Here is a 55,941-nt window from a genome sequence, read left to right as displayed (position 1 = left end):
CCTGGGCTGCTCTCGACGGCGTACTCATGCTGGCTCAAGCCTACGTCCGGGGTCCCCCGGGGCTGGTGCTGGCGCATGTAACACGTCGTCCTCGTCACTTCCCGCCCGTTGCAGCGGGCTGAAAGAGCCGGGGACGACGTGTTACATGCCTGCTGGGCGGTTCTCCACAACCTGGAGATCGCACGCGTGGGCAGGGCGGCGGGCGGGCAGGCGTTCGGGCATGAGACCCGAGGTGATCGCGCTGATGGGGGCCCAGCACGGGCTGATCACCCGTCGGCAGGCGATCGACGTCGGCATCTCCGCTGACCGGGTCGATCGGATCGTGCGCAGCGGGGGCTGGGTCGCCCTGCGACGGGGGGTCTACGCCGACGCAGAGCTGGTGGCGGCCGCCGCCACGATGCGCGCGCGCCGGCTCTGGGTGGACCGGGCCGTCAGCCTCTCGCTGGTGCGACCGCATGTGATGAGTCACGATTCCAGCGCGCTGGAGCTCGGCCTGGCGATCCTGCACCCTCCCCAGCCCCGGACGCACGTGACCCGGCCGGGCCTGGTCGGCTCGCACCGTCGACGCGAGGTCACCGAGCACCTGGCGCCGTACCGAGACGACCAGGTGGTCACGGTGGCAGGACGTCGCGTGCTCGACCTCGCTCGCACGGCGGTGGACATCGCGCGGGAGCACCCGCTGGAGTACGGCGTGGCTGCGTGCGACTCGGCGCGCCGGATGGGATGCGAGCTCGACGCGCTCTCCGCTGCGGTGCTGCCGATGCGCAACTGGCCGCATGTCACGCGAGCACGTGAGGCGGTCGAGCTGTCGGACGCCGGCGCGGACAACGTCGCCGAGACGCTCGCGAGGCTCCTTGTGAGCGAGCTGGGGCTGGGCCGGCCGCAGACCCAGTTCGGCCTCACGGACGGCCGGCGAACCGCGTGGTGCGACCTGCGGCTCGGACGCCACCTCATCGAGTTCGACGGGCGCATCAAGTACCAGCGCCTCGACGAGGGAGGCGTCGCGCAGGTGGCGGCCGACGAGGTCGTCTGGCGCGAGAAGCGGCGTCAGGACTGGCTCTGCGGCTTCAAGCTCGGCATGTCCCGGCTCGTCTGGTCCGACCTGTGGGGCCGCGAGCGCCGGGAGACGCTGGAGCGCCTCCGCCGCGAGTACGGCGAGACCACGCGCCTCTTCGGCACCTCGATCGAGGACCTGACGCCGTTTCTGGCGCGTGGCCCGCGCACGCGCCCGCCCACCTGACCTGCCGCGCCGCCGTCGAAGTAGGTCCTCCGGAATGCATGTAACACGTTGTCGTCGGCTCTTTCAGCCCGCTGCAGCGGGCTGAAAGAGCAAAGGACGACGTGTTACAGGCAGATCGACCTACGCGTGCGCGGAGGACCAGAGGACGGCGACGGCGACGTTGGCGACGGTGAGGAGGAGGAGGCCCACCCAGAGGCCCTGGGGGATGCGCTCCTTGCGGAGGTTGGCCATGACGAGGACCAGGATCACGAGGCCGATGACGAGCTTGACGCCGACCTTGGCGTGGTTGACGTCGCCGTCGCCGGCCTCGAGGACGCCGACCAGCGCGAGGCCCGCGAGGAAGGCGGTGCCGGCGCCGTCGCGCATCGCCCCGTTGACCGCCTTGAACTGCGAGCCGGCCTGGACCACCAGGCCGCCGAAGAGCGCGGCGAAGCCGAGCAGGTGCACGATCAGCAGGATCTGGCGCAGGGTGTCCATGACCGCAGACTAGTGACCCGCCCCGTCCCGCACCCAACCCGATCTCGCGCCGGGCCGGGCGGCCCGAGGCAGAGCGCCGTCTACTTCTTCGTGGCCTTGGGCTTGCGCTTGCGCGGCGCCGGTCGTACGACGAGCACCGGGCAGGGCGCGGAGTGCTGGACGCGCTGCGCGGTGCTGCCGAGCAGCACGGTGTCGCTGAGTCCCCGGCTTCCCGCGGCGACCACCACGAGGCCGGCGTCGGCCTGCTTGGCCGCCTTGATGATCTCGGTGGCCGGGGAGCCGCTGCGGATCCGGATCTGCACCTTGGGTCCCCAGCCGTCGAAGACGCCGGCCACGACCTTGGTCGCGGAGTCGGCGGCGTCGCGGAAGGACAGCGACTCCAGGTCGGCCTTCGGGGACTGGCGCGGTGAGAGGTCGTCGGCGAACGCCACGGCGGCGTACGGACGGATCACCGCGACCACCGAGATGGTGGTGATCTTCTCCGGGTCGGCGAACGACTTCAGGTGCCGGGCAGCCGCGAGGGACTGCTTGGACCCGTCGGTGGCGACGATGACGTGCATGGTCACAGCTCCTTCTCGGCCGCGGCGGTGCCGGGCTCGATGTCGTTGGATCGGTCACGGGAGCCGAAGAAGTACTCCGCCAGGAAGAGCACCAGGCCGACGCCGAGCAGACCCGCGCACCAGATCAGCGAGTGCGGGTCGTCGTAGATCGTGAAGTAGAGGATCCCGAGGTTGCCGACCAGGCCCACGAACAGCAGCGGGGTGTTGGCCCGGTAGAACGGCTCGCCCTCGTCCTGGCCACGCAGCTTGAGGCAGGCGACGATCACCAGCGCGTAGATCGCCAGGAGGAGGACGACCGTGACGGTGGCGAGACGCCCGACCAGGTCGATGCCGCCCCCGGCCTCCGTCACGAGGGTGCCGATGACCAGCAGCGAGCCGACGACGACGCCGGAGAAGATCAGGCCGACCCAGGGGCTGCGGCGGACGGGGTGGACCTTCGCGAACACCGCGGGAACGACGTCCTCCTTCGCCATGCCGTACAGCACGCGGGGCTGGGTGACGATCGTGACCAGCGTGGTGTTGGTGATGGCGATCAGCGCGATGACCGAGAACAGTGTGGTCATGAAGTCGGTCGAGATGGGCAGGATGCCGGTCTTGACCACCTCGAGCAGCGCGGCGTCCGAGGTGGCCAGCGTCTCCGTCGGCACCGTCAGCGCGGCGGCCATCGAGACCAGGACGTAGACGACACCGGCGACGATCATGCCGCCGACCAGCGAGCGCGGGAACGCCTTGTAGGGGTCGACCGTCTCCTCGGCGACGTTGGCGGTGTTCTCGAACCCGGTCATCGCGAAGAACGAGAAGGAGATGCCGGCCAGGACCGCGAGCGCCGGGCTGCTGAACTCACCGGACGTGTCGATCTCGGTGAGCACGCCGAAGTCGGCGTTGCCCTGGAAGATGAAGACGATGCCGATGATGAGGACGATCACGAGGCCGCCGACCTCGACGAAGGTCATCAGCATGTTCATCCACACCGATTCGGTGATGCCGATGAAGTTGACGACCACGAGCAGCGCCACGAAGACCAGCGAGACGATCAGGGCCGGCGGGCCGGACCAGAGCGTGTCGAAGTAGGAGGCGAAGCCGACCGCCAGCGATCCGGACGCCGCCATGCTCGCGGCGAGGAAGGACACCGTGATCAGGAAGGTGAGCGGGCGGCTGCCGAAGGCCTTGTTGACGTAGAGCGACGCGCCCGCGGCTCGCGGGTACTTCGTCACCAGCTCCGCGTACGCCGACCCGGTGATGGCCGCGACGGACACGCCGAGGGCGAAGGCGATCCAGAAGGCGCCGCCCACGGCGGCGGCGACCAGGCCGACGAGGACGTAGATCCCCGAGCCGAGCACGTCGCCGAGCGTGTAGAAGAAGAGCAGGCGACCCGTGATGGTCCGCTTGAGCTCCTCGCCCCCCTCGGGCTCTGCCGTGGTGTCGGGACTCGCAGTGCTCACAGGGGCCTCCTGGCTCGGGCGATGCGTCAAGCCCCCATACCCCCACGACCGGCTCCCAAACCCCCGGTGACGACCAGGTGTCCGTCAGGTGGTCACAGCAGGCGGCGGTCCGAGGCCCAGCGGGTCAGCTCGTGGCGCGAGGAGAGCTGCAGCTTGCGCAGCACCGAGGACATGTGGGTCTCCACGGTCTTGATGGAGATGAACAGCTCCTTGGCGACCTCCTTGTAGGAGTAGCCACGGGCGATCAGCCGCATCACCTCGCGCTCGCGCTCGGTGAGCCGGTCGAGGTCCTCGTCGACGGCGGCCACGTCGATGGAGCCGGCGAAGGCATCGAGCACGAAGCCGGCCAGGCGCGGCGAGAACACCGCGTCGCCGTCCGCCACGCGCCGGATCGCGGACACCAGCTCGGGACCGGTGATGGTCTTGGTGACGTAGCCGCGCGCCCCGCCGCGGATGGTGCCGATCACGTCCTCCGCGGCGTCGCTGACCGACAGCGCGAGGAACGACGTCTCCAGGCGTCGCTCGGCGGGCAGCCGTCGCATCACCTCGACCCCTCCTCCCCCGGGCAGGTGGACGTCGAGCAGCACGACGTCGGGGCGGTGCTCGAGCACGGCCGCGATGGCCTCGTCGACGTCGGCGGCCTCGGCGAGCACCTCGATGTGTCCGGCGCCCACGCCGACGAGCTCGGCGCGCACGCCGCTGCGGAACATGGCGTGGTCGTCGACGATGACGACGCGCACGAGGGTCTGGTCAGGCATCGGGGTCCTCCTGGGTGGGGCAGGGCAGGTGCAGCCGGACCTCGGTGCCGGAGTCGCCGGAGCGGATCTCGGCCGTGCCGCCGTGCCGCTGCATGCGGTCGATGATGCTGTGTCGTACGCCGTAGCGGTCGTCGGGGGCCGCGTCGGGGTCGAAGCCCGGGCCCCGGTCGCGCACGAACACGTCGACGGCGCCGGGCGACACCTCGGCGTAGACGTCGACGCGGGGGGTGCCGGCGTGCTTGGCGGCGTTGGTGAGCGCCTCACGGGCGGCCGCCACGACGGGTCGCAGCGCCTCGTGCATGTCGCAGTCGCCGACGTTGACGACGTCGACCGAGATGCCGTGGGCGTCCTCGACCTCGGCCGCGATCCCCCGCAGGGCGGAGGCGAGGCTGCGCTCGTCGGTGGCCTCCCCGGAGTAGAGCCAGGCGCGGAGGTCGCGCTCCTGGGCGCGAGCGAGCTTCGCGACCGTGGCGGCGTCGGCGGGGTTCTTCTGGATGAGGGCGAGGGTCTGGAGCACCGAGTCGTGCAGGTGGGCGGCCACGTCGGCGCGCTCCTGCGTGCGGATCCGCTCGGCGCGCTCGTCGGTCAGCTCGGAGGCCAGCCGGAAGATCCAGGGACCGACGACCAGCAGCAGCCCGGCCACGCCGAGCCCGCCGGCGATCAGCGCGCCGCGCGCCTGCTGGAGCGAGCCGTTGTCGAAGCCGAAGACGAAGAAGGCCGACAGCAGCAGCACCACGCCGATGCCGACTCGGGCGTACGACGCCCAGCCGCCGTTGCCGAACACGACCCGGACCATGTCGACCCGGCCGCTGGTGTCGAGCCAGCGCTCGCGCTGGGCCTCGTCGGCCTGGCGCCACAGCAGCGCGAGGCCGACCAGGCCGATGGCGACGGGCCACACGACGCCGCCCCGGCCGACGACCGCCTCCAGGACGAGGACGGCACCGAGCCCCAGCGCGGCGAGCGCGATCACCGGACCGACGTCGCCCAGCCGGCGGATCCGCCCGGGCCTGCGGCCGCCGCGGCTGGCGCTCTCGAGGCCGGGCGCCTGGGCGACGAAGTGCGGCGCGGCCGGCAGCATCAGCCACAGGCCGGCGTAGAGGGCGATGCCCAGGCCGCCCATCACGGCGGTCACGACGAACGCGGCACGCACCCACAGCACGGGCACCCCGAGGTGGTGGGCCAGGCCGGCCGCGACGCCGCCGATGACCGGCTCGTGGGTGTCGCGGTAGGCGCGGCGGACCTCCGGTCGGAGCTCGGGCCGGGGCGGCGCGGAAGCAGTGCTCATCGTGGCTCCATCGTCACACAGCGCGGGCCCCCACCACATGAGGACCGACCCCGGTCGGACCCTGAGACCGAGGGCCTTCCGACGTGCCAGGATCAGGGTCGTCCCCGATGGTGGGGAGCACGCACGGGGACCAGGCTGGAGCCATGACCACGACACCTCCCGAAGCGCCCTCCGGCGCCGGAGACCCCGGCGCCCACGACGGCCCCCGGGTCACCCGCGACGAGGTCCGCGACCTCGGCCGCCTGCGCCGCTCCGCCTACGACCGCAAGGTCGCGGGCGTCGCCGGCGGCCTGGCGCGCCACCTCGACGTCGACCCCACCATCCTGCGCGTCGCCTTCGTGGTGCTCTCCTTCTTCGGCGGCGCCGGGCTGATCGTGTACGCCGCCTGCTGGCTGCTGGTGCCCGACGAGCGCACCCACAGCGCCACTGTCAACCTCGATGAGCGCAGCCGCACGTTCGCCCTGTGGGTCGTGGGTCTCGTCGCCGCGCTGGCCATGCTCGGCGACTCGGTCGGCGGATGGGGCTTCCCCTGGCCGCTCGCGCTGGTGGGCCTGATCGCGCTGGCCGTCGTGATGAGCCGCGGCGAGCGCCCGGCCCCCGGCGCGTTCTACGCCGCGCCGACCGCACCCCCTGCCTCCACAGCTGGGGCGCCCGCAGGCGGACCGGTCGCCGGCACGACGGTGCCGCCGGCGTACGCCGCCCCCTCGCACCCCGTCTACGCACCGCTGCCGGTGCCGCCGCGCCACCCGCGTCGCCGCGGGCCGATCCTCTTCTGGTTCACCCTCGCGCTCATCGTCGTGGCGGAGGGCATCCTCGGCACCGTCGACCTCGCGGGCGTCGACGTCACCGCCTCCAGCTATCCCGCGCTGGCGCTGGGAGTCACCGGCGCCATGCTGCTGCTCGGGGCGTTCTACGGGCGGGCCGGCGGGCTGATCGCCCTCGGCCTCCTCACGGCGGTCGTGACGGCCGCGACCACCGCCGCCGGGGAGATCGACGGCGGACAGATCGTGGAGACGCCGCGCACCGTGGCGCAGCTGGACGAGCGCTACGAGCTCGGCGCCGGCGAGATCGTCCTGGACCTGCGGCAGCTCGACGACCCGGAGGCCCTGGACGGGCTCACCCTCGAGCTGGAGTCGACCTTCGGCCGGATCGAGGTGATCGTCCCCGACGGTGTCGACGTGGACGCCGACGCGACCGTCGACGGCCTCGGTCACTCGTCCCTGTTCGGTGACGACCGCGACGGCTCCGACAGCCACTTCCACCGGGGTGGCGACGACGCCCCCCTGCTCACGATCGACGCCGAGGTCGCCTTCGGCGAGATCGTGGTCGACACCCGAAGGAGCCCCCGATGAGCGACATGCGCGACACCCTCGAGGCCGGCCGGCACCCGGTCAACATCGGCCAGCTGGTGATGGGCCTCGCCTTCGTGGGCCTGGCCGTCGTCTGGTCCCTGATCGCCAACGACGCGGTCGAGGGCAGCGACGTGCGGTGGCTGCTGCCGATCCCCTGGGTGCTGGCCGGCGCGGTGGGCCTGGTCGCCGCGGCCGTGACCACCCGGCGCCGCCACGGCGCGCAGCACACCGGCTGGGTCGAGCCCGCTGCGCGCGAGCCGCACGGGCAGCGCGAGCAGCGCGAGGTCGAGGACGCCGAGGAGCCGCAGGACCGCGAGGCGTGAGTCGTGACGGCCCGGTCGGGCCGCCTTGGCACGATGGCCCCGTGACCCTCCCCCACCTCGGCACCCTCGAGTCCCTGCCCGCCGCCGACCACCCGGAGCTCCTCGCTCCGCCGGTGGCGGCGGCGCTGGCGTCCTGGGCGCACGCCGGATCGCCGGCCGTCACGGCCATCGACGCCGAGCTGGCCGACACCGCTGCGTTCGGCGACGCCTACGGCGTACCGCCCGAGGCCAGCGCCAACTGCGTGCTGGTGGCCGGCCGTCGCGACGGCGAGGAGCGGGTCGCGGCCTGCGTCGTGCGCGCCGACACCCGCGCCGACGTCAACGGCGTCGTCCGTCGGCTGCTGGGGGTGCGCAAGTGCTCGTTCCTGCCCATGGAGCGCGCCGTGGCGGAGTCCGGCATGGAGCACGGCGGGATCACCCCGCTCGGGCTGCCGGCCGGGTGGCGCGTGCTCGTCGACGCCCGCGCCGTGGAGATCGAGACGGCGGTGATCGGCTCCGGCGTACGTCGCTCCAAGCTGCTGCTCCCCGGCGCGCGGCTGGGCCTGCTGCCCGGCGCCGAGGTGGTGACCGACCTCGCACGCTGAGGGCCCGTAAAGGGTTCGCGGTGGAGGGCTCGCGGTCCGTAGGCTGGGGTGAGTGCGCCGCCTCCCCCTCGACCATCCCGGGACCGCGGACCACCGCACTCCCGGCCGCTTCCTGTGGTGGATGGCGCGTGCCCAGAGCGCCACCCTGGCGGGCGGCATGCTCTTCGGCATCATCTGGATGAGCGCCCAGGCGGTCATGCCCGCCGTCATCGGCCGCGCCATCGACCGCGGCGTCGCCGACCGCGACGGGGAGGCCCTGCTCGGCTTCGCCGGACTCCTGGCCGTGATCGGCCTCGTGCAGGCCGCGGCCGGGATCATCCGGCACCGCTTCGCGGTCACCAACTGGCTGATCGCCGCCTACCGCACCGTGCAGCTGGTGGGCCGCCACACCGTGCACCTGGGCGGCGCGCTGCCCCGCAAGGTGTCGACCGGCGAGGTCGTGGCCATCGGCACCAGCGACATCTCCCACCTCGGTCAGGTCATGGACGTCTCGGCCCGCTTCGCCGGCGCGGTCGTGTCGTTCCTGCTGGTGGCCGTGATCCTGCTGCAGACCTCGGTCACCCTCGGGTTGATCGTGCTGCTCGGCGTGCCGACGCTGATGCTCCTCGTCGGGCCGCTGCTCTCGCCGCTGCAACGGCGCAGCACGCGGCAGCGTGAGCTGATGGGCCATCTCTCCAACACCGCCACCGACATCGTCGGCGGGCTGCGGGTGCTGCGCGGCGTGGGCGGCGAGCAGGTCTTCCACGACCGCTACCGGCGCGAGAGCCAGACCACCCGCCGTGCCGGCGTGGAGGTCGCCAAGCTGCAGTCGGTCCTCGACGCGCTCCAGGTGTTCCTGCCCGGCACGTTCGTCGTCGTCATCGTGTGGCTGGGGGCGCGGTACGCCGTCGCCGGCACGATCACCGCCGGCGAGCTGGTCGCCTTCTACGGCTACTCCGCGTTCCTGATGATCCCCCTGCGCACCGCGACCGAGTTCGCCAACAAGCTGATCCGCGCGCGGGTCTCGGCACGCCGCGTCTGCCGCGTGCTCGCGCTGACGCCCGACGTCACGGAGCCGGCCCACCCGGTGTCCCCGCCCCCGCCGGGCTCCGAGCTGCACGACCAGCGCAGCGGGCTGCGGGTGCGACCGGGCGCGCTCACGGCGATCGTCAGCGAGCAGCCCGACGACTCGGCCGCGCTCGCGGACCGGCTCGGCCTCTGCGCCGCGGAGGTCGACGACGACGTCACGCTGGGCGGGGTGCCGCTGGCCGCCATGAGCCGGACCGACGTACGACGGCGGATCCTGGTCTCCGACACCGGCGCGACCCTCTTCTCGGGGCCGTTGGGCGACCGGCTCGACCTCACCGGCACGGCGCGCGGGGACGGGAGCCTGGACCGGGCGCTGCGCACGGCCTCGGCGCAGGACATCCTCGACGCCCTCCCCGAGGGTCTCGACACCCTGGTCACCGAGCGCGGCCGCAGCTTCTCGGGCGGGCAGCGGCAGCGCCTGGTGCTGGCCAGGGTGCTGACCGTCGACCCGGAGATCCTGGTCCTGGTGGAGCCCACCTCGGCCGTCGACGCCCACACCGAGGCCCGCATCGCCAGCCGGCTGCGCGAGCAGCGCACCGGCCGCACCACCGTCGTGACCTCCACCAGCCCCCTGATGCTCGACGCCGTGGACGAGGTGGCCTTCCTCCAGGACGGCGTCGTGGTCGCCACCGGCACCCACGGCGAGCTGCTGCGCACGCACGCGGGCTACCGCGCCGTCGTCACCCGGGAGACCGAGCTGGCCGGGGCGGCGGACGCATGAGCGACACCACGCTGCCGGTCGCCGACACCGGCGCGCTGCGCCGCTACGTCCGCGACCTCGCGCGCCGCCACCCGCGGCTGCTCTGGGGCGCCCTGGCGCTGCACGTGCTCGCGGCCGCTGCCGCGCTCGCCGTGCCCCGGCTGCTCGGCGACCTGGTCGAGGCGGTCGAGCGCGGCACCACGGTCGGTCACGTCGACCGGGTGGTCGCCGTGCTGGCCGGCTTCCTGGTGGTGCAGACCGTCCTGACGCGCTTCGCGCGCTACGTCAGCCACGTCCTCGGGGAGCAGGTGCTCGCCGAGCTGCGCGAGGACTTCGTCGGCAACGCCCTGGCGCTGCCGGTCGGCGTGGTCGAGTCGGCGGGGTCGGGCGACCTGCTGACCAGGACCAGTCGCGACGTCGACCAGCTGGGCTGGTCGGTGCGCATGGCCCTGCCCGAGTGGACGATCGCCGTCGTCACCGCCGTCCTGACCTTCGCCGCCGCCGTCAGCGTCGGCTGGTGGGTGGCGCTGCCGTGCCTGCTGGGCGCTCCGCCGCTCGTGATCGGCCTGCGGTGGTACCTCGCCCGCGCCAAGGACGGCTACCTGCGCGAGAGCGCGTCGTACTCCACCATCAACGCCAGCCTCACCGAGACGGTCGAGGGCGCCCGCTCCGTCGAGGCCCTCGGCCTCGGCACGCAGCGCATCGAGACCATCGACCGCGACATCGCGGCGTCGTACCGGGCCGAGCGCTACACGCTCTACCTCCGCACCGTGTTCTTCCCGGCCATGGAGGTCAGCTACCTCGTGCCGACGGTGGCCACGCTGCTGTTCGGCGGCTACCTCTACACCCAGGGGCAGGTCTCGCTCGGCGACGTCACGGCGGCGACGCTCTACGTGCAGATGCTCATCGACCCGGTGGACCGCATCGTGTCCATCCTCGACGAGCTCCAGATGGGGGCCGCCTCGCTGGCGCGCCTGCTCGGGGTGGCCCAGGTGCCCGACGACCGGCAGGTCTCCGGGGAGCGCCCCGACGGGGAGGGCATCGAGGCGCGCGACGTGCGCTTCTCCTACGTCGAGGGGCGCGACGTGCTGCACGGCGTCGACCTCCAGGTGGGGGTCGGCGAGCGCATCGCCATGGTCGGCCCCTCGGGCGCCGGCAAGTCGACGCTCGGCCGGCTCCTCGCGGGCATCCACCCGCCGCGCACGGGCGCGGTCACCGTGGGTGGCGTCGGCCTCGTCGAGCTGCCGCTGCAGGACCTGCGCGGGCACGTGGCGCTGGTGACGCAGGAGCACCACGTCTTCGTCGGCACCCTGCGCGAGAACCTCGCCCTGGCCGCGCCCCCGGGCGCCGCCGACGACGACATCCGAGCGTCGCTGGGCGCCGTCGACGCGCTCGACTGGGTCGACGCGCTGCCCGACGGGCTCGACACGGTCGTCGGGTCGGGCGGGCGCAGCCTCACCGCCGCCCAGGCGCAGCAGGTCGCGCTCGCGCGCCTGGTGCTGGCCGACCCGCACACGCTGGTGCTGGACGAGGCGACGTCGCTGATCGACCCCCGCGCCGCGCGCCACCTCGAGCGCTCCCTCGCCGCCGTGCTGGAGGGGCGCACGGTCATCGCGATCGCGCACCGGCTCTTCTCCGCCCACGACGCCGACCGGGTCGCCGTCGTCGAGGACGGAGTCATCTCCGAGCTCGGCTCGCACGACGAGCTGGTCGCGGCCGGCGGGTCGTACGCCGCCCTGTGGGACAGCTGGAACGGCCGCCACTAGGACGGCAGGCGGTCAGTGCAGGCCGGAGATGCGCACGCCGGAGTGGGCCTTGTAGCGCTTGTTGATGGAGATCAGCACGGCGGTGAGCGGCTCGAGCTGACGGGCCAGGCGCAGCTTGCCGGCGTCGATGCCGTCGCGGCCGGTGACGCTGCGGGCCAGCTCGATCGCGACCGCCTTGCCCTCGGCCGTGTCGCCGCAGACCAGGACGTCCTCGTCGTCGAGGTAGTCGGCCTCGCCCCACAGGGTCACCGCCGACACGTGGTGGAACGCGCCGACGACCGTCGCCTCGGGCGCGATCCGCTGCGCGGACTCGGCCGCCGAGCCGGCGCCGTCGTCGATGATCCGCCCGTGCGGGCCCTGCTTGTCGAACGCCAGCGGGTTGACGCAGGAGATGACGACCTTGCCCTCGAGCGGGAGGGTGGCGACCAGCTCGTCGTGACCGTCGTACGGGACGGCGAGCAGCACCACGTCGGCACCGGCGCACGCATCGGCGTTGCTCGCGCCGGTGACCTCGCCGGCGCCCTCGACGCCGGACAGCCGCGCGGTGACCTCCTCGGCCACGGGGACGGCCTTCTCGGCGGCCCGCGAGCCCAGCACCACGGTGTGGCCGTGCCGGGCGAAGCGGTAGCCCAGGCCCTTGCCCTGCGGGCCGGTGCCACCGATCACGGCGATGCGGAAGGTCGTCACAGGCTGGCTCCTCGGAGGGTGCTGGTGGGACCAGCACTATCTCACCGCCCTCCCGGCGGGGCGGCGCGGGATCGGTCCCTGGGACCAGGGTCACCCGGCCCCGCCTTGCCATCGTGACAGCGGCCTTGTCACAGTGGCGGCGTCATCCACGCCGATCCCAGGGGTCCCCATGAAGCTGTCCATGCCGCTCGTCTACGCCGGCAACCCGCGCGAGTCCGCGGACCAGGTCGCGTCGCTGGAGAAGGCGGGCCTGGACACCATCTGGGTCGCGGAGCCCTACGGCTTCGACGCCCCGACGCTCATGGGCTACCTCGCCGCCAAGACCGAGACCGTCGAGATCGGCGCCGGCATCCTCAACGTCTACTCCCGCACCCCGGGCGCCCTGCTGCAGACCGCGGCCGGCCTGGACAACGTCTCCGGCGGCCGCGCGGTCCTCGGGCTGGGCGCCTCGGGCCCGCAGGTCATCGAGGGCTTCCACGGACTCCCGTACGACAAGCCGCTGGGCCGCACCCGCGAGGTCATCGAGATCGTCCGCATGGGGCTGCGCCGCGAGGCGCTCGTCAGCGACGGCATCTTCAAGCTCCCCCTCCCCGCCGACCAGGGCCTGGGCCTCGGCAAGCCGCTCAAGCTCCTCAACAAGCCCGAGCGCCCCGTCGTCCCGATCTGGGTGGCGGCGCTCGGCGACAAGAACGTGCGGATGACGGCCGAGGTGGCCGACGGCTGGCTGCCCTTCCTGTTCCACCCCGAGAAGGCCAAGGACGTCTGGGGCGACGCGCTCGCGGCCGGCGCGGCCAAGCGCTCCCCCGAGCTCGGCCCGCTGGAGATCAGCGCGGGCGGCATGGTCGCGATCGGCGAGGACGTGAAGGGGATGCTCGACTTCATGCGCCCGCTCTACGCGCTCTACGTCGGCGGCATGGGCGCGCGCGGCAAGAACTTCTACAACGAGCTCGCGTGCCAGTACGGCTACGAGAAGGAGGCCAAGCAGATCCAGGACCTCTACCTCGGCGGCAACAAGCGTGACGCCGAGGCCCTGGTGCCCCTCGAGTGGCTCGAGGCCGGCAACCTCGTCGGCCCGGCGTCGTACGTCAAGGAGCGGATCGCCGCCTTCGCCGAGGCCGGCGTCACCAACCTCTCGGTCTCCCCCGCCTCCGACGACCCCGCCGCCACCATCCGCCAGGTCAAGGAGTGGATCAGCTGACCCCTCCGGTGGTCGAGGTGCCAGCACAGCGAGCCTCGAAACCACCCCGCCTTCGGTGGTCGAGCAGCGAGGAGCGCCAGCGACGAGCGCCCGTCGAGATCCCCGCACCTCTGGCTGTCTCCTCGGGGCTGATCTGGGGTGCCGCGCGCGTAGCCGGTCGCGTCTCCGCCTCAAGGAGCTTCGCCCGCTTCGCGGCGCCCTTCGGGCGTCCTTGACCCGGAGCCTCCCTCGACCGGCTTGACGGCGCACGGGGCGACACGGGCTTCGCCCGCGCCGCCCGCGCAAGGCGCGGCACCCCTCCGGTGGGGCTGGTGTGACTGGTGGTGCGACTACCGACACTCAGCGTCGGCAGTTGGTCACCACCGCGGCCCGGCCAAGCGTGGCTAGCTCGGCGTGAGGCGCGAACTGCCGACGCTGGTGACCGATAGGCAGGGCCCGCGCTGTTTGCGGGCGGCGCGGCGAAGCCGCCGCCGCCCGTGCGCCGCCCCAGCAGCCCGGGAGAGGCTCGGAGTCAAGGACGCCGAAGGCGCCGCGAAGCGGGCGAAGCTCCTTGACGCCGAGACCCGGGCTGCTAGCGCGCGGGCCGACACCAGCCCCGCACACATCAGGTGGTTTCGAGGCTCGCTGGCGCTCGCACCTCAACCACCGTGGGTCGCCGCTCGGCGTTCGGCTTACTGGGTCTCGACGGGCGCTCGACCACCGGACCGGTCAGCGGCGGAGGGACCGGGTGATGACGGCGTTGGCGGCGCGCTGGAAGCCGGTGACGACGGCCTCGAGGGTGAGCTGGCGCAGGCGGGCGACGGTGTGCTCGAGGCGGGCGGCGTCCTCGGGCGAGTGGGGCTGGCGTCGGTAGGGCTCGAGGATCTCGTCGCGGAGGATGTCGGTGAGCTCGTCGGCGAGCGCCTCCATGTGGTGGCGGATCGCCCGGTCGGCGCGGGCGATTCCGGCCTCGGGCATGTCCAGGTCGAGCAGGCCCAGGCCGACGTCGAGGTTCGGCATGACGACCCAGTCATCCTCGGCGCGCTCGATCAGGCCCAGGCTGACCAGCAGTCGCAGGTGCTCGCTGGTGAGCGGGCGACCTGCCTTGTCCTCCAGCTCCTGCTGGGAGAGCCGCTCGGGCGGGCGGCCGGTCCACGAGGTGAGCATGGCGCGCTGGAGCTGCAGGTCCTCGACCCCGGCGTCCAGGGGGACGCCGGCGAGGACGCGCTCGATCGCCTGCAGGGTGAAGCCGTGCTCCTGCAGGGCGCGGACCAGCTCGAGCCGCGCGCGGTGGACGGCGTCGTAGTAGGCGATGCGACCACGGCGGACCGGCGGCGGGATCAGCCCCAGGCTGGCGTAGTAGCGGGTGGTGCGCACCGTCATGCCGACCGCGGCCGCCAGCTCGTCGACGGTCAGCAGCCCCTCGGTCGGGTCGGCCGCGGGGGCGCTCATGGCCGTCACAGTAGTGCTGGCCCAGCGACACCGAGAGATTCCGGGGACCCGCTTGAATGCTGACAGTATTGCTGTCACAGTGTCGCTGAGAGCCACGTTCCATCCCTGCCCGCCCCACCGCACGCCCCGGAGGCCCCGATGCCCGACTCCCCCACGATCTGCGAGCAGGAGCACGAGGACTTCCGTGCGACCGTGCGCTCCTTCCTGGAGAAGGAGGTCGTCCCCCACCACGAGCAGTGGGAGAAGGACGGGCAGGTCAGCCGCGAGGTGTGGCGCAAGGCGGGCGAGCAGGGGCTGCTCTGCTTCGACGTCGACGAGGAGTACGGCGGCGCCGGGGTCAAGGACTTCCGCTACAACATGATCGTCGCCGAGGAGATGTGCCGCGTCGGCGCGAGCGGACCCGGCTTCCCGGTCCACACCGACATCATCGTCCCCTACATCAGCCAGCTCGGCACCGAGGAGCAGAAGCAGCGCTGGCTCCCGGGCCTGGTCAGCGGCGAGCTGATCTCCGCCATCGCGATGACCGAGCCGGGGGCCGGCTCGGACCTGCAGGGGATCCGCACCTCCGCCGTCGACAAGGGCGATCACTACGTCCTGAACGGCTCCAAGACCTTCATCAGCAACGGCATCCTCTCCGACCTCGTGATCGTCGTGTGCCGCACCAACCCCGAGGCCGGCCACCAGGGGATCAGCCTGCTCGTGGTCGAACGCGGCATGGCGGGCTTCGAGCGCGGCCGCAACCTCGACAAGGTCGGCATGAAGGCGCAGGACACCGCCGAGCTCTTCTTCGACAACGTCGAGGTGCCCAAGGAGAACCTCCTCGGGGAGGAGGGCTCCGGCTTCATCTCGTTGATGGTCAACCTGCCCCAGGAGCGGATCTCGATCGCCACGATGGCGGTGGCGGCCGTCGAGCACGTGCTGCGGCTGTGCCTCGACTACGCCAAGGAGCGCGAGGCGTTCGGCAAGCCGATCGGCAAGTTCCAGAACACCCGCTTCATGCTGGCCGAGATGGCCACGGAGGCCCACATCGCCCGGGTCTTCGTCAACGACTGCGTGATGCGCCTGAACGCCGGCGACGTCGACACCACCCTCGCCTCGATGGCGAAGTGGTGGACCACCGAGCTGCAGACCAAGGTCGTCGACCGCGGCGTCCAGCTGCACGGCGGCTACGGCTACATGATGGAGTACCCGATCGCCCGCGCCTTCGTGGACAGCCGGATCCAGACGATCTACGGCGGGACCACGGAGATCCAGAAGGAGATCATCGGGCGCAGCCTCGGCATCTGACCGATCCCGGCGACACCCTTGTCCGGACGTGTGGCCCACGCCACACTGTGCGCAGCCGACCCGAGGAGACCCATGAGCAACGACGTACTGGCCGAGCGCGCGCGGATCGAGGCGGCCGTCGCCGGGCAGACCCTGCCCGACGCCCTCCTCCGGACGGTCACCGCCAACGCTGACGAGCCGGCGTACTCCGACAAGCACCACCGCACCGGCGACGAGGCGTGGCGCACGCTCACCTGGACCGAGGTCCGCGAGGCCACGCTCGACGTGGCGGCGGGGCTGATGGAGCTCGGCGTCGCCCCCGGAGACACCGTCGCGGTCATGGCGACCAACCGGATCGAGCACGTGCTCGCCGACTTCGGCGCGGTGCACGCGGCGGCCACGCCGATGTCGATCTACAACACGCTCTCCGCGGAGCAGGTGGCCTACGTCGCCGGTCACGCGGAGCCGAGCGTCGTGATCCTCGAGAGCGCCGACCACCTGGCGCGCTGGGGCCGCGCGCTGGACGAGACGGGCAGCGTGCGCAAGGTCGTCGTCATCGACCCCTCGGCCCTGCCCGAGGGGGACCGCTTCGAGACCTGGGACGACCTGATGGCCGCGGGCCGGGCGCACCGGGCGGCCAACGCCGAGGCGGTGGAGGCACGCCACCGCGAGCTGACCCCCGAGTCGGCGGCGACGATCCTCTACACCTCGGGCACGACCGGCAACCCCAAGGGCGTCGTGCTCAGCCACTTCAACGTGCTCTACGAGGCCCTGAGCACGCTCGAGGCCGCCGGCCTGGAGGGTGGGCAGCGCCAGGTCAGCTACCTCCCGTTCGCCCACATCGCCGAGCGGGTGCTCGGCATCTACGGCCCCCAGATCGTCGGCGGCCACATCCACTGCATCGGCGACCCCAGCGAGCTGCTGGCGGCGCTGGGCGAGGTGCACCCGACGGCCTTCTTCGGCGTGCCCCGCGTGTGGGAGAAGATCAAGACCGGCATCTCCGCCAAGCTCGCGGCGGACCCCGACCCGGCCAACGTCAAGATGGTCCAGGACTCCATGGCCGCGGGCCTGGCCTGGGTCGAGGCCCAGGAGTACGGCGGCACGATGACGCCCGAGATCGAGGAGGCCTACCAGGCCGCCGACGCGACGATCCTCGGCTTCCTCAAGCTGCTGCTCGGGCTCGACCAGGTCACCTGGGCCGCCTCCGCCGCCGCGCCGATGCCCCTCGAGGTCGCGCGGTTCATGGCCGGGCTCGGCCTCAAGGTCTTCGACGTCTACGGCATGACCGAGACCTGCGGCGCGGTCACGGCCAACGGCCCCAGCGGCTTCAAGCTCGGCACCGTCGGCCGGGCCACGCCGGGCATGGAGATCGTCCTCGGCGAGGACGGCGAGGTGCTGGTGCGCGGTCCCGTCAACACCGCGGGCTACCACCGCCAGGAGGAGGCCACGCGCGCGCTCATCGACGAGGACGGCTGGGTCCACACCGGCGACATCGGCACCCTCGACGACGACGGCTTCTTCTCGATCGTCGACCGCAAGAAGGAGCTGATCATCACCTCCGCGGGCAAGAACATCGCCCCGTCCAACATCGAGAACTACCTCAAGGAGTCGCCGATCATCGGCCACGCCATGGCGGTGGGCGACGGCCGGCCGTACGTCGTGGCCGTCCTGACCCTCGACTCCGAGGTGGCGCCGGCCGTCGCCCAGCAGCTGGGCGTGGAGTTCCAGGACCTCGCCGACCTGGCGCAGAGGCCGGAGATCCTCGCGATGGCCCAGGCGGCCGTGGACGCCGCCAACGAGCGGCTCTCGCGCCCGGAGCAGGTGAAGGCCTTCGAGCTGCTGCCGGTGGAGTGGACCGCGGAGTCCGAGGAGCTCACGCCGACGCTGAAGCTCAAGCGCCGCGTCGTGAACAAGAAGTACTCCGACGTGCTGGACCGCCTCTACTCCTGACGGACGAGTTGGGCCGGACGAGTTGGGCCGGACGAGTTGGGCCGGACGCTCCGGTCCAGACCAGTGGGCGCCGCGGTCACAGCCGCGTGACGGGGGGCGTCACGTGGACAACCGCAGGTCAGGCGCGGGGTCGCGATGAGTTCGCGGCGACCCCGGAGTCTGATCGGGGAAATCCCTGATGCGGACCGTCCGCGCCCACTGAGAGGCTCCCCCTCATGCACCGTCAGATCGCCGGCAGGCTCACCGGCAGGATCACCAAGTGGATCGTGCTGGTCGGCGCGGTCGTCATCGTGGGCCTGATGGCTCCCCTCAACGCCCAGCTCGTCGACGTCCAGAACAACGAGGCCTCGTCGTGGCTCCCCGAGTCGGCGGAGTCGACCAAGGTGCTCGAGGCGCTCACCGGCACCGTCGACCCCAACGACATCGACACCCTCGTCGTCTACCACCGCGAGGGCGGGCTCACGCCCGAGGACCTCGCGGCGATGGACGCGCAGGCAGCGGAGATCGCGAAGGTCGAGGGGGTGACGGAGGAGGGTGTGCTGACGCCCGCCACCGCCGAGCAGGCCGGCATCCCGGTCAAGCTGGTCTCCGACGACGGCGAGGTCGCCAACCTCGCCTTCACGTTCAACTTCGGCGCCGACGGGTGGCTCTCGATCCCGGACGCCGCCAAGGAGGTCCGCGACATCGCGCAGATCGACGGGGTGACGGTCCACCTCGCCGGCTACGGCGGCCAGGCGGCCGATGCCTCCGAGGCGTTCGAGGGCATCGACACCAACCTGATCTTCGCGACGCTCCTCGTGGTGATCGTGATCCTGCTCTTCACCTACCGCAGCCCGATCCTGTGGCTGCTCCCGATCATCTCGGCGGTGTTCGCCTACATGATCTCCGGCGGCGTGGTCTACCTGCTCGCCAAGTACGCCGACCTCACGGTCAACGGCCAGAGCCAGTCGATCCTCGGCATCCTGGTGATCGGCGCCGGCACCGACTACGCCCTGCTGCTGGTCGCCCGCTACCGCGAGGAGCTGCGTCGCCACGAGGACCGGCACGAGGCGATGGCGTACGCGCTGCACCGCGCGACCCCGGCGATCCTCGCCAGCGCGGCGACCGTCGTGATCGGCTTGCTGTGCCTGGTGTTCTCCGACCTCAACTCCACCGCCGGCCTCGGCCCGGTGCTGGCCGTCGGCGTCACCGTGACGTTCCTGGTGATGGTGACGCTGCTGCCCGCCCTGCTCGTCATCTGCGGGCGCTGGATCTTCTGGCCCAAGCGCCCCGCGTTCGGCTCGGACGAGCCCACCGGCACCGGATTCTGGGCCAAGGTCGGCTCTGCCATCGCCCCTCGCCCGCGGCGGGTCTGGGTCGTCACGACCGGCCTGCTGCTGCTCGCCTGCCTCGGCCTGTTCAAGCTCGACCCGTCGGGCCTGGCGCAGGACGAGCAGTACACGAAGGAGTTCGACTCGATCAAGGGTCAGTCCCTGCTGACCGACCACGGTCTCGCCGACACCTCCAACACCGTGCAGGTCGTCACCAACACCGCCCAGGCGGGCGACGTGGCGGGGGCACTCTCGGACATCGACGGCCTCGGCGACCCCAGCCAGCCCGCCGAGATCGGCGAGGGCCGCTCCTTCTTCACCGCCACGCTCGGCAGCGACATGTCGTCGACCGCCTCGTTCGACGCGGTCGAGGCCGCGCGCGACGCCGTCCACGAGGTCGACGGCGCCGATGCGCTGGTCGGCGGCGGGTCGGCGTTCTACCTCGACACCAAGATCGCCTCCGAGCGTGACAACCGCGTGATCATCCCGATCGTGCTCGTCGTGGTGCTGCTGATCCTGATGATCCTGCTGCGCGCACTCCTCGCGCCGCTGATCCTCATCGGCACCGTGATCCTGTCCTTCGGGGCGGCGCTGGGGATCTCCGCCCTGCTGTTCACCGAGGTCTTCACGCGCATTGGGCTCTTCGAGGTCAACGACGGGTTCGCCCACGCGGACCCCGGGTTCCCGCTGTTCGCGTTCGTGTTCCTCGTGGCGCTGGGCATCGACTACAACATCTTCCTGATGACCCGGGTCCGGGAGGAGACGGCCCAGCACGGCACCCGCAAGGGCTCGCTGATCGCGCTGTCGTCGACGGGCGGGGTGATCACGTCGGCCGGGCTGGTGCTGGCGGCGACGTTCCTCGTGCTCGGCTCGCTCCCGCTGGTCTTCCTGGCCCAGCTGGGCGTGGCGGTCGCGCTCGGCGTGCTGCTCGACACCATGATCGTCCGCTCGGTGCTCGTCACCGCGATCAACCTCGACCTGGGCGGCAAGATCTGGTGGCCGAGCAAGCTCGACCGCGACGGCCACGAGGTCGCCGCCGAGCACCCGCGGGACGAGCCGGAGAAGGTGTCCGTCTGAGCGGCCGGCGCGGGGTTCCAGCGGGTGGGCCGGGGGCGTCCCCCGACCCGCTCGCGCCTATCGTGGACGAGGTGACCGAGCTCCCCACGCCCCAGCAGGTCCGCCGTGCGCTGGCGCGGGCCGAGCGCGCGGCCGCCCTGGACGTCGCCGAGGCCACCGTGCTGCTCGCGGCCCGGGGCGAGGAGCTCGACCGGCTCACGGCCGCCGCCGCGCGGGTGCGCGACGCCGGCCTCACCGCCGCCGGGCGGCCGGGCGTCGTGACGTACTCCCCCAAGGTCTTCATCCCGGTCACCAAGCTGTGCCGAGACCGCTGCCACTACTGCACGTTCGTGGAGTCCCCCGGACAGCTGCGACGGGCCGGTCACGAGATGTTCCTGTCCCCCGACGAGATCCTCGACATCGCTCGCGAGGGCGCGTCGATGGGGTGCCTGGAGGCGCTCTTCACGCTCGGGGACCGCCCCGAGGACCGCTGGCCCGAGGCGCGCGAGTGGCTGGACTCGAAGGGCTACGACTCGACCCTCGCCTACGTCCGGGCGATGGCGGTGCGGGTGCTCGAGGAGACCGGTCTGCTCCCCCACCTCAACCCCGGCGTGATGTCGTGGGAGGAGATGAACCGGCTCAAGCCGGTCTCGCCCTCGATGGGGATGATGCTCGAGACGACGTCACGGCGGCTCTTCGAGACCAAGGGCGAGGCCCACCACGGCTCCCCCGACAAGGACCCCGCCGTGCGGCTGCGGGTGCTCGAGGACGCCGGCCGACTCTCGATCCCCTTCACCACCGGGCTCCTCGTCGGCATCGGCGAGACGCTGAAGGAGCGGGCGGAGACGATCTTCGCGCTGCGCAAGGTGGCGACCCAGTTCGGTGGCGTGCAGGAGGTCATCGTCCAGAACTTCCGGTCCAAGCCCGACACCGCCATGCGCCACGCCGACGACCTCCCGCTCGACGACTACCGCGCCGTCATCGCCGTCACCCGCCTCGTCCTCGGGCCCAAGGCCCGGGTGCAGGCGCCGCCCAACCTGGTCGACCTCGAGGAGTGCCGGGCCCTGCTCGACGCCGGCGTCGACGACTGGGGCGGCGTCTCGCCGCTGACCCCCGACCACGTCAACCCCGAGCGCCCCTGGCCCAGCCTCGAGCGGCTGACGGACCTGACCGCCCAGTGCGGCTTCGAGCTGCGGCCGCGGCTGACGATCCACCCCGAGTACGTCCGCGCCGCCCTCGACGGCGGCAGCCCCTGGCTGGACCCGCGGGTGTCGGCGCACGTCGCCGCGCTGGCGACCGACGACGGTCTCGCACGTCCCGGCGTACGACCGGTCGGGCTGCCGTGGCAGGAGCCCGACGGCGGCTTCGCCTCGGTCGGCCGCACCGACCTGCACACCGCCGTCGACACCGAGGGCCGCACCGAGGACCGCCGCTCCGACTTCGCCGACGTCTACGGCGACTGGGGCGCGGTCAAGGACGCCGCCGCGGGCACCGGCCGCGTCGACGGGGCCCCCGCGGTCCTGCACGCGGAGGGCGCCGAGGCGCTCCGGGCCGCGGAGGCCGACCCCGGCAACCTCTCCGACGAGCACGCCTACACGCTGATGACGGCGGAGGGCGCCCTGCTCGACCAGGTCACGCGCCTGGCCGACGACCTGCGGCGGGCGACCGTCGGCGACGACGTCACCTACGTCGTCAACCGCAACATCAACTTCACCAACGTCTGCTACGTCGGCTGCCGCTTCTGCGCCTTCGCCCAGCGGCGCACCGACGCCGACGCCTACAGCCTGTCCCTCGACGAGGTCGCCGACCGGGCGGCCGAGGCGTGGGACCTCGGCGCCACCGAGGTGTGCATGCAGGGCGGGATCGACCCCGAGCTGCCCGCCTCGGCGTACTTCGACCTCGTGACGGCGGTCAAGACCCGCGTCCCCGACATGCACGTGCACGCGTTCTCCCCGATGGAGATCGTCAACGGCACCGCTCGCACCGGCCTGTCGATCGAGGACTTCCTGATCAAGGCCCGCGAGGCCGGCCTCGGCTCGCTGCCGGGCACGGCCGCGGAGATCCTCGACGACGAGGTGCGCTGGGTGCTGACCAAGGGCAAGCTGCCCACGCGCACCTGGATCGAGGTCATCTCCACCGCTCACCGCGTGGGGATCCCGACGACGTCCACGATGATGTACGGCCACGTCGACAACCCGCGCCACTGGGTCAACCACCTGCGCGTGCTCAGCCGCATCCAGGACGCCTCGCTCGAGCACGGCGCCGCGCGCTTCACCGAGTTCGTGCCGCTGCCGTTCGTGCACACCTCCTCGCCCATCTACCTCGCCGGCGTGGCGCGGCCCGGGCCCACGATGCGCGACAACCTCGCGGTCCACGCGATGGCCCGGATCCTGCTGCACGGCCGGATCGACAACATCCAGACGTCGTGGGTCAAGCTCGGCACCGAGGGCACCCAGGCGATGCTCCAGGCCGGCTGCAACGACGTGGGCGGCACGCTGATGGAGGAGACCATCTCGCGGATGGCCGGCTCCGAGCACGGCTCCGCCAAGACGGTGGCCGAGCTCGTAGCCATCGGCGCCGGCATCGGCCGGCCGGTGCGCGAGCGCACCACGACGTACGCCGCTCGCTGACCGCGTCCCTCGCTCCCCGACTCCTGGCCACCCGCCCGTCGTCGCAAACGGTGTGTCGAACAACAAACCCCCGCCCGCCAGTTCGGCGCGAGCGCGCACCGGAGTACCGTCAAGAGCGGTCCAGACCAGCAACCACGGGGCTTAGGACACGTTCTGGAAACATTTCCTTCATTCTCTGGACGTGACTGCAGTCACTGCTTAAGTTGTGCGAGACAACAAACAGGCGCCCTTTTCTTCGGTGGAGGCGGCGCCCATCACCGCGAGGAGGCGGTTCGCGTGAAGCGAAAGCACAGTTTGGTAGTCGTCGGGCTCATGGGCGTCGCCCTGTCCCTGTCGGCATGCGGCAGCGACGACGAAGGCGGCAGCGACAACGGCGGTGGCGGTGGCGAGGCCGAGGGCAAGGTCGGCGTGATCCTGCCCGACACCGAGTCCTCGGTCCGCTGGGAGAGCGCGGACCGTCCGGCCCTGGAGGCGGCCTTCAAGGAGGCCGGCGTCGACGCCGTCATCCAGAACGCCGAGGGCGACGCGAACAAGATGACGCAGATCGCCGACACCATGATCGGCGACGGCGTGACCGTGCTGGCCATCGTGAACCTCGACTCCGAGTCCGGCGCCGCGATCCAGGAGAAGGCGAAGGCCGCGGGCGTCGCGACCATCGACTACGACCGCCTGACCCTCGGCGGCAGCGCCGAGTACTACGTCTCGTTCGACAACACCAAGGTCGGCGAGCTGCAGGGCCAGGGTCTGGCCGACTGCCTGGGTGAGAAGGACGCGAACATCGTCTACCTCAACGGCTCGCCCACGGACAACAACGCCACGCTCTTCGCCGAGGGCGCGCACAGCGTCCTCGACTCGATGACCAGCTACAAGGTCGTCGGCGAGCAGGCTGTCCCCGACTGGGACAACGAGCAGGCTGCCACGATCTTCCAGCAGCTCTACACCGCCGCTGACGGCAAGGTCGACGGCGTGCTCGCCGCCAACGACGGTCTCGGTGGCGCTGCCATCGGCATCCTCGAGGGCGCCGGCCAGGCCGGCAAGGTCCCGGTCACCGGCCAGGACGCCACCGTCGAGGGTCTGCAGAACGTCCTCGCCGGCACGCAGTGCATGACGGTCTACAAGTCCGCCACGCAGGAGGCCAACGCCCTCGCCGAGACCGCGATCGCGCTCGCCAAGGGCGAGGACGCCGAGACCACCGGCACCACGGTCGACTCGTCCGACCAGAGCGAGGTCCCCTCGATCCTGCTCGACCCGCAGTCCATCACCAAGGAGAACGTGGGCGACGTGATCGAGGACGGTGGCCAGAAGGCCGAGGACGTGTGCACGGGCGACTTCGCCAAGCTGTGCACCGACGCGGGCATCTCCTGACCGTCTGAACCACCGCAGACCGCCCTCGTGGGGCGGACCTGCTGAGCGGCGCCCGGGCCGGACCATCGGTCCGGGCGCTGCTCGTTCTCACCCATCGACTACTGAGGAGTCCGACCTCATGGCACAACCGCTGCTCGAGCTGCGCGGGGTCAACAAGAGCTTCGGCGTGGCGCACGTCCTGCACGACGTCGACTTCGCCGTCTACCCCGGCCAGGTGACCGCCCTCGTGGGCGACAACGGCGCGGGCAAGTCCACGCTGGTCAAGATCATCGCCGGCATCTACGGCCGGGACACCGGTGACTACCTCTTCGACGGCCAGGCCGTCAACGTCCACGGGCCGCGCGACGTCGCCGCCCTCGGCGTCGAGGTCGTCTACCAGGACCTCGCCCTCTGCGACAACCTCGACATCGTCGAGAACATGTTCCTCGGCCGCGAGGAGACCCGCGGCATCGCCCTCGACGAGGTCTCCATGGAGTCCCGCGCGCGCGAGACCCTCGCCTCGCTCTCCGTGCGCACCGTGAAGTCGGTCCGCCAGAGCGTCGCCAGCCTGTCGGGCGGCCAGCGCCAGACGGTGGCCATCGCCAAGGCCGTCCTGTGGAACTCCAAGGTCGTGCTGCTCGACGAGCCCACCGCGGCGCTCGGCGTCGCGCAGACCCGCCAGGTCCTGGACCTGGTCCGCCGGCTCGCCGACCGCGGGCTCGGCGTCGTGCTGATCTCCCACAACATGGGCGACGTCATGGAGGTCGCCGACCGCGTCACCGCGCTCTACCTCGGCCGCGTGGCCGCCGACGTCCACGTCGAGGAAGTCACCCACGGCCGGATCGTCGAGCTCATCACCGCCGGACGCTCCGGGGACCTCGGCATCGCCGAGAACCCCGCGACCGCGACCGTCTGACCAGGACCGGAGAAATCTCATCATGACCGTCGAATCCGACACCCCCGCGAAGAGCAACGAGGGCGCCTTCGCGAGCGACAACCGTCAGGCGGTGACGATCGGCGACTCAGCGCGCGACTACGTCAACCGCCTCCGTGGCGGCGACATGGGCTCGCTGCCCGCCATCCTCGGACTCGTCGTGCTGTTCGTCGTCTTCTCGTCGCTGCACGACCGCTTCCTCACGACGTACAACCTGGCCAACCTGGTCGTGCAGGCCGGCTCCATCATCGTCCTGGCGATGGGCCTGGTCTTCGTCCTGCTCCTGGGCGAGATCGACCTGTCCGCCGGCGTCGCGGGCGGCGCCTCCGCGACGATCACGGCGCTGGTGCTGATCGACCACGACTGGCACTGGCTCCTGGCCACCATCGCCGGTGTCGTGGTGGGTGCCCTCATCGGCGTCGCGATCGGCTCCCTGGTCTCGCTCCTGGGCATCCCGTCCTTCGTCGTGACCCTCGCCTTCTTCCTCGCCCTGCAGGCGGTCCCGCTGAAGCTCATCGGCTCCGGCGGCTCGCTGCGCTTCAACAACGAGGTGCTGCGCGGGCTCTCGATCAAGAACGTCCCGGTGACCGCGGGCTGGATCGCGGCAGGGGTCATCGTCGTCGGCTTCGCCGCGCTCACCCTGTGGCGCTACCGGTCCCGCTCAGCCAAGGGACTGGTGCACCAGCCGCTCCCGCTGGTGATCATCCAGATCGTCGTCCTCGCCGTGATCGTGCTTGGCCTCACCGCCCTGCTCAGCGCCAACCGTGCGCCGAACCCCAACCTCTTCAACATCAGCGGCGTCCCGTGGGTGCTGCCCGTGGTCATCGCGCTGCTGCTCTTCTGGACGTTCGTGCTCACCAAGACCCGCTTCGGTCGGCACCTCTACGCCGTCGGCGGCAACGCCGAGGCCGCGCGCCGCGCCGGCATCAACGTCACCCGGATCAGGATCTCCGCGTTCGTGATCGGCTCCTCGATGGCGGCCATCAGCGGCATCCTGTCGGCGTCCTACACGGGCAAGGTCTCGCCGGGCTCCGGTGGCGGCAACGAGCTCCTGTACGCCGTGGCGGCTGCCGTCATCGGCGGCACCAGCCTCTTCGGCGGCCGTGGTCGTGCCATCGACGCCGTCATCGGCGGGCTCGTCATCGCGACCATCCCCAACGGGCTGGGCCTGCTCAACCAGGCGGCGTACATCAACCTCCTCGTGACCGGCGGCGTGCTGCTGCTGGCCGCGAGCGTGGACGCCATCTCGCGCCGTCGTCGCTCCGCGGCGGGCGTCTAGGCCGACCTCATGAGCCGTCAGCGCTCCGGTCTCGGGACGAACCAGGAGGGGGTCCGGCGCCACAACCTGGGCACCCTCCTGCGTCACGTCCACCGCGCGGGCACGATGTCGCGGGCCGACCTGACCCTGCAGATGGGGCTGAACCGCAGCACCATCGCAGGGCTGGTCGGCGAGCTGGAGTCGCTCGGCGTCACGGAGCGGGCTCTGCCCGCCCAGCCCCGCACCGGCGCAGGTCGGCCCTCGGCCGGCGTGGGCCTCTCGCGCAGCGGACCGTTCGTCATCGCGGTCGACCTGGGCGTCGACCGCGTCGTCGTCGCCCGGGTCGGCCTCGGCGGCGCGGTCCAGCACCGCGCGACCGCACCGATCGTCGGCGGCGAGGCCTGGCAGGTCGGCGGCACGGTCGCCACCCTCATCCGCCAGGTCGTGGCCGACACCCCGGACGACGCCCCCCTCGTCGGGATCGGCGTCAGCGTGCCCGGCATGGTGCGCCGCAACGACGGCCTGATCCGGCTGGCGCCCAACCTGGAGTGGCACGACGTGTCGTTCGGGTCGATCATCCTGGCCGCGCTCGGCGTCGACGTCCCCGTCCTGGTGGCCAACGACGCCGACCTCGGCGCGCTCGCCGAGCACTACCGCGGCGCGGGTCTGGGCATCGACGACCTCATCTACGTCTCCGGCAACGTCGGCGTCGGTGCCGGTGTCATCACCGGCGGCTTCCGGCTGGAGGGCGCCGGCGGCTACTCCGGCGAGGTCGGCCACCTCAGCTTCAACCCCTCCGGGCACCCCTGCCACTGCGGCAACCGTGGCTGCTGGGAGACCGAGGTCGGCGCCCACGCGATCGCCGCCGCGATCGGCTGCCCGCAGGAGCAGGTGGCGCAGCTGGGCGAGGTGCTCGAGGGCTTCCGCGAGCCGACCCCCGAGCTGCGCGTCATCGGCACCCACCTCGGCCACGGCCTGGCCAGCATCGTCAACGCCTTCAACCCGCGCGTGGTGGTACTCGGCGGCTACTTCCGCGAGCTCTTCCGCCTCGTCCGCACCGACGTCAACGCCGCGCTGGCGGAACGGGCCCTGCCCGCTCCCCTGGAGTCGGTCACGCTCACCCTCCCCGGCCTCGGCGCCGACTCGGTGCTGCTCGGCGCGGCCGAGATCGCCCTCGAGCCGCTCTTCGTCGACCCGGTCGCCGGCCTGCACACCGCGATCACCGGCGTCGGCGCGAAGCTAGCGGGCTGAGGCGCGGCGCGCTCCTCGGGGCGGGAGTTTCGCCGGTCGACCGGCGATTCTGATGCTTCTGGGGCAGAGTTTCGTCGGTCAAGGTCCAGTTTCGCCGGGCGACCGGCGAAACTCCCCGCGTCAGCCGACCGGAACGTCGCCCGAGAACACGCCCTCGAGCGCGAGCTCGGCGGCGCCGAGGGCGGCCGCCTCCATGCCGAGGGTGCTGAGGCGCAGCTCGGGGCGGCGCTGGGCGGCCGAGGGCAGGCGCTCGTCGAGGGAACGGCGGGCCGGGGCGAGCACGTGCTCCCCCAGAGGGACGAAGTAGCCGCCGAGGACGACGACCTCGGGGTCGAGCACGTTGGCCAGGACCGCGAGGCCCAGGCCGACGTCCTCCCCCAGCCGGGCCAGCGCCTCGCGCACGGCGGGGTCGGCGGGGGCACGCGCGGCCACGGCCTGGGCCGAGCGCAGCGGGGTGGCGAGCTCCGGCATGCCGACGGCGGTGAGCATGGCGTGCAGGCCGACCGAGGCCTCCCAGCAGCCGCGCCGGCCGCAGCCGCACCGGGCGGTGGAGTCGCCGATCGGCATGTGGCCGACCTCCCCCGCGAAGCCGGTCGAGCCGCGCTGCAGCCGACCGTCGCTGACGATGCCGGCGCCGATGCCGACGGTGCCGGTGAGGTATAGCGCGTGGGCGACCCCGGTGGCCGCGCCGTGGTGCGACTCGGCGTAGGCGGCGCAGTTGGCGTCGTTGCCGACGGAGACCCGGCAGCGCCCGTCGAGGGCCGCCTCCACGTCCGCGGCCAGGCCGGTCGCGTCGAGGTTGGGCGTCCAGGCCACGGAGCGGTCGTCGCCGCGGACCAGGCCCGGGACGGCGACCATCGCGCCGACGAGCCGCCCCCCGGGCTCGCGTCGTACGACGTCACGCGCGAGCTCCAGCAGCGCCGGGAGTCGCGCGGCGTCGGTGGCGGGCCGGGTCTCGCTCAGGCGGACCCGGCCGCCCAGGTCGAGCAGCACCGCCGACACGTAGTCGACGTTGAGCTCCAGGCCCAGCCCCAGCAGCCCGCCACCCGTGAGGGTGACGGGCCGGCCGGGACGGCCGCGGCCGCCCGGCACGGAGTCCGCCTCGTCGACCGCGGCGGCCTCGGCCAGACCCCCGACGATGACCCCGACCGTGGCCTTGGCCAGCCCGGTGCGCTTGGCGAGCTCCGCGCGGGTGGCGGGACCGTGCATGCGCAGGCTCCGGAGCACCAGCGAGGTGTTGCGTCGCCGCAGCCCCTCGGTGCTGGCCGGCTGGTCGGAGCCGATCGCGGGGCCCATCGTCAGCCGCGGACGCCGTACAGGTGCTCGAGGGCCAGCTGGTCCAGGCGCTCGAAGCCGGCGTCGCGAACGGCGAGGGCCTCGACGTCGGGCAGGTCCCAGTCCTTCAGCTGCTCCCAGGTCTCGCCGTCACCCAGGGTGGGCTGGGCGAGCTCGGGCAGGGCCGCGGCGGCCAGGGCCTCCTGCACCTCCGGGTCCGCACGGAAGGCCTGGGCCTTCTCGCGCAGGATGAGGTAGTTGGTCATGCAGGCCTCGGCCGAGGCCCAGACGCCGGCCTCGCCCTCGGTGCGCGCCGGCTTGTAGTCGAAGTGGACGGTGCCGTCGTAGCCACCAGCCAGCAGGGTGTCGACGACCCAGAAGGCGCCGCGCACGTTGCCGGCGCCGAAGCGCAGGTCCTGGTCGTAGCGGGGACCGTGCTGGCCGTTGAGGTCGATGTGGAAGAGCTTGCCCTGCCACAGCGCCTGGGCGTAGCCGTGGGCGGCGTTGACGCCGGCCATCTCCTCGTGCCCGATCTCCGGGTTGACGCCCACCAGCTCGGGGCGCTCCAGGGTCTCGATGAAGGCCAGCGCATGCCCGATCGTCGGCAGCAGGATGTCGCCGCGCGGCTCGTTGGGCTTGGGCTCGATGGCGAACTTGAGGTCGTAGCCCTGGTCGACGACGTACTCGCCGAGCAGGTCGAAGGCCTCCTTGTAGCGGTCCAGCGCGGCGGAGACGTCCTTGGACGCGCCGTACTCGGAGCCCTCGCGGCCGCCCCAGGCGACGTAGATCTCGGCGCCGAGCTCGGCGGCGAGGTCGATGTTGCGCATGACCTTGCGGATCGCGAATCGGCGCACGTCGCGCAGGTTGGAGGTGAAGCCGCCGTCCTTGAACACCGGGTGGGTGAACAGGTTCGTGGTCGAGGTCGTGACGACCAGGCCGGTGTCGGCCAGGCCCTTCTTGAAGCGCTCGATGATCGCGTCGCGCGAGGCGTCGTCGCTGCCGAACGGGATCAGGTCGTCGTCGTGGAAGTTGACGCCGTAGGCGCCGAGCTCGGCGAGCTTCTCCAGCGCGTGCACCGGGTCCATGGGCTCGCGGGTCGCCTCGCCGAACGGGTCGCGGCCCTGCCAGCCGACGGTCCACAGGCCGAAGGAGAACTTGTCCTCGGGGCGAGGGGTGGGGATCTGGGTCATGGTGGTGCCTCTCGTGTGCGGGGTGGGTTCAGGACCAGGAGTCGGTGCGGTCGCGGAGCGCGGCGTAGGTCTCGCGCACGCGCGGGGTGGGGTCGGCCTCGAGCTCGACGGTGTCGGCCAGGGCCCAGTCGGGCGGCGCGCTCTCGCCGGACAGCGCCCAGGCGGCCTGCCGGGCGGCGCCGCGGGCGACGTACTCCCCCGGCGGCGGGAGCGTGACCGGGCGGCCGAGGATGGCCGGGGCCAGGGCTCGTACGGCGGCGCTGCGGGTCGCGCCGCCCACCATCAGGACCCGCCGGGGCCGGTCGCCGGTCGTGGCTGCCAGGTGGTCGACGGCGTCGGCCAGCGAGCAGAGCAGGGCCTCGAAGGCCGCCCGCGCGAGGTCCTCGCGGGTGGTGGTCTCGGTGAGGCCGGTCCAGGTGCCGACGGCGGAGGGCCGGTTCGGGGTGCGCTCGCCGCCGTAGTAGGGCAGCACGGTCACGCCTCGCGCGCCGGGCTCGGAGCCCATGGCGAGGTCGGCGAGCGCGTCGAGGTCGACGCCGAGCCACCGCGCCTGGAGCGCGAGGATCCGGGCGGCGTTCATGGTGGTGACCATCGGCAGGTAGCGGCCCTGCGCGTCGGCGAAGCCCGTGACGGTGCCCGTGCCGTCGGCGACGGGGGTCGCGCTCACCGCGGACGCGACGCCGGAGGTGCCGATGGAGATGAGGACGTCGCCGGGGCCGAGGCCCATGCCGAGTGCGGCGGCCATGTTGTCGCCGGTGCCGGGGCCGACGACCTGGCCGGCGGCGGTTTCGGCGGCCGCCGAGCCGTCGGGGGCGACGCGCGGCAGGGCCGGCTCGTGGCCGAGGGCCGCAGCGGCAAGGTCGGGGCGCCAGTCACCGCTCGTGGCGTCGAAGTAGCCGGTGCCGGAGGCGTCGCCGCGGTCGGTGAAGGCGGCGGTGCCGGGAGCGCTGGCGTGCCGCGAGACGTAGTCGTGGGGCAGCAGCACCTCACGCACCCGGGCCGCGGCGTCGGGCTCGTGGTCGCGCAGCCAGCGCAGCTTCGTGGCGGTGAACGACGCGACCAGGACGCTGCCGACGGCGCTCGCGCAGGCCTCGGAGCCGCCCATCTCCTCGACGAGCGTGCGCGCGGCCTCCGCCGAGCGGGTGTCGTTCCACAACAGGGCGTCGCGCACCGGCTCGCCGTCGTCCCCCAGGGCGACCATCCCGTGCTGCTGGCCGCCGACCGCGAGGGCGTCGGCGCGCTCGGCGAGCCCGACCGTCGCGTCGTCGTAGGCCGCGAGCCACGCTCGTGGGTCGACCTCCGTGCCGTCGGGGTGTGGCGCGCTGCGCTCCGCCACCACCGTGCCGTCAGCGGCGTCCACGAGGACCGCCTTCGTCGACTGCGTCGAGGAGTCGACACCCAGCACCAGAGCCATTCCCCCATTAAGTACGAGACTCGAACTTAAGTCAACCCCCGACTGACTACGCCGCGTCCCGGCGGGGTACTGACATGCTGGAACATCGGACGACCGCGTCCGAGCACCACCTACGCAAGGAGCACCACATGGGCTTCATCCTCTGGATCATCGCGGTGATCCTGGTCATCGCCGGCATCTTCCAGCTCTTCAAGGGCGAGACCCTCTGGGGCGTCGTGCTGATCATCGTCGGCCTCGCCGTCGGCCCGGGTGGCTACAGCATCTTCAAGTAGCCGGGCGGCCCCGCGTACGGTCGAGCCATGCGCATCGACCTTCGCGGCAAGGCTGCCCTCGTCACCGGTTCCACGCAGGGCATCGGCCTCGCGATCGCCCACGGGCTCGCGCAGGCCGGTGCCCGCGTCGGCATCAACGGCCGGTCCACCGAATCGGTGGCACGCGCGATCGCCTCCCTGCGCGAGACGCTCCCGGACGCCGACCTGGTCGAGGTCGTCGCCGACGTGACCACCGAGGAAGGCGCCGCCACCGCGGTGGCCGCGCTCCCGGACGTCGACGTCCTGGTCAACAACCTCGGCATCTTCGAGTCGCGGCCCGCGCTGGAGATCACCGACGAGGAGTGGCGTCGCTACTTCGACGTCAACGTCCTGGCGGCGGTGCGCCTCACCCGCGAGCTCCTGCCTGCGATGACCGAGCGAGGCTGGGGCCGCGTCCTCTACATCGCCAGCGACTCGGCGGTCGTCACGCCCGTCGAGATGGTGCACTACGGGATGTCGAAGACCGCGCTGCTCGCGGTCTCGCGCGGCTTCGCCAAGGCCGCCGCCGGCACCGGCGTGACGGTCAACTCGGTGATCGCCGGCCCCACCCACACCCGCGGGGTGGAGGACTTCGTGCACAGCCTGGTCGGCGACGACCTCGAGTGGGACGAGGCCCAGCGTCGCTTCATGCGCGAGCACCGCCCGCAGTCCCTCCTCCAGCGGCTCATCGAGCCCGAGGAGATCGCGAACATGGTGACGTACCTCAGCTCGCCGCTGGCCTCGGCGACCACCGGTGCCGCCGTGCGCGTCGACGGTGGGTACGTCGACGCGATCCTGCCCTGAGGCCGCCGACGACGACTCAGTCCTCGACGACGACCTCGACCTCGAACCCCTCCGAGCTCTCGACGTAGAGCGCGACGTGCCGGTCGCCGCCCGCGTGCGGGTAGCGGTCGGCGAACAGCTCACGCCAGCCGTGGGCCGACGACTCGGCGCGCAGCCGGTCCAGGCGCTCGCGGCTCTCCACGTGCAGCGCGAGGTGGTTGACCCCCGGCCGGAGCCGGTCGTGCGGCTCGGGCACCTGGTCGGCGGACCGCTCGAGGAACAGGTAGGTCCCGTCGGGGTGCACCCAGGAGGAGCCGGGGATGTCGATCTCCCAGGCCAGCTCGCCGAGCAGCCAGCCCCACTCGTCGGCGGCCAGCAGAGGGTCGGAGACCCAGAGGTCGAGGTGATGGATCGCGCGCGCCATGCTGCACCTTAAGGCGCGTCAGCCGGCCGGCGTCAGGGGGACGATGACGTCGGCGGCGAAGCGCTCCATGCCGTCGATCTTCTGGGCCAGGGTCGCGTCGAGGCCGTGGTAGTAGGCCCACGGCATGGTCCAGACCTCGGTCACCCCGCCCTCCTCGGCGGCCACGAAGTGCTCCGGCAGGAAGGCGTCGGACAGGGCGGTGATGACCTGGAAGTCGCCGGTGGCGCCCTGCTCGTCGCGGACCTCCTGGAGCCGGCGCGCGTGGGCGACGGCCTGCTCGACGGTGTAGATGTCGCCCACCCAGCCGTCGTGCCGGGCGGCGCGGGCGAAGGCGACCTCGGAGAGGCCGCCGACGTAGATGGGGATCGGAGCCGCGGGCGAGGGGTTCATCATCATCCGGGGCGCGGAGTAGAACTCACCCTCGAACTCCGTCCAGCCCGGCTGCCACAGCGCCTTCATCAGGGCCAGGCCCTCGTCGGTACGACGCCCGCGCGTCCGGAAGTCCTGGCCGAGCAGCTCGAACTCCTCCCGGCACCAGCCGATGCCCACTCCCAGCGCCACCCGGTCGCCCGACAGCACCGCCGCGGTTCCGACCGTCTTGGCGACCTGGAAGGGGTTGCGCAGGGCGTTGACGTAGACGCTGGTGAAGAAGCGGACCCGCGTGGTCACCGCCGCCAGCGTCCCGATCAGCACCCAGGGGTCGGGCCACTCCGAGTCGGTGTCCCACCGCCGCTTCCCGTCCGGGGTGTAGGGGTAGGGCGTCTCCAGCACCTCGAGGTCCACGACGTGGTCGGGCACGGAGATGGCGTGGTAGCCGAGCTCGTCGGCGGCCCGGGCCAGCGGCACCAGCTGGTCGCACGGCTGGAACGCAGTGACGATCGAGAAGCGCATGGCCGGAGCCTAGCGCCGAACTAGAACCTGTTCTCGTTCACTCGCCCGGTCGGGACTCGTGGTGGGGCCGGCCGTGGGTACGCCGGTCCTCCTTCATCTCCGACTCGAAGAGGTGGCGCCGGCCCTGCACGAGCTCCTCGCGCGCCGTGCGCTCCAGGTCGCGGAACACCGACCAGTAGTGGTCGTCGTAGTCCTCGACGATCTGGAAGGACCAGCGTCCCTCGAGCACGTTGCGGCCGACCAGCTCCTGCTCGACCCGGTCGGCCAGGTCGACGTGCCCGGCCTCGCGGAGCTCGTCGACGGCATCGCCCAGGGTCAGGTCGGCGGTGCCGCAGAGCCGGTGGAAGGCGTAGAGGTGCCCGCGGGCGTGCTCGACGGCCTCCAACGCCTCGGACAGCTTGCCCAGGGCGCTGACCGTCTCGTCGGAAACCCCCTCGGGGCGCACGTGCGCGGGGTCGGGCCCGGTCAGGACAGGACCTCCGAGGCGCGCACGGCCCCGTGGCGCGACTCGATCGCGTCCGCCAGCTTGGCGATGTCGTCGTCGGAGAGGTCGACCCCCACCTCGCCGGCGCCCTTGCGGAGCTCCTCCGCGACGGTGCCCTCGGTCGCACCGTCCTGCCACGAGGTGACGCGGTCGACGACGGCCTGCACTGCTTCCAGCTTCTCGTTCTCCATGGGCCCCGGTACCCCGGCCCGCGCAGGAGCAGTCAGAGTGATCGCTCGCTCAGTGGTGGCGCAGCGCGTCGATCAGGTCGTCCTTGGTCATCGACGAGCGGCCGCCGATGTCGAGCTCCGCGGCCCGCTTGCGCAGGTCGTCGACCGTCCAGTCGTCGTAGGACCCGGACTCCCCGCCCTTCTGGCCCACCGTGGAGCGGGACGAGCTGGCGGCGGCGTTGGCGATGCGCGCCGACTTCTCCTTGCTGTTGCCCTCGTCGCGGAGCTTCTCGTAAAGCTCGCCGTCCTTGACGCTGGGACCTGGCTTCTCGTCGGCCGGCATGGCGACTCCCTTCGGTCGGTCGGTGGCGACCGCCCCGGTCAGGGGGCGGGGTTGATCGAGGTCTCGTGCCGCACCTTGTCGGCGGCGGCCGAGGCGACGTCGGTGACCTTCTCCTTGGCGACGTCCGCGGCCGCGGCGGCCTGGGTCGCGACGGCCTCGGAGGCCTTGTGCGACGCGGACTGCACCTTGGGGTTCTCGGCGATCTTCTGCGCGCCGGAGCGGATCTGCTCGTAGCGACCGCGACCGGCCTTGGCGCCGAGGACGTAGCCGACGCCGGCTGCGACGAGGAGGGGGATCTTCTTCATGGTGTTGCTCCTTGGATCGGGGGTGAGGTGAGGAGGTGGTACGACGTCAGCGGCGGCGGCGCCACACGACGAGGGCGACCAGGACGGCCGCAAGGGCGGCCCCGGCCAGGACATCGGGGCGGGGCGAGCCGTCGGCCGTGGTGGCACGAGCCTTCAGCTCGTCGACCTTGCCCCGCGCGCGGGACTTCACGTCCAGGCGGTCGTGCAGGGCGTCCACCGTCTCGGCGAGCGCCTCACGCTGCCGCGCGATGTCGGCCTCGAGCTGCTCGGGGGTGCTTCCGTTGCTCGACATCAGTGCTGTCCCTTCACGACGGCGACGTCTTCCTTGACGCCGGCGATCGCCCGCTCGGGCGCCGCCGGCGTGGCGGTCTGGATCTCCTTCTTGCCCCGCAGGGCGACGACGCCCGCCGCGGCGAGCAGCACCGCGGCGACGATGAGCGCGGCCGCCCAGGCGGGCAGGACGAGGTCGAGGGCGAGCACGGCCGTGGCGACCAGGGTCGCGGCACCGAAGAGCGCCAGCAGCCCGGCCGCACCGAACATCCCGGCGCCGATGCCGGCGCGCTTGCCCTTCTCGGCGAGCTCGGTCTGCGCGAGGCGCAGCTCGCTGCGGACCAGCTCGGGGATCTGCTCGGACAGGCGGTGCACCAGCGCGCCGAGTGGCTCCTCGGACGCCGGAGGGGTGGGTGCGTGGCTCATAGGGGTCCGGTGCCCGGACCTCGACCCGGCAAACGCGTCAGACCCTCCGCGCGGTCACTCCCACTCGATGGTGCCGGGGGGCTTGGAGGTGATGTCGACGGTCACCCGGTTGATCTCGGCCACCTCGTTGGTGATGCGCGTCGAGATGCGCTCCATGACGTCGTAGGGCAGCCGGGCCCAGTCGGCGGTCATGGCGTCCTCGGACGTGACGGGCCGCAGCACGACCGGGTGGCCGTAGGTGCGGCCGTCGCCCTGGACGCCGACGGAGCGCACGTCGGCGAGCAGCACGACCGGCATCTGCCAGATGTCGCGGTCCAGGCCGGCGCGGGTGAGCTCCTCGCGCGCGATGGCGTCGGCCTCGCGGAGCAGGTCGAGACGCTCGCGGGTCACCTCGCCGATGATGCGGATGCCGAGGCCGGGGCCCGGGAAGGGCTGGCGGTGCACGATCTCGGCGGGCAGCCCCAGCTGCTCGCCCATGAGCCGGACCTCGTCCTTGAACAGCGTCCTCAGCGGCTCGACGAGCTCGAACTCCAGGTCGTCGGGGAGTCCGCCGACGTTGTGGTGGGACTTGATGTTGGACGCGCCCGCTCCCCCGCCGGACTCCACGACGTCGGGGTAGAGGGTGCCCTGCACCAGGAAGGCGACCTTGTCGCCGTCGTCGCCGGACACCGCGTCGGAGAGGATCTCGGCCTCGGCGGCCTCGAAGACCCGGATGAACTCACGTCCGATGACCTTGCGCTTGTCCTCGGGGTCGGTGACGCCGGCCAGTGCGTCGAGGAACTGCTTCTCGGCGTCGACGACCTTGAGGTCCACTCCGGTGGCGGCCACGAAGTCGCGCTCGACCTGCTCCGTCTCGCCCTTGCGCATCAGCCCGTGGTCGACGTAGACGCAGGTGAGCCGGTCACCGATGGCGCGCTGCACGATCGCGGCGGCCACCGCGGAGTCGACGCCGCCGGAGAGGCCGCAGATGGCCTGGCCCCGGTCGCCGATCTGGGCGCGGATCGTCTCGATCTGCTCCTCGACGATGTTGACCATCGTCCACGTCGGCCGGCAGCCGGCGATGTCGAGCAGGAAGTGCTCCAGCACGGCCTGGCCGTGCTCGCTGTGCATGACCTCGGGGTGCCACTGCACGCCGGCGAGCTGGCGCTCGACGTGCTCGAACGCCGCCACGGTCGCGCGCGCCGAGCGGGCGTTGACGGTGAACCCCTCCGGCGCCGCGACGACCTCGTCGCCGTGAGACATCCAGGACGTCAGGGTCGGCGGCACGGCGGCCAGCAGGGTGCCGGCCTCGAGCACCTCGACCTCGGTGCGGCCGTACTCGCGCTGGCCGGTGTGCGACACCGTGCCCCCGAGCGCCTGCGCCATCGCCATGAAGCCGTAGCAGATCCCGAAGACCGGCACCCGGCCGTCGACGAGCTCGGGGTCGAGCTGCGGCGCGCCCGGCGTGTAGACCGACGCGGGGCCGCCGGACAGGATGATCGCCTTGGGCTTGCGCGCCAGCATCTCGGAGACCGGCATGTGGTGCGGCACGATCTCGGAGTAGACCCGCGCCTCGCGCACGCGCCGTGCGATCAGCTGCGCGTACTGCGCCCCGAAGTCGACCACCAGGACCAGATCGTGCTCCGCGGGCTGCGTCATGACCGCAGCCTATCGAGCAGGGAGCCCGCCCTCGCGCGGTGGCTGGGACCCCGAGACCAGGCGTCGCGCGGCGAGCACGCCGGCGGAGCAGAGGCCGACCACGATGCCGATCTCCGCGAGGACCACGGCGGCGGCGCTGCTGTAGCCGGTGGCGCTGGCGAGGAGCATCGCCGGGGCGATGCTGAGCAGTCCGCCGGCCACCAGCAGGACTCCCGTCAGGAGCACGATCCGTCCCGCTTGGGCACGGAAGCGGTAGCGCCACCACACCGCCGACAGCGCCGCGGTGAGGCAGACGGCCGCGGCCAGGCAGTGCAGCCCCAGCGCGACCAGGCCCTGCTGCGCGTAGGTCGCCGAGGTCTGGTCCATCAGGTCGACGCCGATCGGGTACACGGTCGCCAGCGAGAGGGCCGCACCGACGGCCGCGCCGACGAGGACGGTGCCCAGGAGGCCGGCGTCGGTCAGGGGCGGGTCCGGCAGGAGCAGCTCGCGCGGCTCGACGCCGTCGGCGTCGGCGACCTCGGACGCGAAGTCGGCGGGGTCCACCGCGACGAGCTCCTCGACCGTGGCGCCCTCGGCCACCGACGAGGCGAGGTCGCGCTCGAGGGCGGCCCGCAGGCGGTCGCGGTCGGCCCGCGGGACCGCCGCGCGCTGCCAGTAGTAGTCCACGACGTCCACCCAGGCCGTGAGCCTGGGGTCCAGCACCCGGTCGTTCGTCATCATGTCCCGCTCACCACTCCCTGGTCCCGTCGCGACGCCACGACGGCGCCGACGACCTCGGTCGTCTGCTCCCACTGGTCCATCCACGTCGCCAGGGCGGCCCGCCCCTCGGCGTTGATCGCCAGGACGTTGCGCGCGGGCCCGCCGCTGCCCGGCTCCAGCCGCTGGTCGAGCTGGCCGCTCTTGCGGAGCCGGGTGACCAGCGGGTAGATGCTGCCGTAGCTGGCGTGGGAGAACCCGTGGTCGCGCAGGCGCTGCACGATCCCGTAGGCGTGCATCGGGGACTCGTCCAGCACGGCGAGGACGCACATCTCCAGCACTCCGTGCATCAGGCGGGACTCGCGAGCCGCAGGTGCCGGATTCGACGTCATGCGACGCACGCTACCTTGCATCACCAGTTAGCGGAAGAGGCGCCGTCGCCAGGGCACACCAGAGCCCGGCCGGGGAGGGAGGTGGCCGGGCCCTGGACGTCCACGTCACTGAGAGCAGCAGTGCCTGGACCAGCGGAACCGCCCGGCGCCAGGGAGCACCGCGGCGCGGTTCCACTGCTCCAACGAGGGCCCGGGAGCGCGGTTACGGGGCCGGCGCCGGGTCTGCGCGGGGCTCGCGCGTCAGGTCACCTGCACGATCGGGAGTCGCAGGGCACCCGGCGCACTCGGGGGGACGGCGGGCGAGACCGGCGGCACCGGCGCCAGCCGCTCGTACTCGCTGCCGAGCTCGGGGCGTGGGTCGGCCTCGCCCTTGTTGGGCCACAGCGCCATGGCGCGCTCGGCCTGCGCGGTGATGGTGAGCGAGGGGTTGACCCCGAGGTTGGCCGAGATCGCGGAACCGTCGGCGACGTGCAGGCCGGGATAGTTGAAGACGCGCTGGTAGGGGTCGACCACGCCGTTGTCGGGGCTGGTGCCGATCGCGCAGCCGCCGATGAAGTGGGCCGTGAGCGGCATGTTGAAGGGCTCGCCGATGTTGCCGCCGGGCGTGCCGCCGAGGACGCCGGCGATGCGGCGCACGGCCTCGTTGGCGACCGGGATCCAGGTCGGGTTGGGGGCACCGTGGCCCTGGCGCGACGTCATGCGCCAGTGACCGGTGAGCCGGTTGCGCTTGCCGTAGGTCGTGATCGAGTTGTCGAGGCTCTGCATGACCAGCGCGATGACGGTGCGCTCGGACCAGTGCTTGAAGTCGTAGAACTGACGGACCTTGGCCTTCTGCACCCACAGCTCCTTGAGCCAGGTGCGCCAGCGCGGGCCGGGCGCGTCGCCGTCGGTGAGGACGGTCTGCATCAGGGCCATGGTGTTGAAGCCCTTGCCGTAGCGGACCGGCTCCACGTGCGTGTGCTCGTCGGGGTGGAAGCTCGAGGTGATGGCGACGCCGTGGGTGTAGTCGGTGGTGTGCCCCTTGGGCGCGATGGCCCCGAGCACCGACTCGGAGTTCGTGCGGGAGAGGTAGCCGAGCCGGTCGGAGAGCTCGGGCAGGTGGCCCTCGTCCTTCATCCGGTGCAGCAGCTTCTGGGTGCCCAGCGAGGCCGCGGCGAGCACGACGTGCTCGGCGGTGAGGGTGCGGGTCGTGCGGGCGGTGGCACGGCGGGCCTTGGTGTACTTGACCGAGACGTCGTAGCCCCCGCCGTCGCGCGGCCGCAGCCGGGTGACGGTGGTCAGCGGCAGGACCTTGGCGCCCCGCTTCTCGGCGAGGTAGAGGTAGTTCTTGACCAGGGTGTTCTTGGCGTTGTGGCGACACCCGGACATGCACTCGCCGCAGTTGAGGCAGGCGTTCCGCGTGGGGCCCTCTCCCCCGAAGAACGGGTCGGGCACGGCCGAGCCGGGCTCCTGGCCGGGCCCGCCGAAGAACACGCCCACCGGGGTCGGGTGGAAGGTGTCGGCGACGCCCATGTCGCCGGCGACCTGCTTCATCACCTCGTCGGCCGGGGTGTGGACCGGGTTGTCGACGACGCCCAGCATCCGCTTGGCCTGGTCGTAGTACGGCGCCAGCTCGTCCTTCCAGTCGGTGATGCCGGCCCACTGCGGGTCGGCGTAGAACTGGTGGAGCGGCTCGTAGAGGGTGTTGGCGTAGACCAGCGACCCGCCGCCGACGCCGGCGCCGGCCACGATCAGGGTGTCGCGCAGCGCGTCGATGCGCTGGATGCCGTACATGCCCAGCGCGGGCGCCCACAGGTAGCTCTTGACGTCGAGCGTGCCCGAGGAGAAGTCCTCGTCCGCGAAGCGGGGGCCGGCCTCGATGACGCCGACCTTGTAGCCCTTCTCGGTCAATCGCAGCGCGGCCACCGAGCCGCCGAAGCCGGAGCCGATGACCAGGACGTCGTAGTCGTAGCCCTGGTCGGTCATGCCCGACCGAGCTTCTTCATCAGGCGCAGGTTGGCCGTCATGACCTTGCCGTAGGTCTCGTCGGACATGCCCAGCATCGGGGCGAAGCGGATCAGCCGCTGGGTCGCCACCGACTGCGACTCGGTGTAGCGCAGGACCCCCTCGCTGCCCTGGCGCCGACCCTGGCCGGACTGCCGCATCCCGCCCATCGGCGAGTCGACGCTGGCGAACGTCGCCCCGAACGCCTCGTTGATGTTGACCGTCCCGCACTTCACGTGGCGGGCGATCGCGCGGGCCCGGGCGCCGTCCTGGCTGTAGATCGAGCCGTTGAGGCCGTAGTCGCCCTCGTTGGCACGCGAGACCGCGTCGGCCTCGTCGTGGAAGCGGTAGAGCGAGACGACCGGGCCGAAGGTCTCGTTGCCGAAGCAGGTCATGTCGGGCGTGACGCCCTCGAGGATCGTGGGCTCGTAGAAGTACGGCCCCAGGTCCGGGCGGGCGCGGCCACCGGCCAGCACCCGGGCACCCTTGGCCACCGCGTCGTCCACGTGGGCGGTCACGGTGCGCAGCTGGGCCTCGGAGATGAGCGAGCCCATGTCGTTGCCCCAGTCGAGCGTGGCGCCCAGGGTCATCGCCTCGGTGCGGGCGACGAAGCGTTCCACGAACCGGTCGTAGACCTGGTCGGCGACGAAGAGCCGCTCCATCGAGACGCACAGCTGACCGGCGTTGGAGAAGCTGGCGCGCACCGCGCCCTCGGCCGCCTTCTCGAGGTCGGCGTCGCGAAGCACGAGGAGCGGGTTCTTGCCGCCCAGCTCGAGGGAGGCGCCGATCAGACGGTCCGCGCAGCCCCGCGCCACGAGCTTGCCGGTGGCGGTGGAGCCGGTGAAGCAGATGTAGTCGGCGCGGCCGATGATCTGCGGGCCGACCTCCGAGCCGGCCCCTGCGACGACCTGCCACAGGTCCTTGGGGAAGCCGGCCTCCTCGAGCAGCTGCGCGGCGAGCAGCGCGGACAGCATGGTCTGGGCGTCGGGCTTGGCCACCACGGCGTTGCCGGCCAGGAGCGCGGGCAGGCCGTCGCACAGCGCCATCGTGAACGGGTAGTTCCAGGGCGAGATGATCCCGACGACGCCCTTGGGCACCTGGTTGACCTCGACCCGGGTCAGGCCGGGGACGATGCCCAGCTTGCGCTTGGTGTCGAGGTGCTGGTGGGCGGTGCGCCCGTAGTAGCGCGCGGTCAGCGCGATGTGGAGGGGCTCGTCGAACGCGTGCTTGCGGGCCTTGCCCGACTCCCACACGATCAGGTCGATGATCTCCTCCTGACGGTCCAGGACGAGGTCGTGCAGGCGCAGCAGCATCGCGGCGCGGTGGTCGAGGGAGGTCTGGGCCCAGGCGGCCTGGGCCCGTCGCGCCCGGGCGAACGCCTCGGCGACGTCGGTCTCCGACGACTGCGGCACGTGGGCCAGGGGCGCGCCGTTGAGCGGGGAGAACACCTGGACGGTCTCCCCCGACGTGGCCACGAGGCGGGCCGTGAGCGACTCGACGTACCCCCGCTCGAGGGCGTAGGCGGCGGTCGGGTCGTGCTCGGGGTCCGCGGGTCCCTCGGCGAGCGGGTTGGCCCCGCCGGCAGGAGTGGGGTCAGAGGCGCTCATGTACCGAGAGTATGTGAGCGGCGTCTCTCCTGCCTACTGTCTGGTAATGATTGTGGGCCTTTACACAACGGCACTGGATGTCAACGACCGTCTGGTACGGGTGTGGCCCGAGCCCTCCTGGGTAGGTTCTCGGCCATGCTGACCTCCCTGCGACTGACCGTCGGCGCGATGATGACGTTCCTGCTCCTCATGGCGCTGGCCCTCTCCTTCGTCCTCGCCCCGGGCTCGGACCCCCAGCCCGGCGAGGGTCTCCTCGACGCCCCGCAGCCGTGGGTCCTGGCCGCCATCGCGGCGGCCGGCGTCGCCCTGCACGTCCTGATCACGCTGGTCGGCTACCGCACGCCCGCCATCGCCCCCGGCACCCCCGCCGACGTCGCCGGCGGCACGTCCGCGGCCGCGATGAGCAGCGGCACCGTGCTGCGCGCCGCCCTGTCGGAGTCGGTCGCCCTCGCCTCCATCGCCCTCGCCTTCATCGTGTCCGAGGGCTCCTACCTCACCTACGTCGTCGGCGCCGCGGTGTCGCTGGCGCTCTTCGTCGTGCACGCCTACCCCGGCGAGCGCACCATCGCCAGGACGGAGGCGAGCCTCGAGCGCGAGGGTGGCAGGTCGCACCTGCGCGACCGGCTGCTGCTCCCCGCCCCCCGCCCGGGTGCGATCCAGGAGCTGTGAGGCGGCTCAGGACTCGAGGTAGACCGACTTCAGCTCGGTGTACTGGGCCAGGCCCTCGGGTCCGAACTCGCGTCCGAGGCCCGAGGCCTTGAAGCCGCCGAAGGGCGCGGCGAAGTCCATCGTGTAGGTGTTGACGCCGTAGGTGCCGGCGCGCACCCGGCGGGCGACGTCCAGCCCGGCGGCCTGGTCGGAGGTCCACACGGTACCGGCCAGCCCGTAGTCGGACTCGTTGGCGATGCGCACGGCGTCGTCCACGTCGTCGTAGGGGATCACCGACAGCACCGGACCGAAGATCTCCTCCTGGGCGATGCGCATCGAGTTGTCGACGTCGGCGAAGACCGTGGGCCGGACGTACCAGCCGTGGTCGAGGCCGTCGGGCATGCCGCTGCCGCCGGCGACGAGGCGGGCGCCCTCCTCCTGACCGAGGGCGATGTACTTCTGCACCCGCTCCTGCTGGCGCTGGGCGACCATCGGGCCGATCTCGGTGGCGGGGTCGGCGGGGTCGCCGACCTGCATGCCGTCCACGGCCTCGGCAAGGGCGTCGACGACGGTGGCGTAGTTGGCACGGCTGGCGAGGATCCGGGTCTGCGCCACACAGGCCTGTCCGGAGTTCATGAGCGCGGTGAACTTCAGGCCCTCGATCGTCTTGGCCAGGTCGGCGTCGTCGAGGACGATCGCGGCCGACTTGCCGCCGAGCTCGAGGCTCACCCGCTTGAGCTGCTCGCCGCAGATGGCGCCGATGCGACGCCCGGCGGCGGTCGAGCCGGTGAAGGCGACCTTGTCGATGCCCGGGTGGGCGACGAGGTGCTCGCCGACCTCGCGACCGGCGGTGACGATGTTGACCACGCCGGCCGGCACGCCGGCCTCCTGGAGCAGCTCGGCCATCAGGTAGGTGTCCAGCGGCGTCTCGGGCGCGGGCTTCACCACGACCGTGCAGCCGGCGAGCAGCGCCGGGACGACCTTCGACATGATCGTGAACTGGGGGACGTTCCACGGCGGGATCGCCGCGACCACGCCGACCGGCTCGTGGCGGACCATCACCGGCATGCCCAGGGCCCCGGGGCGGGTCTCCTCCCACGGGAACTCGCGCGCGATCGCCAGGAACGCCTCGATCTGCATCCACGGCGCGGGCGACTGCGCGAGGTTGGAGAACGACGTGGGCGAGCCCATCTCGATCGTGATCAGCTCGGCCATCTCGGCCAGCCTGGCGGCGTACAGGCCGGAGAACGCCTCGAGCACCGCGATCCGCTCGGCCGGCGTCATCCGCGGCCACGGGCCCTCGTCGAAGGCGCGACGGGCGGCCGACACCGCGGCGTCGATGTCGCCGATGCTGCCCTCGGGCACCGTCGCGACGACCTGCTCGGTGTGGGGCGAGACGACCTCGAGCCGACCGTCGCCTGTGGGGGCGGCCCAGCCGCCGTCGATGTAGAACGCGTCGCGGTCCAGCGTGGTCATGGGGATCTCCTCGGGTCAGGGGGCGAGCGTGAAGAAGTCGGCGAAGCCGCTGGGGTCGTGCCGTCCGATCGCACCGTGCTCGAAGAGGCCCCAGCCCTCGGCGCCGTCGCAGGTGGCGCGGCCGACGTGGTCGATCACGCCGAACATCACCCGGCCCTCGACCTCGGGCGAGGTGTGGTCGTAGGTGCGGCGCTCGGTGAAGCCGGGGCCCTTCCAGACGCCGTGGCTCCAGTCGGAGTCGCCGCCGTAGCCGCCGCCCACGTGGAGCGGCACCGCCAGCCTGGACTCGACCTCGAGCTCGAGCGGCTTGCCGTCGGGGGTGGTGCAGCGGATGCTGGCGCCGGTCGGGATGCGGGTCCCGGACGCGTAGCGGACGGTGACGTGGGGCCAGCCCAGCTGCTCGACGCGGCCGTCCTTCCAGACGCGGGAGCAGTCGTTGAAGACACGGTGCCCGTCGGGCTCCTCCTGCATGATCAGCACGATCGCGAAGTCGTCGAAGCGCATCGGGACGTAGGTCCACCACATGCCCTCGAACGGCGGGTCGGCCGGCTTGCCCGCGGGCTCGGCCTCCCCCACCGGCCGGATCCCCCACGACCGGTCGCGGGTGCCGACCCAGCGGTTCGCGTCCACGGCGATCTCCTCGCCGTCGATCGAGATCGACCCCTCCCAGGTCCCGACCTGCGCGAACCGCTGGGCGTCCAGGGTGACCCGGCTGCCGGCACGCATGACGTGCGGCTGCTCCTGGAGGGCGTCGAAGGAGCCCTCCCAGGTCAGGTCCATCGCGATGCCCTCGGTCTCCTCGAGGACCAGCCGCAGCTTGCGCAGCGGCTCGACCACCTCGATCCGGTAGGCACCGACGCGTTGGTTGAGGCGGTCGTCGTCGATCGCGTCGCCCAGGTGGACGGCCGTCTGCTCGTCGCCGCGGCGTACCAGGACGAAGGCGTCCTTGGTCCCGAGGTTGGGGTAGTAGCCCGCGCCGGTGATGAGGAAGATGTCGCCGGTCCGGTCGTGGGCGTTGAAGTAGCAGCGGTCGTAGAAGTTGCGGTCGCTGGTGCCGGCCCACGTGGCCGGGAGCGGGACCTGGTGGATCGGGTACTCGTCGAGGTGGCTGACCATGTCAGGCACCCGCCTCGGCCAGGATGCGCTCGACGAGCGGCTTGCAGTGGAAGAGCGACTCGATGTCGTCGGGTCGCTCGATCTCGCCGAAGTGGATCTGACGGGCGCCGGTGCGCATGAAGACGATGCACCACTGCAGCCCGTTGTAGACGTGGTACCAGGTGAGGTCGCCGACGATCTCCCCCGTGAGCCGCTCGTAGGTCGCCACGACGTCCTCCTCGCGCAGGAAGTGCGGCATGCCGGGCAGCTCGAGCATCCCGGTGATCGTCTCGAAGACCTGGTGGGCGAAGACCATCCACGACAGGTCGAGCTGGCGCGGGCCGATGGCCGCCATCTCCCAGTCGAGCACCGCGACCGGGGAGAAGTCCTGGTAGATCGTGTTGCCGATGCGTGCGTCGCCCCAGCAGAGTACGGCGTCCTCGTCGGCGGCCGGTGGCAGGTGGGCGCGCAGCCAGCTCAGCGCGCGCTCGACCATCGGGCTCGGCCCGATGTCGGCCTTGGCGAACTCGTACCACGCGACCGTGCGGGCGAGGTTGCGCTCCAGCAGGGTCGCCCCCTCGTGGCCGTGGCGGGCCGGGTCCAGGAACGCGAAGGTCTGCTGGGCGTCGGGGATGCCGTGCAGCCCGGCCACCACCGCGACGGTGTTGTCCTGCAGCGTCCGCTGGTCGTCGTGACTGGCGTCGTGGAGCCAGTTGTCGCCGAAGTTGTAGGGCAGCACGTCCTGCGGGATCAGGCCGTCGACGCGGTCCATGAGGAAGAAGGGGGTGCCGAGCACGTCACCGGTCGGCTCCATCCAGCGCACGGCCGGCACGGGGACGTCGGTCCGCTCGCCGACGATGCGCATGGCGTCGTACTGGTCCTGGAGCTCGTAGGTCGCGAAGACCGGGAAGTCCGCCGCGGCCGGCTCGACCCGGGCGACGTAGCGGCCGACCTGCACGGCCCCGTCCTCGGTCCAGGTGGCGTCGAGCAGGATCGTCTCCGACGACATGCCGTTGGCGTCGATGCCGGAGTGGAGCACCACGCTCGGGTCGGCGCCGGGGGGCAGGAGGGTGGCCAGCCAGTCGGCCAGGAGCTGCGGCACCGTGGTGGCGTCCCTGCTCGTGCGCTGCATCTTCAGGTCCGCGGGCGGAGGCGCCTGGGTCACTAGATCTCCTGCTCTCCTGTGACGTGGGTCTCAGTTTGACAGGTGTCAGCATGGGTGGAACGTGTTCTAGTTGTCAACGGAGGCGCGGTCAGCAGGTTTTTCAGCATCTGCTGAAAAGCCGGCGCTTCCGGGCGTAACTTCGGCCCAGAAGCGCCGGAAAAACAGCAGATGCTGAAAAACCTGCTCAGACGATGTCGACCGCGGCGACACGCGCCTCGTCGGCCTCCTGGTCGGTGAGCATGAGCTGGCTCTGGCGCTCGGCCTCGACGCGGCGCAGGTAGTGGTCGACCTCGTCGGCGGTGCGGGCGTCGTCCCAGCCGAGCTGGCCGGCCATGAGGCGAGCGACGTGCGGGGCGGCGGCGACGCCGCGGTCGAAGGTCTCGATCGAGATCCGGGTACGGCGGGTGAGGACGTCGTCGAGGTGGCGGGCGGCCTCGTGGGTGACGGCGTGGACGACCTCGGCGGCGAGGTAGTCCTCGGCGCCGACCAGCGGCTCCCCGAGCTCGGGCTGCGCGGCGACCAGGGCGAGCAGGTCGTCGACCTGGCCGCCGTGGCGGCCGAGGAGGTGGTCGATGCGGGCGACGTGGAGCCCGGAGCGGCGCGCCAGGAGCACGCGCTGGTTGGAGCGCGTCTCGAAGCCGTCGGCGCCGAGCAGGGGCACCCGGTCGGTGATCGAGTCGCGGATCGTCAGGTTGGCGGTCGTGCGCAGCGAGTGGGCGGCGGCGTCGATGGCGTCCTTGGCCATCACCCGGTACGTCGTGAGCTTGCCGCCGGCGATCATCACCAGGCCCGGCACCGGGGTGACCACCGTGTGCTCGCGGGAGATCTTCGACGTCGGCTCGGACTCGCCCGACAGCAGCGGGCGCAGTCCGGCCCAGACGCCGACGACGTCGTCGTGGTCGAGCGGCTCGCGCAGGATCGCGTTGACGTGGTCGAGGATGTAGTCGATGTCGGCCCGGCTGGCCGCGGGGTGCGCCTTGTCGAGGTCCCAGGCGGTGTCGGTGGTGCCGATGATCCAGTGCCGGCCCCAGGGGATCACGAACAGCACCGACTTCTCGGTGCGCACGATGAAGCCGGCCTCCGAGCGGATCCGGTCGCGCGGCACGACGATGTGGACGCCCTTGCTGGCCTGGACGTGCAGCGCCCCGCGCCCGCCGACCATCTCCTGGATCTCGTCGGTCCAGACCCCGGCGGCGTTGACGACGACGCGCGCGCGGATCTCGAGGTCCTCCCCCGTCTCCAGGTCACGGGCACGTACGCCGACGACCCGCTCGGCCTCGCGCAGGAAGCCGGTCACCTGCACGCGGGTGGCGACGTGCGCGCCGTGGCCGGCCGCCGTGCGGGCGAGCGCCAGCACGAGCCGCGCGTCGTCGACCTGGCAGTCGTAGTACTGGATCGCCCCGGCCAGGGCGTCGGACTTGAAGTCGGGCGCGATCCGGGCGACCTGGCGGCGGAAGAGGTGGCGGTGCCGAGGCACGCCCATCTCGGACCTGCCGAGCATCGCCATGCCGTCGTAGAGCGCCAGCCCGGCGCCGACGTAGGGCCGCTCCCAGCCGCGGTGCGTCAGCGGGTAGAGGAACGACACCGGCCGCACGAGGTGTGGAGCGAGCCGGGTGAGCAGCAGACCGCGCTCCTGCAGCGCCTCGCGCACCAGTCCGAAGTCCAGCATCTCCAGGTAGCGCAGGCCTCCGTGGATGAGCTTGCTGCTGCGGCTGCTGGTCCCGCTGGCGAGGTCGCGCTGCTCCACCAGCCCGGTGCTGAGCCCACGCGTGACCGCGTCCAGCGCGGTGCCCGCCCCCACGACCCCGCCCCCGACGACCAGGACGTCGAGCTCGAGCTCACCGGCGCGGCCGGTCATCGCGGACAGCGAGCGCTCGCGGGCCTCCGGGCCCAGCGCGGACGGCGGCACGGGGAGCTGGCTCATGCGTCCAGTGTCGCAAGCGACCCCAGCGGCTCAGACCCCGCGGGCCGCCGCGACCGCCTCGGTCAGGCCCTTCGCGGCCAGCCGGTCCGCGCGCTCGTTGCCCTCGTGGCCCGCGTGACCCTTGATCCAGTGCCACTCGACGTCGTGCTCGGCGGCGGCCGCGACCAGGCGCTGCCAGAGGTCGACGTTCTTGACCGGCTGCTTGGCCGAGGTCCGCCACCCGTTGCCGCTCCAGCCGACGACCCACTTGGTGATGCCGTTGCGCACATAGGTGCTGTCGGTGTGGATCTGCACCGCCGAGCGCCGCTTGAGCGCCTCCAGCGCCTGGATCGGCGCCATCAGCTCCATGCGGTTGTTGGTGGTCTCGCCGGCCTCGCCGCCGCACAGCTCGAGCTCGTGGCTGCCCTGCTGGAGCAGCGCGCCCCAGCCGCCGGGGCCGGGGTTGGGGATGCAGGCGCCGTCGGTGTGGATGACGACCGGGTGGGTGCTCACTACTCGACGACGACCTCGACGCGCTGGAATTCCTTGAGGTCGGTGTAGCCCGTCGTGGCCATGGCCCGCTTGAGCGCGCCGATGAGGTTCATGGTGCCGTCGGCGACGCGGGAGGGGCCGAACAGGATCTCCTCCAGGGTCCCCACCCGCTCGAACTCCACGCGCTGCCCGCGCGGCAGGTCGGCGTGGTGCGCCTCGGCGCCCCAGTGGAAGCCGTGGCCGGGGGCGTCGCTGGCGCGCGCGAACGGCGAGCCGACCATCACCGCGTCCGCGCCGCAGGCGATCGCCTTGGCGATGTCGCCGGACTTGCCGATGGACCCGTCGGCGATGACGTGGACGTAGCGGCCCCCGGACTCGTCGAGGTAGTCGCGACGGGCGGCGGCCACGTCGGCGACGGCCGAGGCCATCGGCACGGCCACGCCCAGGACGGTGCGGGTCGTGTGCGCGGCGCCTCCGCCGAAGCCGACCAGGACCCCCGCGGCGCCGGTGCGCATCAGGTGCAGGGCGGCCTGGTGGGTGGCGCAGCCGCCCACGATCACGGGGACGTCGAGCTCGTAGATGAACTCCTTGAGGTTCAGCGGCTCGGCCTGCGAGGAGACGTGCTCGGCGCTGACGGTCGTGCCGCGGATGACGAACATGTCGACGCCGGCGTCGACGACGACCTTGGCGAACTCCTTGGTGCGCTGCGGCGACAGCGACCCGGCGACCGTGACCCCGGCGTCGCGCACCTCGCGCAGCCGGTGGGTGATCAGCTCGGCCTTGACCGGCTCGGTGTAGATCTCCTGCATGCGTGCCGTGGCGTCGATGCCCTGCAGGCCCGACACCTCTTCGAGCAGCGTGGTCGGGTCCTCGTAGCGGGTCCACAGCCCCTCGAGGTTGAGCACCCCCAGGCCGCCGAACTTGCCGAGGGCGATGGCCGTGTCGGGCGACATCACCGAGTCCATCGGAGCGGCCAGCACGGGCAGGTCGAAGCGGTAGGCGTCGATCTGCCAGTCGATGCTGACCTCCTCGGGGTCGCGCGTGCGGCGCGAGGGGACGATCGCGATGTCGTCGAAGGAGTAGGCACGGCGGCCGCGCTTGGCCTGGCCGATCTGGATCTCGGTCATGGAGGTCGTCTCTTCCGACTCAGTGGCCTGAGTAGTTGGGTGCTTCGACGGTCATCTGCACGTCGTGCGGGTGGCTCTCCTTGAGCGAGGCCGAGGTGATGCGCACGAACCGGCCCTTGTCCTGCAGCTCCGCGACGGTGCGGGCACCGGCGTAGAACATCGACTGGTTGAGCCCGCCGATGAGCTGGTGCGCGACGGCGGCCAGGGGACCGCGGAAGGCGACCTGCCCCTCGATGCCCTCGGGCACGAGCTTGTCGTCGGTGAGGATCTCGGCCTGGAAGTAGCGGTCCTTGGAGTAGGACTTCTTGCTGCGGCTCGACATCGCGCCGAGCGAGCCCATGCCGCGGTAGGACTTGTACTGCTTGCCGTTGACGAAGACCAGCTCGCCGGGGCTCTCCTCGCACCCGGCCAGCAGCGACCCGAGCATCACCGAGTCGGCGCCGGCGACCAGCGCCTTGGCGATCTCGCCGGAGTGCTTCATGCCGCCGTCGGCGATGACGGGCACGCCGGCCGGCTTGGCCGCCAGCGACGCCTCGTAGACCGCGGTGACCTGGGGCACGCCGACGCCGGTGACGACGCGGGTGGTGCAGATCGAGCCGGGCCCGACCCCGACCTTGACCGCGTCCGCGCCGGCGTCGACGAACGCCTGGGCGCCCTCGCGCGTGGCGACGTTGCCGCCGATCACCTGCACGTGGCGGGTGGCGGGGTCCTTCTTCAGGCGCTCGACCATCTCCAGGAGCATCCGCACGTGGCCGTGGGCGGTGTCGGCGACGAGCACGTCGGCGCCGGCCTCGATGAGCGTGGTGGCGCGCTGCCAGGAGTCGCCGAAGTAGCCGATCGCGGCGCCCACCATGAGGCGACCGTCGCCGTCCTTGGACGCCTTGGGGAACTGCTCGGACTTCACGAAGTCCTTGACGGTGATGAGCCCGGCCAGCCGACCCTGCTCGTCGACCAGCGGAAGCCGCTCGCGCTTGTGCTGGCGCAGCAGCATCGTGGCCTCCTCGCGGGAGATCCCGACGTCGCCGGTGACCAGCGGCATCGGGGTCATCACCTCGTCGACCTTGGTGGTGGCCCACTCGGCGACGGGCGTGAAGCGCAGGTCGCGGTTGGTGCAGATGCCCAGCAGCCGGTTGTCGGCGTCGACGACGGGGAGACCGGAGACGCGGTACTCGCCGCAGATCGCGTCGAGCTCCTCCAGCGTCGCGTCGGGCCCGATCGTGACAGGGTTGGAGATGATCCCGGTCTGGGTCCGCTTGACGAGGTCGACCTGGTAGGCCTGGTCCTCGATCGAGAGGTTGCGGTGCAGCACGCCGAGGCCGCCCTGGCGCGCCATGGCGATGGCCATGCGCGACTCGGTGACGGTGTCCATGGCGGCGCTGATGAGCGGGACCTTGAGGGTCAGCTCCCGCGTCAGCCGGGTGGTCGTGTCGATCTCGTCGGGTGCCAGGTCGGAGTGACCCGGCAGCAGGAGCACGTCGTCGTACGTCAGGCCCAGAGCGGCGAACTTGTCGGGGAGTTCCACCATCGCAGTCTAGTGGCGCTCCGGTGGCGCGGCGGCTGCCGGGTCGGCGCCGGGACACGTCGCGCGGAGACGACGTCGCGGTGCTCGCCAGGTCACGGTCAGGTCACGGTCTGGTCACGACAGGTCACGACCGGTCCCGCATGGTCACGGCTGGGCGACCGGCAGCGGGCGCAGGTCGCGCACGGCGATCCGCACGGTCAGCGCGTCGCCGGCCATCCGGATCCGGCCGCGCATCCCGGCGGCCATCACCATCGGCATCACGGCCTGGTTGTCCGAGCGGGTGGTCAGCAGGATGGCCTCGGCGCCCAGGCCGTTGGCCAGTCGGGCGGCGTCGCTCAGCAGCCGGGTGCCGATGCCGCGACGCTGCCAGGCCGGGTCGACCTCGAGGTCGACCGGCAGCACGTCGGGCAGGTCCGGGCCGGCCACCCGCAGGGTGGCCAGCCCCACCCGGACGCCCTCGATGCTCGCGACGGCCGAGCGGCCCTCGACGTGGTAGGCCGGCGAGCTGCCCGCCCCCATGCGCCGGTTGTCCGAGAGCACGAAGGCGGGGTGGTGGGGGTGGTGCTGCTCGCGGCCCAGGACGTCGTTGACGAGGTCGGCCATCGCCGAGCCGCGGGCGTGCTCGGTCGCGGTGAACGGCGCGTCGCGGCGGATCTGCACCTGCACGGCTCCGACCGTCATCTCCATGACGTCCTGGCTGTCGCCGACCGGCAGGACGTCCGCGTCGAACAGCGCGGCGACCACCTCGGGGAACGACGCCGGCGTCTCGAGCACGGCGCGGGCGGCCTGCACGTAGCGCGTGGGCTGGTCGGTCAGGGCGGCCTCCGTGCACGGGGCGGCGATGACCGACTCGGCCCCCGCCCGACCGACGAGGTCGACGAGGTCGGCCGCGGTCCACGCGTCCGGCGTGCTCAGCACGAGCTCGTCGGTCACGGCCTCGATGCCGGGGAAGACCTGCACCCCCAGGATGTTGACCCCCGCCGCACCGCACTCGGCCGCCAACGCGGCCAGCGCCCCAGGACGTTCGGGCAGGGTGGCGCGCACTCTCCACAACATGGCACGAGCCTCGCCTGCGCAGGTTGCCGAACCGAGTCGATGTTGTTTCGGGCGCGCTACGACTGCTCCGTGGCGGGGAGGTACGGCGCCAGGTCGAGGGTGAAGTCGACGCGCATCGCGAAGCTCCGCCCACCCGTGCCGAGATCGCGGGTGAGGACGAACTCCTGCGTCATCGTCAGGGTCCTCGGCTCCGCCGAGGTCGGGAAGACGAGGGCACCGACCCCCTCGGTCCCGAACGTCTCGCTGTCCTCCGGGGACACCACCCGCAGCGGGGTGAGCGGCGCGACGCCGTCGACGTCCTCGCGGTGGTCGACGAGCGTGACCGACCAGGTCGCCTCGTCGTCGCCCTCGCGCAGGATGCTGTCGACGACCACGGTCCTCACGTCCACCAGCGTCCAGACCTCGCCGCCCTCGGCCCACCCCTGGTCCGGGAGCCACGGCGACGCCACGGCGTCCGCCTGGCACACGAGGTCGTCGGTCTCGAAGTCGCGCGGCAGCGTCGCGTCGGCGACGCACCCGGGACGGGTGTACGTCCGCGGCTCGCTGCCCCAGGCGTAGAGCGGCGAGGCCGCGCCCGCGTCGACGGAGCCGTCGGCGAGCGAGACCACCTGCGTGAGGCCGTCGAAGGTGACCTCGAGCGCGGCGTCCTCGACGTCGTCCTCGTCGACGACCACCGCGACCGCGCCCCCGTGCCCGTCCCAGCCCCGGTCGAACTCGTCCTCGGCATCGGTGTCGAGCTCGATCGTCCGGTCACCCAGTCGCAGGGAGACCAGGACGGCCTCCTCGTCGGGCAGCTCTGCGCCGGGGACGCGCTCGAGGACGGCCGCCAGACGGCTCGCCTGGGCCTCCCACTCGAGCACCAGGAAGTCCTTGCCTCGCGGGGCGTGCACGTCCCCGTCGTCGACCTTGCCCTGGTCGGCCAGCGGCAGACCGTGCGGGAGGGAGTCGAGGGGCTCGGCCACCGAGACCGCGAGCGAGCCGTGCGGCAGCCGCACCTCGACCTCGCGGTCCAGCCGCGGGTGACCCTCGAGGTCGGAGAACACCGAGAGCCCCAACGGCACCTGCTCGCCCTCCTGGGCGGTCTCGCCGTACGGCGCGAACCACCAGGCCGCCATCCCCACCAGGGCCACGACGAGGGCGCCGACCAGGGCGATCACCAGCATCCTGCGGCGCGTGCTCACCCCGCAGCACTACCCCGGGTGCCGGGGGCCGAAACGCAGCGCCGAAATGACGCCGACCCGTCACCCAGAGGGGTGACGGGTCAGCGGTGGAGCGGTGGAGCGGTGGATCAGTGGCCGTGGCCGTGCCCGTGGCCGCCGGCCTCGGGCTCGTCGTCCTCGGGCTTGTCGACGATCAGCGTCTCGGTCGTGAGCAGCATGCCCGCGATGGAGCTGGCGTTGACGAGCGCCGAGCGGGTGACCTTGACCGGGTCCAGGACGCCCTCGGCGACCAGGTCGCCGTAGGTGTCGGTGGCGGCGTTGTAGCCGTTGCCGACGCCGAGCTCGCGGACCTTGGTGGTCACGACGTAGCCGTTGACGCCGCCGTTCTCGGCGATCCAGCGCAGCGGCTCGTCGGCCGACTTGCGGACGATGCGCACACCGGCAGCCTCGTCGCCCGTCAGGCCGAGGTCGCCCTCGAGGACCTTCACCGCGTGGATGAGGGCGGAGCCGCCACCGGCGACGATGCCCTCCTCGATCGCGGCGCGCGTGGCGGAGACGGCGTCCTCGATGCGGTGCTTCTTCTCCTTGAGCTCGACCTCGGTGTGCGCGCCGACCTTGATCACGCACACGCCGCCGGCGAGCTTGGCGAGACGCTCCTGGAGCTTCTCGCGGTCCCAGTCGGAGTCGGTGTTGTCGATCTCGGCCTTGATCTGGCTGACGCGACCCTCGACCTCGCCGGCGTCGCCGCCGCCGTCGACGATCGTGGTGTCGTCCTTGGTGATGACGACGCGGCGCGCGGTGCCGAGCGACTCCAGGCCGATCTGGTCGAGCTTGAGGCCGACCTCGGGCGCGATGACCTGACCACCGGTCAGGGTCGCGATGTCCTGCATCATCGCCTTGCGGCGGTCGCCGAAGGCCGGGGCCTTGACCGCGACGGCGTTGAACGTGCCGCGGATCTTGTTGACGACCAGCGTCGACAGCGCCTCGCCGTCGACGTCCTCGGCCAGGATGAACAGCGGCTTGCCGGCCTGGATGACCTTCTCCAGCAGCGGGAGCAGCTCGGAGATCGCCGAGATCTTGCCCTGGTGCAGCAGGATGTAGGGGTCGTCGAGGACGGCCTCCATGCGCTCGGTGTCGGTCACGAAGTACGCCGAGATGTAGCCCTTGTCGAACTGCATCCCCTCGGTGAAGTCGAGCTCGGTGCCCATGGTGTTGGACTCCTCGACGGTGATGACACCGTCCTTGCCGACCTTGTCGAAGGCCTGCGAGAGCAGGTCGCCGATGTGGGCGTCGCGGCTCGAGATCGTGGCCACGGAGGCCATGTCCTCGACCGAGTCGACCTCGCGGGCGGCCTCGCGCAGGGCCTCGCCGACCGCAGCGGTCGCCTTGTCCATGCCGCGCTTGAGGCTCATCGGGTTGGCGCCGGCCGCGACGGCGCGCAGGCCCTCGTGGACCATCGCCTGCGCGAGGACCGTGGCGGTGGTGGTGCCGTCACCGGCGACGTCGTTCGTCTTGGTGGCGACCTCCTTGGTGAGCTGGGCGCCGAGGTTCTCGAACGGGTCGTCCAGCTCGATCTCACGGGCGACGGTCACGCCGTCGTTGGTGATCGTGGGCGCGCCCCACTTCTTGTCGAGGACGACGTAGCGGCCCTTGGGGCCGAGCGTCACCTTGACGGCGTTGGCGAGGGCGTCGACGCCGCGCTCGAGGGAGCGGCGGGCGTTCTCGTCGAACTCCAGGATCTTGGGCATGGTTCTCCTAAGCAAAGAGACCGGGTCGTGGGGGGGGGGGGGGGGGCGGGCGGGGGGCGAGGCGCACCACCCCCCCCCGCCACCAAAAGACACAGAAC

Annotated in this window: 52 protein-coding genes (1 of these 52 only partly in view); 18 read left to right on the top strand and 34 right to left on the bottom strand. The window is 72.1% G+C overall.

All coding sequences use genetic code 11. From position 1 onward, the window contains the following. On the bottom strand, nt 1–28 hold the start of the coding sequence (gene pcrA, locus IRQ30_RS15675) for a DNA helicase PcrA (RefSeq protein ID WP_420827609.1). The gene continues 2,405 nt to the left of window position 1, outside the view; 28 of the gene's 2,433 nt are visible here — the first part of the coding sequence; the start codon lies at nt 26–28; the stop codon falls past the left edge of the window. A 192-nt stretch (nt 29–220) separates the two neighbouring features. Here pcrA and IRQ30_RS15670 point away from each other — a divergent pair, with 192 nt between their 5' ends. After that, nucleotides 221–1,240 (top strand): type IV toxin-antitoxin system AbiEi family antitoxin domain-containing protein, encoded by a 1,020-nt coding sequence (locus tag IRQ30_RS15670; protein ID WP_193613944.1) that lies wholly within the window; start codon nt 221–223, stop codon nt 1,238–1,240. A gap of 120 nt (nt 1,241–1,360) precedes the next feature. Here the strand turns inward: IRQ30_RS15670 and IRQ30_RS15665 are convergent, their stop codons facing one another. From IRQ30_RS15665 to IRQ30_RS15645, 5 genes are all read right to left on the bottom strand, one after another. Next, on the bottom strand, nt 1,361–1,717 hold the full coding sequence (locus IRQ30_RS15665; RefSeq protein ID WP_193613943.1) for a hypothetical protein: 357 nt from the start codon (nt 1,715–1,717) through the stop codon (nt 1,361–1,363). An 80-nt stretch (nt 1,718–1,797) separates the two neighbouring features. Next, the gene (locus tag IRQ30_RS15660; protein ID WP_193613942.1) at nt 1,798–2,277 is read right to left on the bottom strand and encodes a universal stress protein; all 480 of its coding nucleotides are present in this window, start codon (nt 2,275–2,277) and stop codon (nt 1,798–1,800) included. A 2-nt stretch (nt 2,278–2,279) separates the two neighbouring features. Continuing rightward, nucleotides 2,280–3,719 carry an amino acid permease gene (locus IRQ30_RS15655; RefSeq protein ID WP_193613941.1) on the bottom strand — a complete coding sequence of 480 codons (1,440 nt, stop codon included), beginning with the start codon at nt 3,717–3,719 and terminating at the stop codon, nt 2,280–2,282. A 92-nt stretch (nt 3,720–3,811) separates the two neighbouring features. Then, nucleotides 3,812–4,477: a LuxR C-terminal-related transcriptional regulator gene (locus IRQ30_RS15650; RefSeq protein ID WP_193613940.1), complete on the bottom strand. Its 666-nt coding sequence runs from the start codon at nt 4,475–4,477 to the stop codon at nt 3,812–3,814. Further along, on the bottom strand, nt 4,470–5,762 hold the full coding sequence (locus IRQ30_RS15645; RefSeq protein ID WP_193613939.1) for an ATP-binding protein: 1,293 nt from the start codon (nt 5,760–5,762) through the stop codon (nt 4,470–4,472). The genes IRQ30_RS15650 and IRQ30_RS15645 overlap by 8 nt, the downstream gene beginning before the upstream one ends. A gap of 143 nt (nt 5,763–5,905) precedes the next feature. On the opposite strand from IRQ30_RS15645, the gene IRQ30_RS15640 reads away from it, so the two are divergent. Genes IRQ30_RS15640 through IRQ30_RS15620 form a run of 5 tightly spaced genes read left to right on the top strand, consistent with a single transcriptional unit; the run spans nt 5,906 to nt 11,555 of the window. Continuing rightward, nucleotides 5,906–7,114 carry a PspC domain-containing protein gene (locus tag IRQ30_RS15640; protein ID WP_193613938.1) on the top strand — a complete coding sequence of 403 codons (1,209 nt, stop codon included), beginning with the start codon at nt 5,906–5,908 and terminating at the stop codon, nt 7,112–7,114. Next, nucleotides 7,111–7,437, top strand: coding sequence for a hypothetical protein (locus tag IRQ30_RS15635; RefSeq protein WP_193613937.1), 327 nt, complete (start codon nt 7,111–7,113; stop codon nt 7,435–7,437). The genes IRQ30_RS15640 and IRQ30_RS15635 overlap by 4 nt, the downstream gene beginning before the upstream one ends. 41 nt (nt 7,438–7,478) lie before the next feature. After that, complete coding sequence (locus IRQ30_RS15630; RefSeq protein WP_193613936.1) at nt 7,479–8,021, top strand: YbaK/EbsC family protein; 543 nt, start codon at nt 7,479–7,481, stop codon at nt 8,019–8,021. A 52-nt stretch (nt 8,022–8,073) separates the two neighbouring features. Beyond that, a complete protein-coding gene (locus tag IRQ30_RS15625; RefSeq protein WP_193613935.1) occupies nt 8,074–9,810 on the top strand; it encodes an ABC transporter transmembrane domain-containing protein in 1,737 nt (578 codons plus the stop codon). Further along, entirely contained in the window at nt 9,807–11,555 is a 1,749-nt protein-coding gene (locus IRQ30_RS15620; RefSeq protein ID WP_193609539.1) for an ABC transporter ATP-binding protein, read from the top strand. Before IRQ30_RS15625 ends, IRQ30_RS15620 begins: the two co-directional genes overlap by 4 nt. A gap of 12 nt (nt 11,556–11,567) precedes the next feature. Here the strand turns inward: IRQ30_RS15620 and npdG are convergent, their stop codons facing one another. Next, the gene (gene npdG / locus IRQ30_RS15615; RefSeq protein ID WP_193613934.1) at nt 11,568–12,242 is read right to left on the bottom strand and encodes an NADPH-dependent F420 reductase; all 675 of its coding nucleotides are present in this window, start codon (nt 12,240–12,242) and stop codon (nt 11,568–11,570) included. 169 nt (nt 12,243–12,411) lie between these two features. Between npdG and IRQ30_RS15610 the strand changes: the two genes are divergently transcribed. Next, entirely contained in the window at nt 12,412–13,440 is a 1,029-nt protein-coding gene (locus tag IRQ30_RS15610) for an LLM class F420-dependent oxidoreductase (protein WP_193609537.1), read from the top strand. Between the two features lie 708 nt (nt 13,441–14,148). On the opposite strand, the gene IRQ30_RS15605 is transcribed toward IRQ30_RS15610, so the two are convergent. Further along, entirely contained in the window at nt 14,149–14,871 is a 723-nt protein-coding gene (locus IRQ30_RS15605) for a MerR family transcriptional regulator (protein WP_193609536.1), read from the bottom strand. A 138-nt stretch (nt 14,872–15,009) separates the two neighbouring features. Here IRQ30_RS15605 and IRQ30_RS15600 point away from each other — a divergent pair, with 138 nt between their 5' ends. From IRQ30_RS15600 to IRQ30_RS15565, 8 genes are all read left to right on the top strand, one after another. Then, nucleotides 15,010–16,158, top strand: a complete 1,149-nt coding sequence (locus IRQ30_RS15600) for an acyl-CoA dehydrogenase family protein (protein ID WP_193609535.1) — start codon at nt 15,010–15,012, stop codon at nt 16,156–16,158. 72 nt (nt 16,159–16,230) lie between these two features. Next, nucleotides 16,231–18,087 (top strand): AMP-dependent synthetase/ligase, encoded by a 1,857-nt coding sequence (locus tag IRQ30_RS15595; RefSeq protein ID WP_193613933.1) that lies wholly within the window; start codon nt 16,231–16,233, stop codon nt 18,085–18,087. 215 nt (nt 18,088–18,302) lie between these two features. Continuing rightward, on the top strand, nt 18,303–20,474 hold the full coding sequence (locus IRQ30_RS15590) for an MMPL family transporter (protein ID WP_193613932.1): 2,172 nt from the start codon (nt 18,303–18,305) through the stop codon (nt 20,472–20,474). A 71-nt stretch (nt 20,475–20,545) separates the two neighbouring features. After that, nucleotides 20,546–23,083, top strand: a complete 2,538-nt coding sequence (locus IRQ30_RS15585) for a bifunctional FO biosynthesis protein CofGH (RefSeq protein ID WP_193613931.1) — start codon at nt 20,546–20,548, stop codon at nt 23,081–23,083. Nucleotides 23,084–23,359: 276 nt separating this feature from the next. Then, on the top strand, nt 23,360–24,448 hold the full coding sequence (locus IRQ30_RS15580) for a substrate-binding domain-containing protein (protein ID WP_193613930.1): 1,089 nt from the start codon (nt 23,360–23,362) through the stop codon (nt 24,446–24,448). A gap of 118 nt (nt 24,449–24,566) precedes the next feature. Continuing rightward, nucleotides 24,567–25,343 (top strand): ATP-binding cassette domain-containing protein, encoded by a 777-nt coding sequence (locus IRQ30_RS15575; protein WP_193609530.1) that lies wholly within the window; start codon nt 24,567–24,569, stop codon nt 25,341–25,343. 22 nt (nt 25,344–25,365) lie between these two features. Then, nucleotides 25,366–26,640, top strand: a complete 1,275-nt coding sequence (locus IRQ30_RS15570) for a sugar ABC transporter permease (protein ID WP_193613929.1) — start codon at nt 25,366–25,368, stop codon at nt 26,638–26,640. A 9-nt stretch (nt 26,641–26,649) separates the two neighbouring features. Further along, the gene (locus tag IRQ30_RS15565) at nt 26,650–27,870 is read left to right on the top strand and encodes an ROK family protein (RefSeq protein ID WP_193613928.1); all 1,221 of its coding nucleotides are present in this window, start codon (nt 26,650–26,652) and stop codon (nt 27,868–27,870) included. Nucleotides 27,871–27,990: 120 nt separating this feature from the next. Here the strand turns inward: IRQ30_RS15565 and IRQ30_RS15560 are convergent, their stop codons facing one another. Genes IRQ30_RS15560 through xylB form a run of 3 tightly spaced genes read right to left on the bottom strand, consistent with a single transcriptional unit; the run spans nt 27,991 to nt 31,749 of the window. Continuing rightward, a complete protein-coding gene (locus tag IRQ30_RS15560; RefSeq protein WP_193613927.1) occupies nt 27,991–29,166 on the bottom strand; it encodes an ROK family protein in 1,176 nt (391 codons plus the stop codon). 2 nt (nt 29,167–29,168) lie between these two features. Then, nucleotides 29,169–30,335: a xylose isomerase gene (xylA, locus tag IRQ30_RS15555; protein ID WP_193613926.1), complete on the bottom strand. Its 1,167-nt coding sequence runs from the start codon at nt 30,333–30,335 to the stop codon at nt 29,169–29,171. Nucleotides 30,336–30,363: 28 nt separating this feature from the next. Continuing rightward, a complete protein-coding gene (gene xylB, locus IRQ30_RS15550) occupies nt 30,364–31,749 on the bottom strand; it encodes a xylulokinase (protein WP_193613925.1) in 1,386 nt (461 codons plus the stop codon). Between the two features lie 128 nt (nt 31,750–31,877). Between xylB and IRQ30_RS15545 the strand changes: the two genes are divergently transcribed. Together IRQ30_RS15545 and IRQ30_RS15540 are read left to right on the top strand one after the other, a co-directional pair. Beyond that, nucleotides 31,878–32,021, top strand: a complete 144-nt coding sequence (locus tag IRQ30_RS15545; RefSeq protein WP_167735937.1) for a GPGG-motif small membrane protein — start codon at nt 31,878–31,880, stop codon at nt 32,019–32,021. Nucleotides 32,022–32,048: 27 nt separating this feature from the next. Next, nucleotides 32,049–32,843: an SDR family NAD(P)-dependent oxidoreductase gene (locus tag IRQ30_RS15540; RefSeq protein ID WP_193613924.1), complete on the top strand. Its 795-nt coding sequence runs from the start codon at nt 32,049–32,051 to the stop codon at nt 32,841–32,843. A gap of 16 nt (nt 32,844–32,859) precedes the next feature. Here IRQ30_RS15540 and IRQ30_RS15535 read toward each other — a convergent pair whose 3' ends face one another. From IRQ30_RS15535 to IRQ30_RS15475, 13 genes are all read right to left on the bottom strand, one after another. Continuing rightward, entirely contained in the window at nt 32,860–33,246 is a 387-nt protein-coding gene (locus tag IRQ30_RS15535) for a VOC family protein (RefSeq protein WP_193609522.1), read from the bottom strand. Between the two features lie 18 nt (nt 33,247–33,264). Further along, nucleotides 33,265–34,137, bottom strand: a complete 873-nt coding sequence (locus IRQ30_RS15530) for a TIGR03619 family F420-dependent LLM class oxidoreductase (RefSeq protein WP_193613923.1) — start codon at nt 34,135–34,137, stop codon at nt 33,265–33,267. 37 nt (nt 34,138–34,174) lie between these two features. After that, nucleotides 34,175–34,582 (bottom strand): hypothetical protein, encoded by a 408-nt coding sequence (locus IRQ30_RS15525; protein WP_338089740.1) that lies wholly within the window; start codon nt 34,580–34,582, stop codon nt 34,175–34,177. 20 nt (nt 34,583–34,602) lie between these two features. Next, complete coding sequence (locus tag IRQ30_RS15520) at nt 34,603–34,812, bottom strand: hypothetical protein (RefSeq protein ID WP_193613922.1); 210 nt, start codon at nt 34,810–34,812, stop codon at nt 34,603–34,605. Between the two features lie 49 nt (nt 34,813–34,861). Then, entirely contained in the window at nt 34,862–35,134 is a 273-nt protein-coding gene (locus IRQ30_RS15515; protein WP_193613921.1) for a DUF7218 family protein, read from the bottom strand. Between the two features lie 38 nt (nt 35,135–35,172). Continuing rightward, on the bottom strand, nt 35,173–35,439 hold the full coding sequence (locus IRQ30_RS15510; protein WP_193613920.1) for a hypothetical protein: 267 nt from the start codon (nt 35,437–35,439) through the stop codon (nt 35,173–35,175). Nucleotides 35,440–35,485: 46 nt separating this feature from the next. After that, on the bottom strand, nt 35,486–35,731 hold the full coding sequence (locus IRQ30_RS15505) for a DUF3618 domain-containing protein (protein ID WP_193613919.1): 246 nt from the start codon (nt 35,729–35,731) through the stop codon (nt 35,486–35,488). Further along, the gene (locus IRQ30_RS15500) at nt 35,731–36,135 is read right to left on the bottom strand and encodes a phage holin family protein (protein ID WP_193613918.1); all 405 of its coding nucleotides are present in this window, start codon (nt 36,133–36,135) and stop codon (nt 35,731–35,733) included. The genes IRQ30_RS15505 and IRQ30_RS15500 overlap by 1 nt, the downstream gene beginning before the upstream one ends. A gap of 54 nt (nt 36,136–36,189) precedes the next feature. Then, nucleotides 36,190–37,773: a glutamine-hydrolyzing GMP synthase gene (gene guaA / locus IRQ30_RS15495; protein ID WP_193613917.1), complete on the bottom strand. Its 1,584-nt coding sequence runs from the start codon at nt 37,771–37,773 to the stop codon at nt 36,190–36,192. A 9-nt stretch (nt 37,774–37,782) separates the two neighbouring features. Next, a complete protein-coding gene (locus IRQ30_RS15490) occupies nt 37,783–38,490 on the bottom strand; it encodes a hypothetical protein (protein WP_193613916.1) in 708 nt (235 codons plus the stop codon). Beyond that, nucleotides 38,490–38,861 (bottom strand): PadR family transcriptional regulator, encoded by a 372-nt coding sequence (locus IRQ30_RS15485; RefSeq protein ID WP_193613915.1) that lies wholly within the window; start codon nt 38,859–38,861, stop codon nt 38,490–38,492. Before IRQ30_RS15485 ends, IRQ30_RS15490 begins: the two co-directional genes overlap by 1 nt. A gap of 240 nt (nt 38,862–39,101) precedes the next feature. Continuing rightward, a complete protein-coding gene (locus IRQ30_RS15480) occupies nt 39,102–40,826 on the bottom strand; it encodes a GMC family oxidoreductase N-terminal domain-containing protein (RefSeq protein WP_193613914.1) in 1,725 nt (574 codons plus the stop codon). Continuing rightward, nucleotides 40,823–42,451, bottom strand: coding sequence for a succinic semialdehyde dehydrogenase (locus IRQ30_RS15475; protein ID WP_193613913.1), 1,629 nt, complete (start codon nt 42,449–42,451; stop codon nt 40,823–40,825). The genes IRQ30_RS15480 and IRQ30_RS15475 overlap by 4 nt, the downstream gene beginning before the upstream one ends. Before the next feature lie 135 nt (nt 42,452–42,586). Here IRQ30_RS15475 and IRQ30_RS15470 point away from each other — a divergent pair, with 135 nt between their 5' ends. After that, complete coding sequence (locus IRQ30_RS15470; RefSeq protein WP_193613912.1) at nt 42,587–43,120, top strand: hypothetical protein; 534 nt, start codon at nt 42,587–42,589, stop codon at nt 43,118–43,120. A 6-nt stretch (nt 43,121–43,126) separates the two neighbouring features. On the opposite strand, the gene IRQ30_RS15465 is transcribed toward IRQ30_RS15470, so the two are convergent. From IRQ30_RS15465 to groL, 10 genes are all read right to left on the bottom strand, one after another. Continuing rightward, a complete protein-coding gene (locus tag IRQ30_RS15465) occupies nt 43,127–44,575 on the bottom strand; it encodes an aldehyde dehydrogenase (protein ID WP_193613911.1) in 1,449 nt (482 codons plus the stop codon). Nucleotides 44,576–44,590: 15 nt separating this feature from the next. Then, a complete protein-coding gene (locus tag IRQ30_RS15460) occupies nt 44,591–45,691 on the bottom strand; it encodes an Rv3169 family protein (RefSeq protein WP_193613956.1) in 1,101 nt (366 codons plus the stop codon). Nucleotide 45,692: 1 nt separating this feature from the next. Further along, entirely contained in the window at nt 45,693–46,835 is a 1,143-nt protein-coding gene (locus tag IRQ30_RS15455) for a phosphotransferase family protein (RefSeq protein WP_338089739.1), read from the bottom strand. Nucleotides 46,836–47,019: 184 nt separating this feature from the next. After that, nucleotides 47,020–48,759 carry a glycerol-3-phosphate dehydrogenase/oxidase gene (locus IRQ30_RS15450; RefSeq protein WP_227467675.1) on the bottom strand — a complete coding sequence of 580 codons (1,740 nt, stop codon included), beginning with the start codon at nt 48,757–48,759 and terminating at the stop codon, nt 47,020–47,022. Between the two features lie 30 nt (nt 48,760–48,789). Then, nucleotides 48,790–49,251, bottom strand: coding sequence for a ribonuclease HI (gene rnhA, locus IRQ30_RS15445; RefSeq protein WP_193613910.1), 462 nt, complete (start codon nt 49,249–49,251; stop codon nt 48,790–48,792). Next, nucleotides 49,251–50,357 (bottom strand): GuaB3 family IMP dehydrogenase-related protein, encoded by a 1,107-nt coding sequence (locus IRQ30_RS15440; protein ID WP_193609506.1) that lies wholly within the window; start codon nt 50,355–50,357, stop codon nt 49,251–49,253. The genes rnhA and IRQ30_RS15440 overlap by 1 nt, the downstream gene beginning before the upstream one ends. Before the next feature lie 19 nt (nt 50,358–50,376). Continuing rightward, nucleotides 50,377–51,879: an IMP dehydrogenase gene (gene guaB / locus IRQ30_RS15435; RefSeq protein WP_338087933.1), complete on the bottom strand. Its 1,503-nt coding sequence runs from the start codon at nt 51,877–51,879 to the stop codon at nt 50,377–50,379. Nucleotides 51,880–52,023: 144 nt separating this feature from the next. Continuing rightward, entirely contained in the window at nt 52,024–52,923 is a 900-nt protein-coding gene (locus IRQ30_RS15430; protein WP_338089738.1) for a GNAT family N-acetyltransferase, read from the bottom strand. Between the two features lie 68 nt (nt 52,924–52,991). Then, nucleotides 52,992–54,116, bottom strand: a complete 1,125-nt coding sequence (locus IRQ30_RS15425; protein WP_193613908.1) for a hypothetical protein — start codon at nt 54,114–54,116, stop codon at nt 52,992–52,994. Between the two features lie 107 nt (nt 54,117–54,223). Beyond that, nucleotides 54,224–55,843 carry a chaperonin GroEL gene (gene groL / locus IRQ30_RS15420; RefSeq protein ID WP_193613907.1) on the bottom strand — a complete coding sequence of 540 codons (1,620 nt, stop codon included), beginning with the start codon at nt 55,841–55,843 and terminating at the stop codon, nt 54,224–54,226. Nucleotides 55,844–55,941: the final 98 nt, after the last annotated feature.

Origin of the sequence: Nocardioides lijunqiniae (genome assembly GCF_015024225.1) — a bacterium.
Classification (GTDB): Bacteria; Actinomycetota; Actinomycetes; order Propionibacteriales; family Nocardioidaceae; genus Nocardioides; species Nocardioides lijunqiniae.
This window is presented reverse-complemented; position numbering and strand designations above follow the sequence as displayed.

Bases quoted from the DNA above. Each gene is read 5' to 3' on its own strand.
- IRQ30_RS15450 (WP_227467675.1), bottom strand. From the start codon at position 48,759: ATGAGCCAGCTCCCCGTGCCGCCGTCCGCGCTGGGCCCGGAGGCCCGC.
- IRQ30_RS15490 (WP_193613916.1), bottom strand. From the start codon at position 38,490: ATGACGAACGACCGGGTGCTGGACCCCAGGCTCACGGCCTGGGTGGAC.
- IRQ30_RS15470 (WP_193613912.1), top strand. From the start codon at position 42,587: ATGCTGACCTCCCTGCGACTGACCGTCGGCGCGATGATGACGTTCCTG.
- IRQ30_RS15535 (WP_193609522.1), bottom strand. From the start codon at position 33,246: ATGGCGCGCGCGATCCATCACCTCGACCTCTGGGTCTCCGACCCTCTG.
- IRQ30_RS15540 (WP_193613924.1), top strand. From the start codon at position 32,049: ATGCGCATCGACCTTCGCGGCAAGGCTGCCCTCGTCACCGGTTCCACG.
- IRQ30_RS15440 (WP_193609506.1), bottom strand. From the start codon at position 50,357: ATGACCGAGATCCAGATCGGCCAGGCCAAGCGCGGCCGCCGTGCCTAC.
- IRQ30_RS15605 (WP_193609536.1), bottom strand. From the start codon at position 14,871: ATGAGCGCCCCCGCGGCCGACCCGACCGAGGGGCTGCTGACCGTCGAC.
- IRQ30_RS15505 (WP_193613919.1), bottom strand. From the start codon at position 35,731: ATGTCGAGCAACGGAAGCACCCCCGAGCAGCTCGAGGCCGACATCGCG.
- IRQ30_RS15460 (WP_193613956.1), bottom strand. From the start codon at position 45,691: ATGGTCAGCCACCTCGACGAGTACCCGATCCACCAGGTCCCGCTCCCG.
- IRQ30_RS15600 (WP_193609535.1), top strand. From the start codon at position 15,010: ATGCCCGACTCCCCCACGATCTGCGAGCAGGAGCACGAGGACTTCCGT.
- xylA (WP_193613926.1), bottom strand. From the start codon at position 30,335: ATGACCCAGATCCCCACCCCTCGCCCCGAGGACAAGTTCTCCTTCGGC.
- IRQ30_RS15485 (WP_193613915.1), bottom strand. From the start codon at position 38,861: ATGACGTCGAATCCGGCACCTGCGGCTCGCGAGTCCCGCCTGATGCAC.
- IRQ30_RS15575 (WP_193609530.1), top strand. From the start codon at position 24,567: ATGGCACAACCGCTGCTCGAGCTGCGCGGGGTCAACAAGAGCTTCGGC.
- IRQ30_RS15475 (WP_193613913.1), bottom strand. From the start codon at position 42,451: ATGAGCGCCTCTGACCCCACTCCTGCCGGCGGGGCCAACCCGCTCGCC.
- xylB (WP_193613925.1), bottom strand. From the start codon at position 31,749: ATGGCTCTGGTGCTGGGTGTCGACTCCTCGACGCAGTCGACGAAGGCG.
- IRQ30_RS15650 (WP_193613940.1), bottom strand. From the start codon at position 4,477: ATGCCTGACCAGACCCTCGTGCGCGTCGTCATCGTCGACGACCACGCC.
- IRQ30_RS15545 (WP_167735937.1), top strand. From the start codon at position 31,878: ATGGGCTTCATCCTCTGGATCATCGCGGTGATCCTGGTCATCGCCGGC.
- IRQ30_RS15610 (WP_193609537.1), top strand. From the start codon at position 12,412: ATGAAGCTGTCCATGCCGCTCGTCTACGCCGGCAACCCGCGCGAGTCC.
- IRQ30_RS15590 (WP_193613932.1), top strand. From the start codon at position 18,303: ATGCACCGTCAGATCGCCGGCAGGCTCACCGGCAGGATCACCAAGTGG.
- IRQ30_RS15595 (WP_193613933.1), top strand. From the start codon at position 16,231: ATGAGCAACGACGTACTGGCCGAGCGCGCGCGGATCGAGGCGGCCGTC.
- IRQ30_RS15640 (WP_193613938.1), top strand. From the start codon at position 5,906: ATGACCACGACACCTCCCGAAGCGCCCTCCGGCGCCGGAGACCCCGGC.
- IRQ30_RS15520 (WP_193613922.1), bottom strand. From the start codon at position 34,812: ATGGAGAACGAGAAGCTGGAAGCAGTGCAGGCCGTCGTCGACCGCGTC.
- IRQ30_RS15515 (WP_193613921.1), bottom strand. From the start codon at position 35,134: ATGCCGGCCGACGAGAAGCCAGGTCCCAGCGTCAAGGACGGCGAGCTT.
- IRQ30_RS15565 (WP_193613928.1), top strand. From the start codon at position 26,650: ATGAGCCGTCAGCGCTCCGGTCTCGGGACGAACCAGGAGGGGGTCCGG.
- IRQ30_RS15635 (WP_193613937.1), top strand. From the start codon at position 7,111: ATGAGCGACATGCGCGACACCCTCGAGGCCGGCCGGCACCCGGTCAAC.
- IRQ30_RS15510 (WP_193613920.1), bottom strand. From the start codon at position 35,439: ATGAAGAAGATCCCCCTCCTCGTCGCAGCCGGCGTCGGCTACGTCCTC.
- IRQ30_RS15570 (WP_193613929.1), top strand. From the start codon at position 25,366: ATGACCGTCGAATCCGACACCCCCGCGAAGAGCAACGAGGGCGCCTTC.
- IRQ30_RS15530 (WP_193613923.1), bottom strand. From the start codon at position 34,137: ATGCGCTTCTCGATCGTCACTGCGTTCCAGCCGTGCGACCAGCTGGTG.
- IRQ30_RS15665 (WP_193613943.1), bottom strand. From the start codon at position 1,717: ATGGACACCCTGCGCCAGATCCTGCTGATCGTGCACCTGCTCGGCTTC.
- IRQ30_RS15645 (WP_193613939.1), bottom strand. From the start codon at position 5,762: ATGAGCACTGCTTCCGCGCCGCCCCGGCCCGAGCTCCGACCGGAGGTC.
- IRQ30_RS15670 (WP_193613944.1), top strand. From the start codon at position 221: ATGAGACCCGAGGTGATCGCGCTGATGGGGGCCCAGCACGGGCTGATC.
- IRQ30_RS15660 (WP_193613942.1), bottom strand. From the start codon at position 2,277: ATGCACGTCATCGTCGCCACCGACGGGTCCAAGCAGTCCCTCGCGGCT.
- guaA (WP_193613917.1), bottom strand. From the start codon at position 37,773: ATGACGCAGCCCGCGGAGCACGATCTGGTCCTGGTGGTCGACTTCGGG.
- IRQ30_RS15480 (WP_193613914.1), bottom strand. From the start codon at position 40,826: ATGACCGACCAGGGCTACGACTACGACGTCCTGGTCATCGGCTCCGGC.
- IRQ30_RS15560 (WP_193613927.1), bottom strand. From the start codon at position 29,166: ATGGGCCCCGCGATCGGCTCCGACCAGCCGGCCAGCACCGAGGGGCTG.
- IRQ30_RS15620 (WP_193609539.1), top strand. From the start codon at position 9,807: ATGAGCGACACCACGCTGCCGGTCGCCGACACCGGCGCGCTGCGCCGC.
- groL (WP_193613907.1), bottom strand. From the start codon at position 55,843: ATGCCCAAGATCCTGGAGTTCGACGAGAACGCCCGCCGCTCCCTCGAG.
- IRQ30_RS15500 (WP_193613918.1), bottom strand. From the start codon at position 36,135: ATGAGCCACGCACCCACCCCTCCGGCGTCCGAGGAGCCACTCGGCGCG.
- IRQ30_RS15465 (WP_193613911.1), bottom strand. From the start codon at position 44,575: ATGACCACGCTGGACCGCGACGCGTTCTACATCGACGGCGGCTGGGCC.